Source organism: Mycoplasma sp. 1654_15 (assembly GCF_012516495.1).
In the GTDB taxonomy this organism is placed as follows: domain Bacteria; phylum Bacillota_I; class Bacilli_A; order Mycoplasmatales; family Metamycoplasmataceae; genus Mesomycoplasma.
The window spans coordinates 115,343-173,013 of record NZ_CP051214.1 but is presented as its reverse complement, the minus strand read 5'-3'; the positions used below and the strand labels follow the sequence as shown (position 1 = coordinate 173,013).

52 protein-coding genes, 2 pseudogenes and 2 other annotated features (2 of these 56 running past the window's edge) are annotated in these 57,671 nt (G+C 24.7%); of the genes and pseudogenes, 40 read left to right on the top strand and 14 right to left on the bottom strand.

What is annotated here, in order from left to right:
- From HF996_RS04040 to HF996_RS00755, 3 genes are all read left to right on the top strand, one after another.
- Positions 1-515, top strand: partial view of a hypothetical protein gene (locus HF996_RS04040; protein WP_254427729.1) — the 3' portion only. Its footprint begins 274 nt before the window's first position; only the last 515 of its 789 coding nucleotides appear in the window; the start codon falls outside the window, past its left edge; the stop codon is at positions 513-515.
- Positions 516-982: 467 nt separating this feature from the next.
- Positions 983-1,780 carry a hypothetical protein gene (locus tag HF996_RS04035; protein ID WP_254427728.1) on the top strand — a complete coding sequence of 266 codons (798 nt, stop codon included), beginning with the start codon at positions 983-985 and terminating at the stop codon, positions 1,778-1,780.
- Positions 1,781-1,930: 150 nt separating this feature from the next.
- On the top strand, positions 1,931-2,407 hold the full coding sequence (locus HF996_RS00755; protein ID WP_168910200.1) for a deoxycytidylate deaminase: 477 nt from the start codon (positions 1,931-1,933) through the stop codon (positions 2,405-2,407).
- Positions 2,408-2,469: 62 nt separating this feature from the next.
- On the opposite strand, the pseudogene HF996_RS00750 reads toward HF996_RS00755, so the two are convergent.
- Positions 2,470-3,934, bottom strand: a pseudogene (locus tag HF996_RS00750) (IS3 family transposase).
- Positions 3,318-3,404 (bottom strand) — a sequence feature (ribosomal frameshift element). It overlaps the preceding pseudogene by 87 nt.
- A gap of 106 nt (positions 3,935-4,040) precedes the next feature.
- On the opposite strand from HF996_RS00750, the gene HF996_RS00745 reads away from it, so the two are divergent.
- From HF996_RS00745 to HF996_RS00730, 4 genes are all read left to right on the top strand, one after another.
- A complete protein-coding gene (locus HF996_RS00745) occupies positions 4,041-5,252 on the top strand; it encodes a hypothetical protein (protein WP_168910199.1) in 1,212 nt (403 codons plus the stop codon).
- 11 nt (positions 5,253-5,263) lie between these two features.
- A complete protein-coding gene (locus HF996_RS00740; RefSeq protein WP_168910198.1) occupies positions 5,264-5,650 on the top strand; it encodes a hypothetical protein in 387 nt (128 codons plus the stop codon).
- Between the two features lie 209 nt (positions 5,651-5,859).
- On the top strand, positions 5,860-7,458 hold the full coding sequence (locus HF996_RS00735) for a hypothetical protein (RefSeq protein ID WP_168910197.1): 1,599 nt from the start codon (positions 5,860-5,862) through the stop codon (positions 7,456-7,458).
- 47 nt (positions 7,459-7,505) lie between these two features.
- Positions 7,506-8,366 carry a hypothetical protein gene (locus HF996_RS00730; RefSeq protein ID WP_168910196.1) on the top strand — a complete coding sequence of 287 codons (861 nt, stop codon included), beginning with the start codon at positions 7,506-7,508 and terminating at the stop codon, positions 8,364-8,366.
- Positions 8,367-8,413: 47 nt separating this feature from the next.
- Here the strand turns inward: HF996_RS00730 and HF996_RS00725 are convergent, their stop codons facing one another.
- Together HF996_RS00725 and HF996_RS00720 are read right to left on the bottom strand one after the other, a co-directional pair.
- Positions 8,414-9,514 (bottom strand): DNA-methyltransferase, encoded by a 1,101-nt coding sequence (locus HF996_RS00725; protein ID WP_168910195.1) that lies wholly within the window; start codon positions 9,512-9,514, stop codon positions 8,414-8,416.
- Positions 9,489-10,370: an HpyAIV family type II restriction enzyme gene (locus tag HF996_RS00720; protein WP_168910194.1), complete on the bottom strand. Its 882-nt coding sequence runs from the start codon at positions 10,368-10,370 to the stop codon at positions 9,489-9,491. Before HF996_RS00720 ends, HF996_RS00725 begins: the two co-directional genes overlap by 26 nt.
- Before the next feature lie 181 nt (positions 10,371-10,551).
- On the opposite strand from HF996_RS00720, the gene HF996_RS00715 reads away from it, so the two are divergent.
- The 6 genes from HF996_RS00715 (at position 10,552) to HF996_RS04030 (ending at position 17,075) form a co-directional block, all read left to right on the top strand.
- A complete protein-coding gene (locus HF996_RS00715) occupies positions 10,552-11,619 on the top strand; it encodes a hypothetical protein (protein ID WP_168910193.1) in 1,068 nt (355 codons plus the stop codon).
- 128 nt (positions 11,620-11,747) lie between these two features.
- A complete protein-coding gene (locus tag HF996_RS00710; protein ID WP_168910192.1) occupies positions 11,748-12,782 on the top strand; it encodes a hypothetical protein in 1,035 nt (344 codons plus the stop codon).
- 697 nt (positions 12,783-13,479) lie between these two features.
- A complete protein-coding gene (locus tag HF996_RS00705; RefSeq protein WP_168910191.1) occupies positions 13,480-15,474 on the top strand; it encodes a S8 family serine peptidase in 1,995 nt (664 codons plus the stop codon).
- 1 nt (position 15,475) lies between these two features.
- Positions 15,476-16,408 (top strand): hypothetical protein, encoded by a 933-nt coding sequence (locus HF996_RS00700; RefSeq protein WP_168910190.1) that lies wholly within the window; start codon positions 15,476-15,478, stop codon positions 16,406-16,408.
- Between the two features lie 111 nt (positions 16,409-16,519).
- Complete coding sequence (locus HF996_RS00695) at positions 16,520-16,873, top strand: hypothetical protein (RefSeq protein WP_254427727.1); 354 nt, start codon at positions 16,520-16,522, stop codon at positions 16,871-16,873.
- Positions 16,874-16,925: 52 nt separating this feature from the next.
- A complete protein-coding gene (locus HF996_RS04030) occupies positions 16,926-17,075 on the top strand; it encodes a hypothetical protein (protein ID WP_220190648.1) in 150 nt (49 codons plus the stop codon).
- 235 nt (positions 17,076-17,310) lie between these two features.
- Here HF996_RS04030 and HF996_RS00690 read toward each other — a convergent pair.
- Positions 17,311-18,771: pseudogene (locus HF996_RS00690) on the bottom strand (IS3 family transposase).
- Positions 18,157-18,241 (bottom strand) — a sequence feature (ribosomal frameshift element). (Overlaps the previous pseudogene by 85 nt.)
- An 87-nt stretch (positions 18,772-18,858) precedes the next feature.
- Between HF996_RS00690 and HF996_RS00685 the strand changes: the two are divergent.
- The 16 genes from HF996_RS00685 to HF996_RS00615 all read left to right on the top strand — a co-directional run bounded on the left by HF996_RS00685 (position 18,859) and on the right by HF996_RS00615 (position 35,010).
- Positions 18,859-19,962 carry a hypothetical protein gene (locus HF996_RS00685; protein ID WP_168910189.1) on the top strand — a complete coding sequence of 368 codons (1,104 nt, stop codon included), beginning with the start codon at positions 18,859-18,861 and terminating at the stop codon, positions 19,960-19,962.
- Positions 19,963-20,087: 125 nt separating this feature from the next.
- On the top strand, positions 20,088-21,137 hold the full coding sequence (locus HF996_RS00680) for a hypothetical protein (RefSeq protein ID WP_168910188.1): 1,050 nt from the start codon (positions 20,088-20,090) through the stop codon (positions 21,135-21,137).
- Between the two features lie 323 nt (positions 21,138-21,460).
- A complete protein-coding gene (locus tag HF996_RS00675) occupies positions 21,461-22,540 on the top strand; it encodes a hypothetical protein (RefSeq protein WP_168910187.1) in 1,080 nt (359 codons plus the stop codon).
- Between the two features lie 53 nt (positions 22,541-22,593).
- On the top strand, positions 22,594-22,917 hold the full coding sequence (locus tag HF996_RS00670; RefSeq protein ID WP_168910186.1) for a hypothetical protein: 324 nt from the start codon (positions 22,594-22,596) through the stop codon (positions 22,915-22,917).
- Between the two features lie 417 nt (positions 22,918-23,334).
- The gene (locus HF996_RS00665) at positions 23,335-24,123 is read left to right on the top strand and encodes a hypothetical protein (RefSeq protein ID WP_168910185.1); all 789 of its coding nucleotides are present in this window, start codon (positions 23,335-23,337) and stop codon (positions 24,121-24,123) included.
- Positions 24,124-24,205: 82 nt separating this feature from the next.
- Positions 24,206-24,949 (top strand): hypothetical protein, encoded by a 744-nt coding sequence (locus tag HF996_RS00660; protein WP_168910184.1) that lies wholly within the window; start codon positions 24,206-24,208, stop codon positions 24,947-24,949.
- A 9-nt stretch (positions 24,950-24,958) separates the two neighbouring features.
- On the top strand, positions 24,959-25,090 hold the full coding sequence (locus HF996_RS04170; protein ID WP_256366894.1) for a hypothetical protein: 132 nt from the start codon (positions 24,959-24,961) through the stop codon (positions 25,088-25,090).
- 5 nt (positions 25,091-25,095) lie between these two features.
- Positions 25,096-25,869, top strand: a complete 774-nt coding sequence (locus HF996_RS00655) for a hypothetical protein (protein ID WP_168910183.1) — start codon at positions 25,096-25,098, stop codon at positions 25,867-25,869.
- A gap of 398 nt (positions 25,870-26,267) precedes the next feature.
- Complete coding sequence (locus HF996_RS00650; protein WP_168910182.1) at positions 26,268-28,397, top strand: S8 family serine peptidase; 2,130 nt, start codon at positions 26,268-26,270, stop codon at positions 28,395-28,397.
- A gap of 24 nt (positions 28,398-28,421) precedes the next feature.
- On the top strand, positions 28,422-29,237 hold the full coding sequence (locus HF996_RS00645) for a hypothetical protein (protein ID WP_168910181.1): 816 nt from the start codon (positions 28,422-28,424) through the stop codon (positions 29,235-29,237).
- 204 nt (positions 29,238-29,441) lie between these two features.
- A complete protein-coding gene (locus tag HF996_RS00640) occupies positions 29,442-30,311 on the top strand; it encodes a pseudouridine synthase family protein (protein WP_168910180.1) in 870 nt (289 codons plus the stop codon).
- A 7-nt stretch (positions 30,312-30,318) separates the two neighbouring features.
- Positions 30,319-30,627: a glutamyl-tRNA amidotransferase gene (locus HF996_RS00635; RefSeq protein WP_168910179.1), complete on the top strand. Its 309-nt coding sequence runs from the start codon at positions 30,319-30,321 to the stop codon at positions 30,625-30,627.
- The gene (locus HF996_RS00630; RefSeq protein WP_168910178.1) at positions 30,620-31,996 is read left to right on the top strand and encodes an amidase family protein; all 1,377 of its coding nucleotides are present in this window, start codon (positions 30,620-30,622) and stop codon (positions 31,994-31,996) included. Before HF996_RS00635 ends, HF996_RS00630 begins: the two co-directional genes overlap by 8 nt.
- Positions 31,986-33,410 carry an Asp-tRNA(Asn)/Glu-tRNA(Gln) amidotransferase subunit GatB gene (gene gatB / locus HF996_RS00625; RefSeq protein ID WP_168910177.1) on the top strand — a complete coding sequence of 475 codons (1,425 nt, stop codon included), beginning with the start codon at positions 31,986-31,988 and terminating at the stop codon, positions 33,408-33,410. Before HF996_RS00630 ends, gatB begins: the two co-directional genes overlap by 11 nt.
- An 86-nt stretch (positions 33,411-33,496) precedes the next feature.
- Positions 33,497-34,315 carry a MurR/RpiR family transcriptional regulator gene (locus HF996_RS00620; protein ID WP_168910176.1) on the top strand — a complete coding sequence of 273 codons (819 nt, stop codon included), beginning with the start codon at positions 33,497-33,499 and terminating at the stop codon, positions 34,313-34,315.
- 2 nt (positions 34,316-34,317) lie between these two features.
- Positions 34,318-35,010, top strand: coding sequence for a glucosamine-6-phosphate deaminase (locus HF996_RS00615; protein ID WP_168910175.1), 693 nt, complete (start codon positions 34,318-34,320; stop codon positions 35,008-35,010).
- Here the strand turns inward: HF996_RS00615 and HF996_RS00610 are convergent.
- On the bottom strand, positions 35,005-35,847 hold the full coding sequence (locus HF996_RS00610; RefSeq protein ID WP_168910174.1) for an ROK family protein: 843 nt from the start codon (positions 35,845-35,847) through the stop codon (positions 35,005-35,007). The two genes, HF996_RS00615 and HF996_RS00610, sit on opposite strands and share 6 nt — an antisense overlap.
- A gap of 194 nt (positions 35,848-36,041) precedes the next feature.
- Here HF996_RS00610 and HF996_RS00605 point away from each other — a divergent pair, with 194 nt between their 5' ends.
- The 5 genes from HF996_RS00605 (at position 36,042) to HF996_RS00580 (ending at position 40,981) form a co-directional block, all read left to right on the top strand.
- A complete protein-coding gene (locus HF996_RS00605) occupies positions 36,042-36,926 on the top strand; it encodes an N-acetylneuraminate lyase (RefSeq protein WP_168910173.1) in 885 nt (294 codons plus the stop codon).
- A gap of 33 nt (positions 36,927-36,959) precedes the next feature.
- On the top strand, positions 36,960-38,642 hold the full coding sequence (locus HF996_RS03950) for a sodium:solute symporter family transporter (protein WP_217349330.1): 1,683 nt from the start codon (positions 36,960-36,962) through the stop codon (positions 38,640-38,642).
- A gap of 26 nt (positions 38,643-38,668) precedes the next feature.
- Entirely contained in the window at positions 38,669-39,358 is a 690-nt protein-coding gene (locus tag HF996_RS00590) for an N-acetylmannosamine-6-phosphate 2-epimerase (protein WP_334199181.1), read from the top strand.
- A gap of 107 nt (positions 39,359-39,465) precedes the next feature.
- Complete coding sequence (locus HF996_RS00585) at positions 39,466-40,236, top strand: hypothetical protein (protein WP_168910171.1); 771 nt, start codon at positions 39,466-39,468, stop codon at positions 40,234-40,236.
- On the top strand, positions 40,220-40,981 hold the full coding sequence (locus HF996_RS00580) for a DUF3800 domain-containing protein (RefSeq protein WP_168910170.1): 762 nt from the start codon (positions 40,220-40,222) through the stop codon (positions 40,979-40,981). The genes HF996_RS00585 and HF996_RS00580 overlap by 17 nt, the downstream gene beginning before the upstream one ends.
- Before the next feature lie 501 nt (positions 40,982-41,482).
- Here HF996_RS00580 and HF996_RS00575 read toward each other — a convergent pair.
- The 6 genes from HF996_RS00575 to HF996_RS00550 all read right to left on the bottom strand — a co-directional run bounded on the left by HF996_RS00575 (position 41,483) and on the right by HF996_RS00550 (position 49,040).
- A complete protein-coding gene (locus HF996_RS00575; RefSeq protein ID WP_168910169.1) occupies positions 41,483-41,920 on the bottom strand; it encodes a hypothetical protein in 438 nt (145 codons plus the stop codon).
- A gap of 464 nt (positions 41,921-42,384) precedes the next feature.
- Positions 42,385-43,500 (bottom strand): DUF4573 domain-containing protein, encoded by a 1,116-nt coding sequence (locus tag HF996_RS00570; RefSeq protein WP_217349329.1) that lies wholly within the window; start codon positions 43,498-43,500, stop codon positions 42,385-42,387.
- Positions 43,501-43,834: 334 nt separating this feature from the next.
- Positions 43,835-45,169, bottom strand: a complete 1,335-nt coding sequence (gene mnmE / locus HF996_RS00565) for a tRNA uridine-5-carboxymethylaminomethyl(34) synthesis GTPase MnmE (RefSeq protein ID WP_168910168.1) — start codon at positions 45,167-45,169, stop codon at positions 43,835-43,837.
- The gene (locus HF996_RS00560; RefSeq protein WP_168910167.1) at positions 45,169-46,785 is read right to left on the bottom strand and encodes an ABC-F family ATP-binding cassette domain-containing protein; all 1,617 of its coding nucleotides are present in this window, start codon (positions 46,783-46,785) and stop codon (positions 45,169-45,171) included. Before HF996_RS00560 ends, mnmE begins: the two co-directional genes overlap by 1 nt.
- A gap of 121 nt (positions 46,786-46,906) precedes the next feature.
- Positions 46,907-48,508 (bottom strand): APC family permease, encoded by a 1,602-nt coding sequence (locus HF996_RS00555; RefSeq protein WP_168910166.1) that lies wholly within the window; start codon positions 48,506-48,508, stop codon positions 46,907-46,909.
- A 97-nt stretch (positions 48,509-48,605) separates the two neighbouring features.
- A complete protein-coding gene (locus HF996_RS00550; RefSeq protein ID WP_168910165.1) occupies positions 48,606-49,040 on the bottom strand; it encodes a Dps family protein in 435 nt (144 codons plus the stop codon).
- Between the two features lie 89 nt (positions 49,041-49,129).
- Here HF996_RS00550 and HF996_RS00545 point away from each other — a divergent pair, with 89 nt between their 5' ends.
- The 6 genes from HF996_RS00545 (at position 49,130) to HF996_RS00520 (ending at position 54,500) form a co-directional block, all read left to right on the top strand.
- Positions 49,130-49,585, top strand: coding sequence for a hypothetical protein (locus HF996_RS00545; RefSeq protein ID WP_168910164.1), 456 nt, complete (start codon positions 49,130-49,132; stop codon positions 49,583-49,585).
- A gap of 123 nt (positions 49,586-49,708) precedes the next feature.
- Positions 49,709-49,903 carry a hypothetical protein gene (locus HF996_RS00540; RefSeq protein WP_168910163.1) on the top strand — a complete coding sequence of 65 codons (195 nt, stop codon included), beginning with the start codon at positions 49,709-49,711 and terminating at the stop codon, positions 49,901-49,903.
- Between the two features lie 32 nt (positions 49,904-49,935).
- Positions 49,936-50,916, top strand: a complete 981-nt coding sequence (locus HF996_RS00535; protein ID WP_168910162.1) for a hypothetical protein — start codon at positions 49,936-49,938, stop codon at positions 50,914-50,916.
- Between the two features lie 288 nt (positions 50,917-51,204).
- Positions 51,205-53,205, top strand: a complete 2,001-nt coding sequence (locus tag HF996_RS00530) for a hypothetical protein (RefSeq protein ID WP_168910161.1) — start codon at positions 51,205-51,207, stop codon at positions 53,203-53,205.
- Between the two features lie 16 nt (positions 53,206-53,221).
- Positions 53,222-53,914: a LemA family protein gene (locus HF996_RS00525; protein WP_168910160.1), complete on the top strand. Its 693-nt coding sequence runs from the start codon at positions 53,222-53,224 to the stop codon at positions 53,912-53,914.
- Between the two features lie 85 nt (positions 53,915-53,999).
- Complete coding sequence (locus HF996_RS00520) at positions 54,000-54,500, top strand: dUTP diphosphatase (protein ID WP_168910159.1); 501 nt, start codon at positions 54,000-54,002, stop codon at positions 54,498-54,500.
- Between the two features lie 36 nt (positions 54,501-54,536).
- On the opposite strand, the gene HF996_RS00515 is transcribed toward HF996_RS00520, so the two are convergent.
- From HF996_RS00515 to HF996_RS00505, 3 genes are all read right to left on the bottom strand, one after another.
- On the bottom strand, positions 54,537-55,931 hold the full coding sequence (locus tag HF996_RS00515; protein ID WP_168910158.1) for a glucose-6-phosphate isomerase: 1,395 nt from the start codon (positions 55,929-55,931) through the stop codon (positions 54,537-54,539).
- 75 nt (positions 55,932-56,006) lie between these two features.
- Positions 56,007-57,536 (bottom strand): glucose-6-phosphate isomerase, encoded by a 1,530-nt coding sequence (locus tag HF996_RS00510; protein ID WP_168910157.1) that lies wholly within the window; start codon positions 57,534-57,536, stop codon positions 56,007-56,009.
- Positions 57,503-57,671 carry the 3' end of an RNA-binding protein gene (locus HF996_RS00505; protein ID WP_168910156.1) on the bottom strand. Its footprint extends 254 nt past the window's final position, so the window shows 169 of its 423 coding nt (coding positions 255-423); its start codon lies beyond the right edge, outside the window; it ends in the stop codon at positions 57,503-57,505. The genes HF996_RS00510 and HF996_RS00505 overlap by 34 nt, the downstream gene beginning before the upstream one ends.

The following is a 57,671-nucleotide window of genomic DNA, read 5'->3' as shown; positions in this document are numbered from 1 at the left end:
GTAATAAAATCTTTGATCGTGGCTATCTTACTCCTGAAGAAATTAATTTATTGAAGCGAGAAGAAGAAAAGAATTCAAGTTTAAAAATTCCTTTTTCTTATAATGAAGTTATGGTTGTCAAAAATTCTCAAGATATAAAAAAATTAGACAAATCAAAAGTGATACCTACATTAAATAAATATATTTCAGATACTTTTAGACAAAAGACAATGGAAGAAGTTTTTTCTAATTATGATATATACATATTAAAATCTTATTACAAAGGTTTTTCTTTTTCTACATATGATCATGGCGTTGGATGAAGATTGGAACCATTTTTTAAATTTATAAAAAAGACAAAAAAATTATATATTATTGATACAGAGTGAAATAATGGTAAACACTCTAGAGATGTAAAAGATTTTGTAGGTCACGAAGGACAAATTATAACTATTTTTTCCATACCAAAAGATCAAAATATTACTTTATTTCCTTCTTATGATATAGCTGATATTGTTAAAGATATAAGTAAATAAAAGATAAAAATCCTTCAAAAATGAAGGATTTTTTTAATTTTTAACATAGTAATTTTCTTTTGAAAATTTAGTTAAGTTTTAAAATAATGAGTCAAAAAATTTAACATTTATTATTAATAGTTTTTATGATATACTAAAGCAATTAAAATTATAGAAAAAATATAAAATAGGAAGCGAAAATGAAAAAATTAAAGAAATTTCTAAAATTGTTCATAACTGCTGGAATTTTTGTTTCACTAGTTTTTTATTTATTCACTAGTTCCACTAGCATAATCAAGTAATTAAAAAATACTAATATAAATTGAAAAATTGAAACAAGTAAAACGATACCAATAGATAAAATTTAAAATTACTCAACCTGGAACTTACAGAATTCATATTAGACAATACTCAAGTGTTTTATTTAAAAATTCAGTGAAAAATATTGGTACAATTACTTATATAATAAAAGGAGTTAAATCCAAATAATGGTTAAAATTAGGAAATTTAATAAAATAATATTTTTTTCTTTAACTTTAATAGCTTCTACTTTTTCTTTAATTTCTTGTAATAATAATGTTTCTAATAATGAAAATAAAAACAAAGATATATTGGATAATAAAATAGAAATTCTTAAAAATAAAGCAAATTTAGATGACAAAATTTATTATTTTGATAAAAATTTATTACACTTTGGCATCGAAGACTGAACTCCTTATTTAAAAATGTTTAATTTGAAGACTTATTGAATTTCTGATTATACCGATAAAATTTTTGATCGTGGTTATCTTACTTTAGAAGAAATGAATTTTGTGATGCAAGAAGAAGAAAAAAAATCAAATTTAAAAATCCCTTTTTCTTATAACAAAGTCGTATTTGTAAAAAATTCTCAAGACATAAAAAATTTGGAAAAGTCTAAAATTTTACCTGCATTCAATAAATATATTTCAGACACTTTCGGACAACAGAATATAGACGAAGTACTCTCAAATAATGAAATATACATATTAAAATATTATACAAAAATAGTTTTTGAAGAAAGTAGATTTGATCCTGGCTACACAGATTTAAGATTAACACCATTTTTTGGTTTAATAAATAAAACAAAAAAATGGTATATTATTGATTCAGAAGTAAAAAATGGCAAACACATTGGAAGAGAGGATAATGATGCTATTGGACGCGAAGGACATACCATTTTAATATTTTCCATACCAAAAGATAAAAATATTACTTTATTTTCTTCTTATGATATAGTAGATATTTTAGAAGACATAACTAAATAAAAGATAAAAAATCCTTCAAAAATGAAGGATTTTTTAATTAATAAATTAATAATGTTTATTAAATATACTTTTAAAAAAGATTTAAAAAATTATAATGTTATCAGATCAAATAGATTTCTTAAAATATGTGCATAAAATAAAGAGGTACAAATGAAAAATAAAACAATAAAGTGGGATGAATATTTTTTAGCATTAGCAAAAATAAGCGCAAAAAGAAGCAAAGATCCTAACACTCAAGTTGGAGCTTGCATAGTAAGTAAACAAAATAGAGTTTTAGGGCTTGGCTATAATGGTATGCCAAAAGGTAATGATATTGATTTTCCTTGATCTAAAGATTCTAATAAAGCTAGCGAAGTAAAATATTCATATGTAATTCATGCAGAAATAAATGCTATTTTAAATTCCATTTTACCCTTAAATACAGTAGAAGATGCAAAACTTTATGTTTCTTTATTTCCTTGTTCAAATTGTGCAACAGTTATTGCACAAACAGGTATAACTACAATTTATTTTGATGATGATAAGTACCATCATACTGAAGATTCAGCCATATCAAGATTTATTTTTGAGAAAAGTAAAATTAAAACAATTAAACTCAAAAAATTTAATGTAAATATAGAAAATTAAAGGAAATTTTTATTGCTTTGAGGTGGTACCCTTTTCTGGAAAAAAATTTTTGAGTGTTTTAATTAATTATAATTCGAAATGAATGTTTCCCTAAATTTAATAGGAGACATTCATTTTATTTTGTCTTTAATTCGTTTGTGATTGTAATAATAAATATAATTTGCAATTGCTTTGTGAAGTTGTTTAAAAGTTAAAAATTCTTTTTCGTGACCATAAAACATTCTCTTTTTAATGTTACAAAAAACGATTCAATAACGCTATTATCTAAACAATTTCCTTTTCGAGACATGGACTGAATTATTCCTTTTTGTTTTAATTTTTCTGAAAATTGTCTATGTTGATACTGTCAACCTTGATCACTGTGAAAAATCAAACCTTCAAGATTTTTGTGTTTGGAAAAAGCTTTTTGAAGCATTTTTCTAATTTGTTGGTTGTTAGCACTTGTAGACAAATCTCAAGCAATAACTTCACCATTAAACATATCTAAAATTGGTGATAAATATGCTTTTCCAAATGAACCGCTAAATTCAGTTACATCTGTAGTTCATTTTTGATTTGGTTGAGTTGCGACAAAATTTCTATTTAAAATATTGTCTGCAATTTTGCCTACAGTTCCTTTGTAAGATTTGTATTTTCATCAGAACAAATTGCTTTGAGATTGAATTTTTCCATTAATCTGCGAACTTTTTTAAGTCCAATTTTATAGCCTCTATTATTAAGTTCGGCTTTTATTCTTCTTTTTCCATATCTTGCTTTATTTTCTTTAAAAATAAGCTTCATTTGACTTATAATTTCTTCATTTTTCTTGTCAAAATCTTCTTTTTTGAGTTGATAATAAAAAGTAGATATAGGAATAGAAAACTCTTTTAATACTTGAGTTAAGCGAAGGTTTTTGTCAGCTTTTACTCTATTATAAATTTTTTTTATTCTTTCTTGCTTTGGTTGATTTGAGTCAAAGATCTCTACCAAGGCTTTTCACTTTTTTAGTACTTCATTTTCCTTTTTTAAAAGTTTATTTTCTTTTTCAAAGTTTTTTTCTCTTTTTTTAAAATGCTTGAGTTCTTCTTTGAGAAGTTTGAGTTCTTCATATACAGATGTTAGAGAATTAGATTGATCTTTACTATTTAAATTTTTTGAAACTCTTGAACGTTTATCATTAAGAATTTTAGATTTCATTATTGGTCTTCCTTTGTTTAATTCTAAACCACTAATTCCCGATTCTAAATATTTTTTCGTTCAAAAAGATATTTGACTTGGATTAAGATTATTTTCAAGTGAAATTTTAATCGTTGGTTCACCAGCTAAAAATCTTTTAACTATGTTTAATCTTTGATCTATAGTCCATTCTTTATTTCGTGGATTTTTCTTAAGACCTTCAACTCCTAATTTGTCATAAATTTTTTCTCAAAAATTTACTTGATTTAAAAAATTTTTCTGACTTGTATTAGCAAAATCGGGCTTTTTAATTTCAATTCCTTTTTTGTATTTTTTTACACATTCTAATTTAAATTCTAATGAATATTTCATAAAAAATCCCCTTCTCTATTTTTCTAAGAAAAGGTGATCTGCTCATCTTTTTTTCTTGTTTTTTTTTGGGAAAATTATAAAATGCAATTAACAAAAGGAAAAAAATATGTTTAATCAATTTAATATTGAAACTACTCATGTACAATGGAATGACAATAGCGAAAAAGTATTTTTGAAAATAATAAGTTCAGAAAAATGAAGAAAAAATAAACTTGGGAATTCAGACGAAGTAGAGAAAAATAAAATATTTTGTTACCACATTTTGAATGATGGAATTAAATATTATTTTTCAGAAAGTCCAGAAAATAAAAAATTAGGAACTTACACTTCTTCAGATTTTACAACCAACAAAGCAAAATGGTTAGGGAACTATATCATTCTAACTAAGGAAAGAAAAATTTATATTGGAAAAGGTAAATTTATTGAAAGAATTAAAGAACATATTAAAAATAAACTCTGAGGAAATATAATACAAGAAGTTTTTATTTTGACATTAGATCAGACAAAAGGAACACATAATGAAAAATGGTTTGAATTTGTTGAAAAAATATTAATAAGTAAATTTACAAAAGATGAAAAATACAATAAAAAAGAAGGTAACAAAACTAATTTAGTTGTTGAAGTGCAAAACAGTTTAGAAGATTTTGTTAAACAAAGTGAGTTGATGTTTAAAACTTTCAATCTTTACCCATTTAAATCAAAAAATAATTATGAAATAAAAGTTATAAATTCAAAAGATGAAGAAATAGATATAAAATCTGATAATATACAAACACAAGTAGCAACAATACATAATAAAGTTAATAATATTACTAATAATAGAGAAGAAAATAGAGAATATAAACTTGAAAATAATAATAAAACATTAAAATTTCCTCCACCATCTGGAATAAAACAACCTTTAGTAGCACAATTTTTAGATAATCACACTGATTTATATTTAACATTTACTTATCCTGGTTCTGATAAGCAAATATTTTTATTAGTTCATGATTCTAATAATATAACTATTGAAAAAGGTTCCTATACTTGAAGTGTTTACGACAATCCAAAAACTGAAAAACAATGAACTATAAATTTCAGAACAGAATTCAATATACCTCTTGAACAAACTCAACTAACTAAAAGTATAAAAATAAAAGGTAGAAGCTTTGAAACAGTGTTAAAGGGTTTGACTTGTTATGCATACTTTTGAGAAAATTCTTTTTATACTAACACAAAAAATACAGATGGTAAATCACTTTACGATTTACTTAAGGATGATTTCAACAAAGATAACGAGCTGTATTCTTTAATACGAGTACCTAAAAAGGTATAAAAAAATGAATTTTGGAATTTTTTAAATTAAATCAAGGTATTACTTTAACTCGTAGTTCTGGAAATCAAATTGAAATTTTTATAAAAGAATTTAAAAGTAAAAATGACAATACAATAATTGTTAAAAAGGGGAGTTATATTAAACCTCTTAGTATCCATATTAGTGATAAATATTTACACCGGGTTAGAGAAGACGTTTTTAAAAGAGCTAAAATATTAGAGAAATATGAAATAAATTCTGAAAAACCTCAAGAACTACAAGAAGATGTGGAAATTGTTAATTGTTCTGTTAATAAAATTGTAATGTCATTTTTATTAGATTATAACGGTAATGGTGTTTTAAAAATAAAAAACGATAACAAAACTTTAGAAGATCGATTTAAGGCTGATGAAAAATAAATTTTGTTATCAAAAAACCACTCATAAATTTGAGTGGTTTTTGATTTTTCTTGTTTTTTTCTTGTTTTTTTGGTTTAATTTAAAATTATGTTCAATCAACTTTATATTAAGGAAGTTATTACCCAATTTGATGAAAAAACAACAACAAGAAAATATTTTTAAAAATAACAAGTTTTGAAAAATGAGAGGGTCAACATAAAGAAAATGAAGTGAATAAACGTAAAATTGTTTGCTATCATATTTTAGGTGATGCCATTAACCACTACTTTATAGAAGAAACAAAAAATGTTCATTATGATGCTGGACATTTTAAGGATGATAATACAAAAGACGGTGCTTTTTGGCGGGGAAATTACTTAATTAAAACCAAAGATAAAAAAGTTTATATTGGAACAGGTAGATATATTGAAAGAATTAAAAGTCATATTAAAGAAAAAGAATGAGGGAGAAATATAGAAGAAATTTTTATTTGGACTTTAGACCAGGAAGAGTCAATTCCTGATGCAGACTGATTTAAATTTGTAGAAAAAGATTTAATTGAAAGATGTCAGAGCAAAAAATGGGGACTAAATAAAATAGATGGTGTAACAACTCATTTAGCAAAAAATTTTCAAAATAGTTTAATAGAATTTATTAAAAAAACTCAATTAATTTTTAAAGCTTTTAATCTTTTCCCTTTTGAAGTACCAAAACTGACTTCCTTGTCACAAGATAAAAAAGATGAAGAAAAAACTACAACTGAAAAGACTATTGAAACACAAAATAACTATATAAATGAAGACAAAAACACTCATAATGAACAACAAAAACCAACTACATACAAAATTGTTTCTAGCTCTGTTCAAGGAAATATAAAACAACTTGATTCTGTAACCCGGAGACAAACTAATGAAGAAAAAAGAAGAAAAGAAGATTGATTCACTCAGTACCTTCAAGACAATCCTAATATTATTTTAGTATGCCATAAGGGGAGTCCAATTATTCAAATTATTAACTATATCAATAAAGATGATTTTAAAGCTATAGTCAAAAAAGATTCACTTATATGAGATATAAATAAAAGAGATTTATTTGAGAAAACAAGAAGTAACATACAAGAAAAAAGAAACAAATTTTCTAAAGAATATAACGTAAATTTGTCTACAGGTAAATTAGAAAAAGATGTTTATATAAAAAACAAAAGTCTTAATTACATTATAGAAGTTTTTTATGGTCAGATGTTTACAAAATATGAGTTAAAAACTCTTGAAGGAATTAGCCTAAACAAGCTTTATGAAAAACATTTAGAAAAAAATCAAAATATCAAAGAAAAAGAAGAAAAAACTATAACTGAAAATTCTATTGAAACACAAAATGAGATGATTTTTTCTTTTCCTTTCAAAAAACCCGACAATACTTATACAAAAATAAAAGATTGAATTTTTGAATTTTTTAAATTAAATCAAGGTATTACTTTAACTTATATAAGCAAAAGACGTCAAATTGAAATTTTAATAAAAGAATTTAAAAATAATGATGACAACACAATAATTGTTAAAAAAGGAAGTTATATTAAACCTCTTAATGTCAATACTGAAAATTATAAAAAATTACACCGGATTAGAGTAGACGTTTTTGAAGCAGCTAAAATATTAGAGAAATATGAAATAAATTCTGAAAAACATCAAGAACTACAAGAAGATGTGGAAATTATTGATTGCTCTGTTAATAAAATTTTAAGTGCGTTTTCTGGTAAAAAGCCCGGCAATGATGAGATAAAAATAAAAAACGATAATAAAACTTTAAGAGATTATTTTGAAGGAAAATAAAGTAATAAATTTTGTAATCAAAAACCACTCATAAATTTGAGTGGTTTTTGTTTTTTCTTGCATTTTGAGCAGATCCCCTTTTATATTTTTCTAAGAAAAGGGAATCTGCCCAAAGAATTGAATGATTAAGTAAATTTAGAAATCATTATTTTTCAGAAAGAAAATTAATTGGAGTTAAAAAATTAAATTATGATGTTCCTTTTCCAAAATATGTTAATCTAAGAACTTTAGTTGCTAGTTTTCTTGGTCGATCAGAAAAAATATATTTAAAATTAAAAGTTAAAGACAGTGATATAAAACTTGCAGATTTTTTAACTTATTGGGTTTCGAAAAAATTTGGAACTCAAATATCAATCGATATAAATGCTTTATCTGAAACTTCTTTTGAACATTTAGAAGATAAAATTTCTAGATCCAAAAAACATACTTTTGAAACTAAAACAATTGATATAAATGATTTATCTAAACCTAATTTCGAACATTTAGAAGATACAATTTCTAGATCTAAAAAACATACTTTTGAAACTAAAAAACGAAAATTAAGTAACTCAAATAAATTAGATTTATTTTTAGAAGAAAATAAAAATATTTACTTATTTTACAGAAAAAATTCTTTAAAAATTGCAGTTGAAATTGAAAACGGAATAATAATTGTAAAAGCTGGTTCATATGTCTTTCCATTAAAACCATATTGTTCAGACATTATCAAATCAAATTGTTTAGAATACAATTTAGTAAGTCACACAGAAATAAAATCTGATATTAGTTTTCCAAAAAATAAGTCTTTATATGAAGTTTTTGGCGCCTTTTTTGGTTATGGAGCTAATATATATAAACTTCTCAGAAATAAATCTGGTTATACATTAGAAGAAATACTTCAACAACGATGAAAACAAAGAGAAAAATAAACAAAAATCCTTCAAAAATGAAGGATTTTTGTTTATTTACTATATATTTATTTTAACAAAGATAATTTTATTTGTTCTCTATATAAATCTCTAATATCTGAAATAGAAACTAATTTACCATCTCTTTTTACATATAAATAATCAAAAGCATTTACTCTAACTTTTCTGTTCATCATTTTGGCAGTTATTTCGTGTATTGAGTTAGTTTCATTTTTATATGTTAGATAACCTTTATTATTTGTAAGAATAGCATGTTCACCATTTTTATGATAAAAAGTTTCACCTGTTGTTAAATAACCTGATTGAATAATTTCTGATAAAGAAACTTTTAAGGGTTTAATGTCAAAAACTGCGTTTTCTACATCACCTAAATCTTCTTTTACATTGTCTACTCTGATTTGACCATATTTAATATAAGTAGGATCTAATTCTATCGTTGTAAAATCTCTCCCTGTTTTTTTGGCTACAGCTGCTGTTGTCATTGTGCCTCCAAAAGGATCTAAAATTAAATCACCTTTCTTAGTAAATAAAGTTATTATTCGATATAGCAAAGCTTCTGGTTTTTGAGTATTGTGAAGTTTACGATTATTGCTATCTTTTAATCTTTCATTACCTGAGCATACTGAAAACTGTCAAATGGAACCCATTTGTTTTCCATTGTTTAGGAATTTTCCTGTTTTGTAATTAAAAGTAAATTTAGATTTTTTAGATTTTGAAGCTCATATGAGTGTTTCGTGAGAATTGTTTAATCTAGTGCCTCCAAAGTTTGGGGTTGGATTAGTTTTTTGTCAAATTATGTCGTTGATAACTCAAAAACCTAATTCTCTTAAAATATTTCCTATTTCATAAATAGATTGCATACCTGAAATAATACAAATAGAACCATTTTTCTTTAATACTCTGCGCACTTGTGTTAGTCAAGCTTTTGTTCATTTTTTGTATTCTTCCATTGAATCGAATTTATCTCATTCATCATCACAACCATCAAACTCACTACCTTCTACTCTATAAAGTTTTTTACCTTCTTCAAGTTGTAAAAAGTAAGGAGGATCAGCAAAACAAAAATCAAAAGTTTCATCTTTTATAGTTGCTAAAACTTTTAATGAATCTCCTTGTAAAATTTTATTTTTTATTTCTGAATTGTCCATTTTTTCCTTCTTTTTTCTTTGTTGTTTGCAAAGATTCTCTTTCTTTTTTTGCTTTAGACAAGTTATCACCATCACTAAATATTTCTTGCCTTAATTGTTTATAAATTAAATCTTCTGAAATAAGTTTATTTCAATTTTTATTCCCTAGTTTTACAAGTGCTTTTAAAACTTCTGGATTTTTACCGAAATTTAAATCTATAATTTCATTTTGGATTTTATTTTTTTTGTAATCTGTTATTGAATCTATTAACTCATTTCAAGAATTATTACCATTTTTTAATATACTGAAAAATTCTGAACCATAAAATAAATATAATTCTACATTTTCGATATTTAATTTTTGAATTTCTTCTCGATAATATTTTTGATTTTTGTCAAAATTTTCATCTACAAACCACATAATTGCTTTAATAAGTTTATTTGGATTTTGTTTTTTTATCAAAGAAATTTTACTTTTAAATTTTTTAAATTCTCCTCATTTTTTTGCACTGTCATGATCATCTCTGACCTTCATTTCAACCATATATAAAATATTAGAATTCGAATTATTTTTAAAAAATTGATCTGTTTTTAAAACTTGATTTTGTTCATTTTTTCCTAAATTTTTATTTATATTTTCATATCCCATTTTTTCTAGATATTTACTGACAATATCTTCTAAAATATTACCAAATCTAATTTCTCGACTTTGAGTAATATTTTGTATCAATTTATTTTTTAGTTTTGAAAGCCTGAACACACCAAAATATCTTTCTGGTTCTTTTATTATTTTCTTTAATAATTCAAGATAAAACTCTTCATCTTGACTCATATATTTGTCTATAATTTTAAATATTTCTTCTTTTGAAACTATCATTATTCTCCTTTTTATGCTTGAATTATAATATTAAATAACTTACAAAATAAAATATTTTTAAAAATTTATTAATATCAATTTAAGCTTTGTTTGTGTTGCTATTTGCTTGCTTTTTTTTTTTTTTGTTTTAATTATATTGATTATAGTATTAGATTAAAAATGTATTCAACACAAGGAAATTATGAACGTAAAAATAAATGACTTAACTTATAGTTCTGAAAAAGACTATGGCGAATTTGTACAATTTAAATTAAAAAAAGCAGAAACTACTTTGTTTTATTCCTATTTATCTGATGACGAAATAAAACTATATTTTGGTTTAACAAATGGAAAAATTAGAGAAGAAGATAAAAAGAGAATAGGTAATTTCTATGAATGATTAAGTAATAAAATTGCTATTTATATATGAATTTCAAATTCTAAAGTTTATATAGGGCAAAGTAAAGAAATTTTAACTAGAATTCATGATCACTTTAAAAATGAAGAAGAAATAAAAAAAATATGAATTTTTGGTATTCAGAATCCGAATGCTTCTACTGACCTACTTTTACTTTTAGAAAATAAATTCATTGAAGAATTTCGAAAAAATAATATACAACCTGATAACAAACAAAAAAATAACGAAACTAATTTAAGTAAAAGTGCAAAAAAGGACGCTAATGAAATTTTCGAATGAATTCTATTTGCGTCTAGAAAAATCTTTTCATTAGATTTTATAAAAGAAAGTAAAAAATTCAAAACTCTATTTAATGAAAAACTGTCAGAGACTGAAAAACAAAATGAAAAATTACCAAATTTTAACTTTACTAAAGGTTTAATAAAAGATTTTTTTGATGCGAATAATAATTTAACATTAACTTTTAAATATCCTGACTCATCTAAAAAAATATTTTTCTTTATAAAAGATTCACAAAATATAACAATTAAAAAAAATTCTTATATTTGAAGTATAAAAAGCGAAGAATTTAAAAATTTACCTTTAGATTTACAAAATAGTATAACTAAATTTAGATTAGAATTTTTAAAATCCGACAATATGGAAGTCTTATCAAAAGATATAGTTTTAACATTTAACAGAAATAGAAATTCATTAGAAAAGATTTTAATGAAACTTACTTGTTATAAGTCTATTGCTGATTCTGATCCTTATTGAGACTTTGTTTTTGAAAAAGACTACAAATTAATTACAGATGAAAATGGAGTTTATCTTTCTGATTTAGTAAAAAATTGATATTTATCTAAAAAATAAAACTTAATAAAAAACTACTGAAAATCTGAGCAAATCCCCTTTTCTATTTTTCTAAGAAAAGGGGATTTGCTCACTATACTTGTTTTTTTTTTTTTTTTTTTTTGTATTATATATACGGAGAAAAAATTATGAAAATTAAATTGAGTGATTCATCTTATAGTTATGAAGAAAAGTTTGGAATAGATTTTAGAGTAAAAATTCAAGGGAATCAAAAAACTCTAAATTACTATTATTTCACTGGCAAAGAATTGAAAATACTTTGTAGCTCTCTTGAAGAAATAAATAATATTAGAGAAAATATGAGAGAAGAAGAAATAAATGATAAACTCACATTACGTAAACACTTATTATCGTCTTTTATAGTATATGTGTGAATTGCAGGTGATAAAAATACTCAAAAAGCTTATATCGGACAAAGTAGTTATGGTTTAAAACGAATTTATAAACATCATAAACAAAATGAAATAAGCAATTTATGAATCTTTGAAATTCCTGATGAGCATAAAACTACTGATTTACTTAAAGCTTTGGAAAATAAAATAATTTCTTTGTTTAAGGACAATAATATCAAATATAAAAACGTCCAAGAAAAGAATAATGAAAGTCAATTGGGAAGTAAGCCCAAAAAAGAAGCTGAAGAGTTTTATAAAATCATTTTGCAAATAAATAAAATATTTTCTTTTAATTTTATAAATATAAGTAAAGAATTAAATATTTCTACTGTAGAGAAAACTGAAGATATCTCAAAATCAGAAGAAATAACAACAAATCAAAAGCCAATTGAAGCCCACAATAACGAAATTGTTTCTCATAAAAACACAGAAACTAAAAATGAAAAAATTACAAAAGAAAATGTGTTAAATAAATCAGAATGAACTTTTGACTATTCAGAACTACAAAGCTATCATCATTTAAATCAAAAAATATATTTATATGTAATAGACTCTTCAACTATAATAGTAAAAAAGGGTTCATACATTAGAGATATAAAAAGCATAGAAAATGTAAAAACTTCAGGCAAAAGAGAAGATTGACCAAGAGTACTAGAAATCAGAAGAAAATACGGTATTTCTGATGAAGAACATATATTAAGTGAAGATATTACATTTAAAGGTGTAAAAAATTGTAGATATAATAAGGTTGCTGACTACATATATTCGTAATTATTCAAGGGTCTTAGCACACATTAAAAATAAAATTGGTGATGACTTGCTGCGCTTATCTAAGAATTTTAAATAATATTTTTAAAACTTTTATTTTAATTTATTAGTTTTAATTTTTCTAAATAGCATTTTATTATTAAAAAATACGTTTTTTAAAAAACGTATTTTTTTAAATTAAATTGTTGTAACTGTTGTTTTTAAGTTAAAAATTACAGAAAATACGTTATTCAATGAAACAAATTGTAAATTTAACTTATTATGTTTTATTTTTCATTTTCATTAAATTTAAAATAATTTTTTAATGTAATTTTTTTAAACTTTAATTTTTTATAATTAAGATGAATAGTTGGAGCAGTGAGCAGATCCCCTTTTCTATTTTTCTAAGAAAAGTGGATCTGCTCAAATGTGTGATTTTATTTTTTATGAAAAAACTTTACTAATCTAAATTCAAAGAATAATAACACTTAAAAATTATTTATCTTATTTATTTTTTTAAATTTAATTAAATATTTTAAAAAAATGATAGAATCAAAACAAGAATTAAAAAAAAATAACATAAACAAATCTAAAAAAGAAGACAAAATAAGAAAAAAATCCATATACATCTTGTTTAAAATAATTGAATATTTATTTCAAAATTTAATTTTCTTTATATATTTTGTTTTTCTTAATAAAAATTCAAGAATAGGAGAATTATATGACCAAAATTAAAAAATTTTTTAAACTTTCATTTGCGATAGGTACAATAACTTCGTTGGTTTTTTTACCTATTTTTTCATTTAATCAAAGTAAATACTTAATTAATAATGAAAAATTAGCAACAATAAATTTTGCTAGTAAAAAATTTGTAGTTAATGAATGAAACATTCCTACACCCAAATCTATTAATGTAAAAAATTCATCAGAAGTAGTCTCTGATAATATCGAATTGAAAATCTATTTGGATGTTTTTAAAGAAAAAGGCAATCTAGAAGAAAGAATAGATTCACTTTTAAATAAAATAAAAAATGGCTTCAAAATTAAAAACATAAAATGAAAAGTCAAAACCAGTAAATTACTCCCTATTGTTTGGTTTTACTTTAATAATTTAGAAAAATCCAAAGAATTTATTGAATATGTTGAATCACTAGATTTTGTAAAAAGAATTGTTTTTTATAAAAAAGTTCTTTCCAAAAATAATAGTTTACATTCAAAAAACCATCCAAATTCAAAACTTAGTTTATGAGTTAATGATTATAAAAATAATAATTTTTCCGATGTAAATAGTGATTTACTTTTGAAACAAATAAATTTAAATTTCTACAGAAACATAGAACTAAATAATTTGTATCCTAGTTCTAAAGTAGGGATTTTAGAAGTAGGATCTTCTACTTTATCTAATAAATATAAATTTAAAAATTCATCTCAAATAAAACTATTTGGACCCGAAAATACAAGTGAGCATCATGGAACTGATGTGTCTATAATTGCTTCTGGAAAAAATGGAATAAATCAGAATAGTCAAATTTATTTTTCTAATTTTATTGATAATTCTTCTTGGCAAAATGCTATTGAATGATTGGTGTTAGAAAATGAAGTAAGAGTAATAAATCACAGTTATGGATCTGCCTCTATAAATCCTATAAATTATAATGATGAAAGCTTCTTTATAGATTATATTTCCAGAAAATATGGTGTAGTAAATGTTTTTGCTGCTGGTAATGGTTATGATAATCCAGACAAAGATAGTAAATGAATAGATAAAAAACAATTAGCATATAATGCAATTTCTGTGGGTTCCACAAAATATAGACAAAATGTAAATGATGATTTTGATATTTCATATTTTTCTAATAGAGATTTGGAACCAAATCATTTAGATTTACCTAAACCTTTAGTGGTAGCTCCTGGAGAAATAATTTTACAAAATTCCGAAACTATATTAGGTACTAGTTATGCTGCTCCAGTGGTTACTGGTGCTATATCTAATATTTTTAAAAAATTCAAATATTTAAATAACGATACTTATAGAGTGCCAATTGCAATGTCTATTTTAGCTTCTTCAGCACATTTACCTAAATATAAAATTGTAAATAAAAAAAGTAATGGTTTTGATAAAACTTATGGAGCAGGATTGATTGATTTCGAAAAAATGATAGAAGCTGCTGAAAACATTCACACAATGTCAGTTTCTAAAAATGATAATGAAGCAATTATATACACAAGTAAAATTTTAGCTTTAAATCCTGGTCAACAATTAAATATAGCACTTAGTTGAATGTTTAACGCTGGATTACTAAAAGAAAAAGAAGATAAACCAGAGTTACAACATCCAAGTTGATGAGAATGACTTTTCCCAACATGAGCACTCGCAAAACAAACTGCACAGGGAATCGATTATGAACTAAAGCTAAAAGAGTGAAAAAATCAACATATAAATGAAAATAGATTGCAACGAGAAGAAACAAACAGTAGACAACAACATAGTTTATTCTCTGATTATGATTTAGTTTTAGAAAAAATTAACGATAAAGGGGGATGAGAATCAGTATTTTCTTCTCAGAGTATAAGAAGTAATGTTGAATTAATTAAATTTAAAACCAGGGACTTCGGATTGTATAGATATGTAGTAAAAAAATATAAAACAACTTTATTTAACAATTCAATAGATGATTCAATTGCCGTAACACACACAATAACAAAGGAAAATTAATATGAAAAATAGAAAAAATATTTCATCTTTTTTAGGAATTTTCGCCTCAATTATTTTAGTTCCTATTACTTCTTTTTTAATGTTGTCATGTGAAGGAAATCAAGCAATTAAAATGAATAACAGAAAATTTTTAAGTAGGCAAAAAATAGGATCATCTGATTTTTTAAATCCTTCAAATAAAATAGATATTGATTCAACTATTACAAGCAAAGACACAAAAATTGATAACAACCTAAATAATCATACATCTGAATCAAATGATGAATTTGATAGCAAGTTAAGAGAAGCAAAAAGAAAAGTTAAAGATGACTTTTTTAATAATGTAATACTCAAAAAAGTGAATGATAATTTTGAAGAATATCAACAAAAATATTTTATGCATACATATTTACTTAATGAGAATACGCTTCAATATATTGATGAATTTGATAAAAAGTTTTCAAATGATTTTTTTAGTTATTTAGATGATTCACAACTTTCTGAAAATGAAAAAAAAATTAGAAAAGAAAATAAAGAAAAATTTAAAAATTTTTTTACTTCCAATAAACCTACTAATTATATTCTTAAAACAAAAGAAGAATTTGACAACCTAAATACAAGTATTTTAAAACCTATTTTTCAAGATTATTTAAATAAGTTTTTTTCTAACAAAAACATAGAACAAGTATTAAATGAATATAATTTTTATTATTTTGCTGGTAATAGTGTTATTTATTCAGATTATCTACGAAAACAAGATATAGGTTGATGATACTTTGATTCAATCAAGTCTAAAAAATTATATTTTGTAGTGCCGCAACGACCTGATGAAATTCCAGCAAGACTTTGATATCATGGAGCACAAATTAGTATTATAGCTTTAAAAAAATCTGAAAATGTTTCATTTTTTAAAAGTTCTGATATTGGTAAAGTTATAGAATCAGTTCAAGTATAATTTTTATTTTTAAGATTAAATTTGCTTCAAATTTGAAGAAAGTTTATAAAAACTATAAAGGGAGATTAATTTGAAAAATAAGAAAAAATAAATTTATATTCTATAAAGATTTTGGGCTTAATATTTTCAATCCCCTCTATAAGTGTTTTAACAATAGCGTGTGACTTTAATGCTACAAATAAAATTAAATCTAATAAATTTGCTAATAAAGACAAAATGGACTCTTCTGACATTCTCACTTCTAATCTAGAAAATACATTATCTGATGCTACAAATCTTTCCCGACCAAAGTCAGATGATTCAACTAATAATAGCGCTATAAAACAAGATGATAATATAACAAATATTACAGATACAGATGAGGAAAATAAAAATCCATTTGAAGGACTAAATTTTGATCAAGGAATAAATTACTTCAAGAAAAAGAATAATCTCACAAGAGAAAAAAGAATTTTTTGAAAATAAAATTTTAAAAAATATTAATAAAAATTTTAAAGAATATCAGAAAAAGTATTTTATGAATTCATATTGACTTCATAGAGAAATGCTTAAACTTTTAGATAAACCAGATCAGGACTTAAAAGATGATATGCGCTGAAGATCACTATCTGAATCAGAACAAAAAATACAAGATGCAAATATATTAAAGTTTGAGAATTTTTTTTAAACATAATAGACAATCTCATTTTATTCTCGAAAACAAAAAAGAATTTGATAATTTAAATTCTAATGAATATTTCATAAAAAATCCCCTTTTCTATTTTTCTAAGAAAAGGGGGTCTGCTCTATATTGTTTTCGTTTTTCTTTTGTTTTTTCTTCTTTCTCTCTTCATTTTTCTGCATTTTTGTTTTCGTTTTTTTGAGGTGGTACCCTTTTCTTCTAAAATTTTTGAGTGTTTTAATTAATTATAATTTGAAATGAATGTTTCCCTAAATTTAATGGGAGACATTCATTTTATTTTGTCTTTAATTCGTTTGTGATTGTAATAATAAATATAATTTGCAATTGCTTTGTGAAGTTGTTTAAAAGTTAAAAATTCTTTTCGCGACCATAAAAACATTCTCTTTTAATGTTCCAAAAACGATTCAATAACGCTATTATCTAAACAATTTCCTTTTCGAGACATAGACTGAATTATTCCTTTTGTTTTAATTTTTCTGAAAATTGTCTATGTTGATACTGTCAACCTTGATCACTGTGAAAAATTAAACCTTCAAGATTTTTGTGTTTGGAAAAAGCTTTTTGAAGCATTTTTCTAATTTGTTGGATGTTAGCACTTGTAGACAAATCTCAAGCAATAACTTCACCATTAAACATATCTAAAATTGGTGATAAATATGCTTTTCCAAATGATCCGCTAAATTCAGTTACATCTGTAGTTCATTTTTGATTTGGTTGAGTTGCGACAAAATTTCTATTTAAAATGTTGTCTGCAATTTTGCCAACAGTTCCTTTGTAAGATTTGTATTTTCTTCTAGGACAAATTGCTTTGAGATCGAATTTTTCCATTAATCTGCGAACTTTTTAAGTCCAATTTTATAGCCTCTATTATTAAGTTCAGCTTTTATTCTTCTTTTTCCATATCTTGCTTTATTTTCATCAAAAATAAGCTTCATTTGGCTTATAATTTCTTCATTTTTCTTGTCAAAATCTTCTCTTTTTGAGTTCATAATAAAAAGTAGATATAGGAATAGAAAACTCTTTTAATACTTGAGTTAAGCGAAGACTTTTGTCAGCTTTTACTCTATTATAAATTTTTTATTTTTCTTGCCTTGGTTGATTTGAGTCAAAGATCTCTACCAAGGCTTTTCACTTTTTTTAGTACTTCATTTTCCTTTTTTAAAAGTTTATTTTCTTTTTCCAAGTTTTTTGTCTCTTTTTTTAAATGCTTGAGTTCTTCTTTAAGAAGTTTGAGTTCTTCATATACAGATGTTAGAGAATTAGATTGATCTTTACTATTTAAATTTTTTGAAACTTTTGAACGTTTATCATTAATAATTTTAGATTTCATTATTGGTCTTCCTTTGTTTAATTCTAAACCACTAATTCCCGATTCTAAATATTTTTTCGTTCAAAAAGATATTTGACTTGGATTAAGATTATTTTCAAGTGAAATTTTAACAATTGGTTCACCAGCTAAAAATCTTTTAACTATGTTTAATCTTTCTTCTATAGTCCATTCTTTATTTCGTGGTTTTTTCTTAAGTCCTTCAACTCCTAATTTGTCATAAATTTTTTCTCAAAAATTTACTTGATGTAAAAAATTTTTCTGACTTGTATTAGCAAAATCAGGCTTTTTAATTTCAATTCCTTTTTTGTATTTTTTTACACATTCTAATTTAAATTCTAATGAATATTTCATAAAAAATCCCCTTTTCTATTTTCTTAAGAAAAGGGGATCTGCTTATTTTCTTGCTTTTTTTTTTTTTTTTTGCTTTAATTTATTATTATGAATAGCAAATTAAAATCTATATTCGGTAAAACAAGAATTTTATTTAATAAAAAAAATGATTTAATGTTTTTAAAATTTTCTTCAGAACACCCATTAACAACTGCAGAATCAGAAGATTTCAAATGAGAATTAGAATTTTATTACTTAAATAGTAAAGAATTAATAGAAGATTTTTTTCTAACTTCTAAAGAATATCAAGATAATTACGGACCTAAAATTTTCAAAAATGATGCTCACTTTGATTCTAATCAATATAAAACAGGTATATATATTTATTATTCCAATGGCATCCCTTATATAGGAGAAGGTAAGTATTATCATAGATATTCTGAACATACAAGAGGAAGTGTTCCTCGACTAGAAAATATTGATAAAGTATTTATCATTACCAAAAAACAAAAACAAGAAAAGTGAGATAAAAAATATACTAAATATATAGAATGAGCATTAATTGATGAAGTTGGATTAGCAAATACTCACAATAAGGAATGTGTAAAACAAACTTTAAACCCAAACGCAGAAGTATACTGCAAGAAATTAGTAGAAGAAGCAAAGCGTACTTTTAAATTTTTCAACTTAGATTTAATTGATCGAAAAAGTATAAATAAAAGTAAAAGAACAAAAAACGAAGACTTTTCTCAAAATAATAAAGAAAACTTAACTATTTCAAATAATAATTTTTCTGTAGAAATTCAACAACCAAAAAACAAAATTAAAGATTTAAGTACAATAAATGAATGGCTTGAAAATTTTTTCAGAGTAAATAACAAAATTACCTTATTACTAAAAACAAAAGGTAAATCTGTAGAAATTTTTATTGAACATTTCGAAAATAATACAAATAACACCTTTATAGTAAAAAAAGGTTCTTTTATTTTCCCTGAATCAAAAACCGCAAATAAAGAAACTAAAAATTGAAGAAAACAATTCTTACCAAAAGAAGAAGGTATTTTAGAACAAGATTTAATAATCAATAATACTAAAATAACAAATATAGTTAGAGCTTTTAATGGAAGTTATTGAGCAGATGGAGCTCTCAAAATAAAAGAAACAAATCATTGAATATATAAATATTTTGAAGAATTTAAAGAAAACAAATAGAAATAATAATCGTAAAAACTACTGATTTTTCAGTGGTTTTTTCTTCTTATCGATTCGTTTTACTTGTTTTTTTTTTTTTTTGGGAAAATTTAAAATCATATTCTATTCTACAAAGAAAGTAAGTTATGTTTTGAGCATATAATAATATAACTCTAAAAAATACAAATATTTCGTTCAACAAAAATAACGAAATTTTATACTTAGACACTAAAAGTAGCGAAATTAGCGGATTAAATTCTAAAAGTATTGTTTGTTATTATTTTAATATTGAAAAATTTGGGTCTGATTACATAAGATCTGAAGAATTTAAAGAAAAAAATACATTTATAAAAAATAACCATCAATTAAATTGAAAAGGTGTTTACATATATATTTTAAAAAATGGTAAAAAATATATAGGTCAAGGAGATTATATAGACAGATTTAATAATCATACTAAAACAAAAGAATGATCAGATGATATTCAAAAAATATTTATTTTTACTTTTGACCAAAAACGTGGTGGTTCATATAATGATTCATTTAAATTTGTCGAAAGTCAATTAATTGATCAGTATGAATTAGAGAAAGATTTAGAAAATAAAAAGAGCGGAGATTCTACCCGCTTAAATGAAGAACAGGAAGAAGAACTAAGAAAATTTATAAATATTTGTGAAACAATTTACTGTTCTTTTAATTTATTTCCCTTTAAAAAAACAAAAAAATCACAAAATTCTTATATTAAAAATGTACAAGTACAAGAAATAAAAAATGAAAATTCAAATAATTTTGGCACAGCAACAAATAACAAAGAATTAATTAATGATGTTGAGAATAAACAAACATATGATGAAAGATACGAAGCAACTATTCAAAACACTTCTAAAAAAAATATAACTACGCAAAATAACGAGATTTTTCCTTTTCCTTTGAAAAAACCCAACAATACTTATACAAACATAAAAGATTGAAATCTTGAATTTTTTAAATTAAATCAAGGTATTACTTTAACTTATGAATCTAAATATCCAATTGAAATTTTTATAAAAGAATTTAAAAGTAATGATAACAACACAATAATTGTTAAAAAAGGAAGTTATATTATACGCCCTGGTAACCATTTGCTTAATAATAGAAATTGACTGCGCACTAAAGAAGACGTTTTTAAAAGAGCTAAAATATTGAAAAATATCTAACATACTCTCAAAAATATCAGCAAATACAAGAAGATGTGGAAATTATTAATTGCTCTGTTAATAAAATTTTAATGGCATTTTTATCATATTTTGTGAGCAATGGTGATTTAAAAATAAAAAACGATAATAAAACTTTAAGAGATTATTTTAAAGAAAATTAAAAAATAAATTTGGTAATCAAAAACCACAAATGAGCAGATCCCCTTTTCTATTTTCTTAAGAAAAGGGGATCTGCTCACAATTTGCTTGTTTTTTTTTTTTTTTTTGTTCTAATTATATTGTTTATAGTATTATCTTAAAAATGTATTCAAGACGAGGAAATTATGATCACAAAAATAAATAACTTAACTTACAGTTCTGAAAAAGAATATGGCGAATTTGTACAATTTAAATTAAAAAAAGCAGAAACCACTTTGTTTTATTCCTATTTATCTGATGATGAAATAAAACTATATTTTGGTTTAACAAAGGGAAAAATTAGAGAAGAAGACAAAAAGAGAATAGGTGATTTCCAAGAATGATTAAATAATAAAATTGCTATTTATATATGAATTTCAAATTCTGGAGTTTATATAGGTCAAAGTAGAGAAATTTTAAATAGAATTCAAGATCACTTTAAAAAAGAAGAAATAAAAAAAATATGAATTTTTGGTATTCAGAACCCATATGCTTCTACTGACCTACTTTTACTTTTAGAAAATAAATTCATTTGAGAATTTCAAAATAATAAGATACAACCTGATAACAAACTAACAAATAACGAAACTAATTTAAGTGAAAGTGCAAAAAAGGACGCTAAGGAAATTTTCGAATTAATTCTATTTGCGTCTAGAAAAATCTTTTTATTAGATTTTATAAAAGAAAGTAAAAAATTCAAAACTCTATTTAATGAAAAACTGTCAGAGACTGAAAAACGAAATGAAAAATTACCAAATTTTAACTTTACTAAAGGTTTAATAAAAGATTTTTTTGATGCGAATAATAATTTAACATTAACTTTTAAATATCCTGACTCATCTAAAAAAATATTTTTCTTTATAAAAGATTCACAAAATATAACAATTAAAAAAGATTCTTATATTTGAAGTATAAAAAGCGAAGAATTTAAAAATTTACCTTTAGATTTACAAAATAGTGTAACTAAATTTAGATTAGAGTTTTTAAAATCCGACAGTATGGAAGTATTATCAAAAGACATAGTTTTGACATTTAACAGAAATAGAAATTCATTAGAAAAAATTTTAATGAAACTTACTTGTTATAAGTCTATTGCTGCTTCAAATCCTTATTGAGACTTTGTTTTTGAAGAAGACTACAAATTAATTACGGATGAAAATGGAATTTATCTTTCTGATTTAGTTAAAAATTGATGATTATCTAAAAAATCAGATAAAAAAATATAAGTAAAACTTCAGAATGAATTTTTGACTATTCTAATTTAAAAAATCATTCTTATTTGGATAAAAAAATATATTTATATATACATGATTCTGAAACTATAATAGTCAAAAAGGGTTCATACATCAGAGGCATTAAAAGCATAGAAGGTGAAAGTGAAGCTAAGAAGAAACATTGACCTGAACTACCAAAAATTAGAATAAAATATGGTATTTCTGACAAAGAGTATGAATTAACTGAGGATGTAAAATTTGTAGGTGAAAAAATAGAAAATATAATACAATCTTTAACTACATTAATTCTCTGATATAACAGAGCTTTAGCAAATGTTAAAAATAAAAATGGTGAATCTATAAAACAACTAAAAAATCATTTTAATTAATATTTTTAAACTTTTATTTTAATTTATTACTTTTGCTCTTTTTTAAAAATAATTTTATTGTGAAAAATACGTTTTTATAAATATAAAAACGTATTTTTTTAATTAAATTATGATAATTAACATATTTAATAAAAATGCAAAAAGAACATTATGCAATTAAAAAGTTGCGAATTGAACTTACTATAATATTTTATTTTTATTTCCACAAAATTTAAAATCATAGTTTAAATTAATTTTTATTAAGCTTTATTTTTTGATAATTAAAGCAAAAAAATGAACTAGTTATTAAATATTTAAGATTTTTTAATTTAATGAATATTTTGAAAAATTAGTTAAAATTAAAATATATCAAATATAAAAAACAATTTTTTTAAGACTACAAATTAGTCAATATAAATTAATTATAAAGGCGGTGATATGAAAAAAATAAAACTTTTATTTTTACCTTTTGTTGCTACTGTCGGTATATTCTCTTTGATTTCTTGTCAAGAAAATTTTCTAAATCCTAAAACACCAAAAAAAGAAATTTCGAACAGAGATAAACCTGAAGTAAAATTTTTTTTAGATAATGTTTACGAAAATCTTGTTAACAATTACAAATACTATAGAGAAAAATATTTTTTCAATTTTTATTGAGTGCCAAGAAAGTCTTTTTATTTTGAAAATTTTGATCCCGAAAAGGGGCTAGTATCAAGAAGGGAATATGAAGAAAAATCAAAAATTGAAGATATAAAAGATGATAAATTGCGCACAGAAGAAAGAGAGAAATTAAAAAAACAACGTGAGGAAAACAGAATTTATTTTGAAAATTCAACAGCAGTTGATTTTTACAAAAAAATAGTATTAAAATCTGAAAAAGATTTAAAAAACACAAATCCTAAAATAATTAAACCTGCTTTAGAAGATTATTTAAAAATAAATTTTCCAAATTTAAATTATTCTGATTTTTTTAAAAAGTATAACTTGTTTTACTATGTAGATGAAAGTGGTGATTATAGTGGAGATGTGAGATTAAATCAAACTAATTTGTTTTACTTTGATTTAGTAAAAACTCAAAAGAAATTGTATTTAATTCGTTCAAATTATAATCCAGAAATTATTAATGCACAGTATGGACCTCCTGGGGCTTTAATATCTATAGCTGTATTTCCTAAAGCTGAAAATATTGAATTTGCTAATGAAGAAGATGTTAGTGCTATTATGTAAAATTTATCTTCCAAATAAATAGGAAGAAAAAAGAAGTTTAATTTTAGAATTTTATATTATAAAAATAAACAAGAGGTGATATATGTTAAATAAAATTAAAAAATGATGAATTTTTGCAGGCATAGCTACTATTGAAGCTATAGTTATAGTTGCTTTAGCTTTTAATGTACAAAGAATTGAAACACAAGCAAAACAAACAAATTCACAAGATTTAACTTTGGAAGATTTAATATTTCAAAAAAGAAGTAATCCACGTTATTTAGATAAATATATTAAATTCTTTAATGAAAAAAATTATCGGCTTTCTAAATATACTTTAAAAACTACTCAAACAGTAGGTAAAATAAGTGATGAAGAATTACCAAATCTTTTTATAAAACCTGGTTTAATTACTCAAGAAGAAAGAGAAAAATACCTTCAAAATCAAGAAAAATTTAATGATTTTATTAAAAATGCAGATTTTAAATTAAATTTAATTACCAATTATGAAGATTATTCAAAATTAAATGATATTTTAAAAAATGTGTTTCAAGATTATATTAAAAATTATTTTACTGATGAATGAACTGGCTCTATCAATTCTCAAACAAACCTTTTTAATGGACAACGTTTTTATTTAATTGTTAAAAAACTTGGTGTTGAAAACAATGAGATTAAAGAACGTTCTTTAGGTAAGTGATATTACGATCGTATAGATCAATCAAAATTATTGTTTATTAACACAAAAAACAAGGATTATTTCGATTTAAATGGTGTTCAGATTAGTATAATGGCTGTAAGTAATTTCGCTTATCCAGTTGATAGATTAGATGTTTACGTTGTATAAATAATATTAATGAGTTCATTAAAAGTTTTAGAAAGCGGAACCTATAGATACAAAGTTAAACAATATAAATCCACTTTATTTGATAACTCAGCTTCAGATGTTTTTTCAGTAACTCACACTATCTTTAATGAAGGAGAATAAAATATATGAAAAAATGAAAAAAGTTTTTGTTAATATTTTCAACTTCTATATCTTCATTAGTGACACTAATATCTTGTAATAAAATAACTACTGAAGAAGACAAAAAGAAATTTTATGAGAAATACGTCACTAAAGATATGGTTGATAATTTTGATTATTATCAAAAACATTATAATTTAAGCATTTTTTGACTATCTAGAGATTCTCTTAAATTTTCATCTGACACTTGGCGTGTGAATCCAGATATTAGAATAAGTAATGAAAGAAAAGAAATACAAAGAAAATGAAAAGAAATAGTAGAAAATCATGAAAAAGATGCTATAAAGTTGTTAGAAAAATGAGAGGCTGTAGATAAAGAAAATAATCAAAAATTTGATTCTTTTATGAGCAATTGAAACTCACAAAATATTACACTTAAATCAGTCAATGACTTTAACCGAATAAACAAAGGAGTCATTGAACCAATCTTCCAAAGTTATTTTGAGAAACATTTTAAAAACACAAGTATTGAAGATGTTTTTAAAACATATAATTTATATTTTATTGCAGAAGAATACCCTTTTTATTATTGAAATGTAAATTTACAACCTCAGAGAATGGATTTTCTGTATTTTGGACTTCTAAATAAAAAGAAACTCTTTTATTTAAAAAATAGATTTTACAGCGGAATTGACTCTGCAGAACTTCCTGCTTATGGAGCTGCTATTTCTATAGTAGCATTTCCGAAAAGCAAAAACATTGAATTTATTTCAGATTTTGATTTAGAAAGTATTTTATAAATTTTTTGACAGATATTTAAGTAAATAATTTGTATTTATTTTGAAAAAATTTAAAGTTAAATTACGATACGATATTTTATAATTAAAAAATAACCTTCTAAAATGAAGGTTATTTTTAACAATTATTAAACTTTGTTTCGAAAAAAAGTTTTGCGAATTAACTTATTTTTTTAAAAATGAATTCTTGTACTGTCCACTTTAAAAGAAGAAAAGATTAAAAAATTACAAATTAAAAAAATAATGTATAATATTCTTGCATAATATTAATTTACTATGTAAAATTTATAAAGAAAATATAAATAAATCTTAAAATAACGAAATCTAGCAAATTCAATATATTTTAAAACTTATCTATTTATTTTCTTTATTTTTAAAAAATTAAAAAATGAAAGGCTTATATGAAAAAGTTAAAAAAATTTATACTTCCTATTGCTATCTCTATACTCTCAGGCTTAGCAATTTTCTCTTTTTCTTCAATTACTTATAGTAATGATTTTAACAATTATACAAATAACGATAATGTATCACTAACTAAAAATAACTCATTAGCCTCTGCAAATTTCTCAGGAAATAAGTATATCACAAATATTTGAAAAGTTCCTAAAATTTTAAATTCTGAATCAAATTCAGATATTAAAGTAAAAGATGAATTAGAAATCAAACTCTATTTGGATGTCAGCCAAGAAAAAGGAACTTTTGCAGAAAAAGTTCAAAACTTAAGTAATAAAATTAAATTACTCGTAAAAAATGATAAAGCAAAATCTTCAATAAAAACTAGTCAAGTTCTTCCTATAATTTGAGTAAATTTTGATGAAGTAAAAGAGGCTGAAGATTTTATAAATGAAAGTAATAAATTAGAGTTTGTTAAAAAAATAATTTTCTTTAAAAAAGAATACTCTGAATCAAAAATTTACTTCCCGACTGAAGATTTTGCTAATTTTGAACTACCAAATCGTTCAGGAAGTTCTGGTGGTTCAAGCAGTTCAAGCAGTTCAAGTGGTTCTTCTAGCAAAAGTTCATCAAATGGAATAATCCAATCAGATAAAGATATATATTCTCAATATACTAGTTTTGACAATAAAAAAATCTTTAATGATATTAATTTAAAATCTTATAGAATAAAAGAATTAGAAAATAATTGAAATATGTCAAAAGTGGGTGTACTAGAAGCAAGAAATCTTTTTTTAGGTGGACAATCTAGATTTAGACATACACCAATAACTAAATATAATGATTACCCAGATAAAGGGAGTCGAAGAAATAAGCCCAGATATCAACATGGAACAGAGGTCAGTCATATACTAGCAGGTAAAACAGGTATAAATAATAATGCTAAAATATTTTATTCCAGTTTTTTGCACACTAATAGTGAATGACAAAAATCCATAGAATGAATGGTAATTGATAATGGAGTAAGAGTTATAAATCACAGTTATGGAAGTAGTAATGGATTTGAAGTTGAATATAATGATTCATCATATTTTATTGATTATATTTCTAGAAAATATGGTGTTTTAAATATTTTTGCAGCCGGAAATGGCAATGATGATGAAATACCAAATGGAAAGTGGATAGATGATACACAGCTAGCATACAATGCAATTTCTGTTGGAGCAACTAAGACAAGAAAAAATATTAATGATGATTTTACTATAGCTCCATATTCTAATAGAACACTTGAATCTCATCATACTGGATTACCAAAACCACTTGTTGTTGCTCCTGGAACGTTTAAAAACACAATTTTAAATGAGGAAATTAATGGAACTAGTTTAGCAGCACCTACTGTTACTGGTGCAATTTCAAACATATTTAGACAATTTTCTTATTTAGATAATGACGCTTATAGAGTTCCTAGTGCAACTGTAATCCTAGCCGCTTCTGCTCATTTACCTAAGAATGAACATCTAGAAAGAAAAAGCAATGGATTAAACAGTACATATGGTGCAGGTTTAATAGATTACGAAAAAATGATAGAAGCTGCTAGAAATATTACTACACTATCTACTGATGATTCCGCTAATAATAGTATCATTTTTACAAGTCAAGAATTTAATCTAAAACAAGACGATAATATTCAAATAGTTTTAAGTTGAATGTTTAATGCTGGTATCCTCTCAAAAAAGGAAAATGAACCAGAGGCAGAGAAAGTATGTTGATGAGAATGATTTATTCCTTGAAAAGCTCATAATAGACAAAAAGAGTTAGACGAAAAACATGTTGAAGAATTAAAAAAATGAAATAATACTCACATTAATAATCAGCGTCTAAAACTAAATGAAGCAAAACAAAGACAAAATCAAGCTTTATTTTCCGATTATGATTTGATTCTTGAAAAACAAAATAACAATGGAGATTGAGAAACACAATTGTGCTCAACAAGTATTCATAGTAATGTTGAATTAATAAATTTTAAAGTTTGAAATTCTGGAAAATATAGATTTAAAGTTAAAAAATACAAAAGTGCTTTATTTAAAAATTCAGTAGATGATAGAATAGCAGTGACATATACACTAAATAAAAAATAATGAAATATTCAAAGGATAAATTATATGAAAAAGTGAAAATTATTTTTATGTTCTATAATTTCTGCAAGTGCTAGTCTTGCTACTTTAATCTCTTGTGATAATAATAAAAAAGATATTAATGTATTTACTGATACAGGTACTAAGACTATTATTGATATTGAACAAGAAGCGGATTTTTTTACTAATAACATTCAAAAAACTCTTTATGATAATTTTAATGATTATAAAAAAAATTATTTTTTAAATTTATATTGAATATCATACTTATATCTTAAATTTGAGAATTTTGAACCTGGACAAAGAGTAAACGATGAACTTAGATATGGAGCAGATGATAAACAAATAGAAAATATAAATGATTCTAAGAAACGACATGAGGAAAGAAAAAAACTAGAAAAACAAAGAGATTTAAACAAAAAATCTTTTAAGTTATTAGCAGCAACAGAATTTCAAAGAAGAAAGACTTTAAAGTCTGTAAGTGAATTTAAAAATACAAATCCTAATGTTATAAAGCCAATATTAGAAGACTATTTAAGTAGAAACTTTCCTGATTTACAAAAAACTGAGTTTTTTAATAAATATAATTTGTATTACTACATAGATAACGGAGCTCATGTAATATCAGAATATTTTCCAAACAATGAAAATAGTTCTTTTTATTTTGATTTAGTAGAATCTGAAAAGAAATTATATATGTTCGATTCTTTTCCGGGTTATTATCCTACTATAATGCCTGCTATATATCGTGATCCAGGAGCATATGTGTCAATTGTAGCAATAGAAAAAAGCAAGAATGTTGTTTTTGCAAAAGATAAAAGAATAACTGCGATCATGAAATAAATAAAAGTTTTTAAACTAGAAAACACAAAAAAACCTTCTTTTTAGAAGGTTTTTTTGTGAAACAACTAATAATAAATATTATCCAATGTTTATATAAATAAAAGATACTATTAAGATATATCTTATTTTATTGATTTATGAAAATATTAAAAAAATTATATTTTTTGTCTTTTAAAATTGATAAATAATTTAAAATTTACTTTTATGTTAGAAATAATAGCTAAAGAAAATGATCATGGAAGGACATTACTAAAATTTGTATCTAAAACTCTAGAAAATTATAGTATTTTTCAAATAGAAAAACTTTTTAGAAAAAAAGAAATTAAAGTTAATAAAAAAGCACAAAGCAAAAAATACATTATTCAAAAAAATGATGTTATTCATATTTATACTAATGAAAAATTAGATAAGTTAAAAATACAAGAACAAGAAAAACAATCTAAAAAATATATACCTAGAAAAATTAAATTTTACTTTGATGTTGTTTATGAAGATGAAAATATTTTAGTTTTAAATAAACATATAAATGTTGCTGTTCACGATGGAGTTTGAAGTTTAGATAATCAAGTTTTAAAATATTTAAAAACACAAAAAATTAATTCATTTGTACCTTCACATGTAGGTCGCTTAGATAAAGCAACTTCTGGTTTAATTATTTATGCTAAAAATTACTTTTCTTTAGTCGAATTAAATAAAAAACAAAATTTCTTCTTAAAATACTATATTTTTCAATCAGATATAGAAATTAAGAAGGAATTTGAAGTAAAAATTAATATAGAAAAAAATGACAAATTAAAGAAAATGCAAGTAAGTAATAAAAAAAAATCAATCACTGCAATAACTAAGTTTTTTAATGTTGACAACTTTAAAGTTGCACAAATTATAACAGGTAAAAAACACCAAATAAGATTGACTTTAGAACACTTAGGATTTCCAATTTATGGAGATACAAAATATGGAGGGAGAAAAAATAAAAGATTATTTCTTCATTCTTACAAAATAATTTGCTTAAATTTAGAAGGTAAATTAAAATATTTAAATAATAAGACTTTCATAAATTTACCAAACTGATAGGAAAAACATGGAAAAAGAAAAAATTATTGAACTAGCTAAATTACTTTATTTTGAACCAACTCAAAAAGTAATTAACTTACTCTTAGATGAAGAGAAAAAAATTTTAAATGGTTTAAAACAAATTGACAAATTAAATCTTGAGAATGTACAGCCTCTTGATAGAGTGGATGAAACACTAGAAGACTTAAGTTTTTTAAGAAAGGATAACTTAGTACTTTCTGAAGAGAAAATGAAGGAAAATCAAGCAATTTTGTTTAAAAACTCAGTACATATTAAAGAAAATAAAATAGTAATTAAAAAGGTAATAAATGATTAAAAATCTAGGAAATTTTGAAAAAGCAAAAAAAATACTAAAAGAAGACAAAAACAATACAGTTTACTTCATTTTTGAAGACAAATTAAATGCTTTTAAAGAAAATGAAACATTATTAAAAGACGCTGTTTTTACAGTTAAAGCAAATTTCGCAAACAAATATGACAAATCTACTGGATCTTCAAAATCACTTGAAAATTTTGTACCTTCTTATAATGCAACCGTTATACAAAAAGTAATTGAACAGGGAGCAAATCCTGTAGCAATAACAAACTGTGATGAATTAGGACTTGGAGGATTGGGTTTATTTTCTTCAAATGGTCCGATTTATAATCCTTTAGATTCAAACAAAATAGTTGGAGGTTCTTCTTCTGGAGCTGCAGCTACAATAAATGAAAATATTTCTTTTGCAATTGCTTCTGATACTGGAGATTCAGTAAGAAGACCTGCTTCATTTGTAGGAAAAGTAGGTTTTAAACCATCATATGGTGCTGTATCTCGTTTTGGTTTGTTTTCTTATTCTACATCCTTAGATACTGTTGCTTGATTTGCTAACAATGTAAATGATGCTACTCAAGTAGCAAAAGCTGTTTATGGAAAAGATGAAAATGATTTGAGTTCTAAAGAAGTGGAAATTAATTCATTATCACTTGATTTTGAAGCAAATAAAGAAAAATTTAAACCAAAAAAAGTTGGTATTTTAAATTTATTTAAATTTGCAAAAAGCTATGTAACTAAAGCATTTCACAAAATAGTACATTTACTAATACAACAAGGCATAGAAGTTGAATTTATCAATGTAGACGAAGAGCTTTTAAAATGCATCGATCCTGTTTATGCCATTATAACTTATTCAGAAGCAACTTCTAATTTATCAGCAATTAATGGTTTAACTTTTGGGAATACTAAAGAAAATCAAACCTGAGAAGAAATTTTTAAAGATACAAGATCTAAATTTGATTACCACTTACAAAAAAGACTTATTTTAGGTTCATTTTATCTTTCAAAAGACAATCAAGAAAAATATTTTATTAAAGCTAAAAAAGCAAGAAGAGTTATCAAAGAATATTACGATAATATTTTAAGCCAGTACAGCTGTGTTATCTTCCCGAGCTTCGTAGGTGTAGCACCAGATGTTAAAAATATTGAAACTGATTATAGTTTAAATGGAAATATTTTAGGTTTTATTCTAACTCTTGCAAACTTAGTTGGAAATCCTTCAATTAGTATTCCTTTAGGCAAATACAACAATTTTCCATTTAATTTAAGCATAGAATCCAAACTTTATGATGATGCTAATTTACTAAAATATTCACTTTATTTTGAAGACTTAATTAAATCATTATCAGAGGAGAAAAATAGTGGCAACTAAAAAATATATCCCTGTTATAGGGATTGAAATTCACTTGGAACTCAACACAAAGACTAAAATGTTTTCTGAATCATTAAATGCTTTTTCAAAAAAAGAAAATACTAATATTTCTTTAATAGATTCAGGTTTTTTGGGTACTTTACCGAAAGTAAATGAAGAAGCAGTTAAAAAAGCAATTCATTTAGCTTCTGCTTTAAATATGAAGATAGAAACTGCTCTTTGTTTTGATAGAAAAAATTATTTTTATCCTGACTTACCTAAAGGTTATCAAATTACACAACAATTTAGACCTATTGGTGCCGAAGGATTTATTAATATAGAAACTGACAATAACACTGAAAAAAGAATAGCAATTCAAAGAATACACTTAGAAGAAGATACTGCTAAACAGATTCACAAAGACGAATCTACTTTTTTAGATTACAACAGAGCAGGAGCTCCTTTAATTGAAATAGTAACTCATCCTGTTATGTCTTCAGCAGAAGAAGCAGCAGCTTATGTAGATGAAATTAGAAAATTAGCTTTATTTTTGAAGATTTCTGATGCAAGACTTGAAGAAGGTTCTTTGAGAGCAGATATTAATTTATCTTTAAAAGAAGAAGGTTCAGAACAATTTGGAACTAAGGTTGAAATCAAAAACATAAACTCTATTTCTAATATTAAAAAAGCTATTTTACTTGAAATTGAAGAACAAATTAATCTTTTAAATAATGGTGAAAAAGTCAAACAAGTAACTAAAAGATATGATGACAAAAATAATTTAAATAAAATTTTAAGAGAAAAAACAGATTCAGTTGATTATCGTTATTTTCCTGAAACTAATATTCCTTGTTTTAACTTAACAGAATCCTATAAAAATGAAGTACTTTTAGATATAAAAGCTACTCCACAACAAGTAAAAAATAAACTTAAACAAGAAAAAATTACAGATTTTTACATAGAACAAATTTTAAATAATATTGACTTTTGAGAATATTTAAATGAAGTTGATTATAAGGATTTGGAAAAAACTATAAAAGTATTTTTTGCTGAAGTTGTACCTATTGCTAACAAGCAAGGATGAGAAAATTTAAATATAAATCCTTCATTTTTAAAGGAAGTTTTACAAAGTCTTGAAGAAAATAAAATAAATTTACAACACGTTAAAAAAATCTTGCCTATAAAAAATAAAGATGCTAATTTAACTTTTGATCAAATTTATCAAAATTTAAATATCAAAGTGTATTCAAAAGATGAATTAAATAAAATTATAGAACAGCTTATCGATCAAAACAGAGAGTATATTGAAAATAACATAACTAATAAAGAAAAAGTTCAAAAATTTTTAATGGGACAAGTAATGAAAGCTACTCAGTCAAATGCAAATCCAACAGAAATTAACGAAATTATTTTCAATAAACTTTCGAATTTATAATAATTTTTCTTCAAAATCAAGCAAAAACAGATAAATTTGCTTTAATTTTTTTGTAGATAATAATAAATAAACTAAAATTTATAAATATGGAAATTGAACATATAATACGAAATATAAGTCTTACTAAAACAGAAAAGCATTTAGAAGACTTTATAATAGGAAATATAAATTTATTTCTGGAAATATCTATGCAGGAATTTGCTAAAAAAGCAGACGTTGCACAATCTTTAATTACTCACTATATCAAAAAAATTGGTTATAAAGATATTAGCCATTTTCGTCGTTGTCTTTTACAGGCAAAAGTTAGAGAAGAAAAGTTAGCACCTAATGAATTGACTTTTTATGTCGAAAAAACAAATTTATTTTACTTTACTTCTATAGAAAAAACTTTGAAACAACTAGATATTGAAGCTCTAGATAAAGCTATTTCCATTCTAAAAAAATCAAAAATAACTTTTTTATATGGTTTAGGTACTTCTAGACAAATAGCGCAAGAAATGCAAAATGCTTTACTAAATATTGAATTTGTTTCTATCTTAGCAAACTCTATTGATGACATCGTTTTATACTCTCAAGCCTATAAATATGAAGATATTTCAGTGATTATTTTTTCTAAAAATTTTAACTCACCAGAATTTAGATTTTTAGTTGAAGCTGCTGAATTATTTAAATTTAATGTGATTGTTATTACTCAAAATTACAATGTTAAATCAAAAGATAACATAACAGTTGTATATTTTGCTACAGTAGAACAAAAAAATAGAAAAATTGCTTTAACTTCTAAAATCAATCAAATGTTCATTGGTGATATCATAGTGAGAAAAATTGCTAGCAATAAAATTTTAAAAACCAATGAATTTTATGAATATTTTAAATTAAATTGAAAATCTAAAAAAGGACATTAATAATGATTAAAAAAAATATAAAAGTTTTTGATACTGCAACCGAAGCAAACGAATTTTTACTTAATTTAGTAACAAATAAAATTAAACACAAATTAGTAAAAAATTTGGGTTTACCAACAGGTTCTACTCCAATTGAATTTTACAAACTTTTTGCAAACAAAATAAATACAGAAAAAATCGATGTTAGCCAAATAACAACTTTTAACTTAGACGAGTACTACAGATTAGATCCTAAAGATGAACAAAGTTATCATTTTTTTATGTTTAAACATTTGTTTTCAAAAGTAAAATTTAAAGCTAATAATTTTCCAAAAAGTGGAAAATATGATAGCCAAATCAAGCAAGCAGGTGGTTTAGATTTATTAATTTTGGGTGTTGGTAACAATGGACATATAGCTTTTAATGAACCTGGTAGTTTAAAAAGTTCACAAACAAGAATTATTGACTTATCTCCTGAAACCATTCAAGCAAATTCAAGATTTTTTAAATCAATTAATGAAGTTCCAAAAAAAGCTATTACTATGGGAATCGATACAATTTTTAAAGCTAAACAAATTGTTGTTCTTGCTTTTGGTCCAGCAAAGAAAAAAGCACTTGAGCAATTTATGCAATCAACTAAATTTGATCCTCAATTACCTATTAGTGCTTTATTAAATCATCCAAATACAATTATTTTAACTGATCAAAAATTATAATTTATTAGTTTGTAAAAGTTTTAATACACCTACCAATCCAGCGCTGTTTTTTAACTGGGTTGGTTTTATTTTTGTCTTAAAAGGGGTATTTGCTAATTCTTGGTAGAAATAATCTTCAATTTTCTTCAAAAAAGAAGGATTTAGATAAGAAATTCCACCACCAAAAATTATTTCATCTAGATCAAAATATATAGAAACTTGTGCTAAAAATAAAGCAACATTTTTTAAATAATCATTTAATATTGTTCTAAATTCAGAATTTGATTGATAGGTATTATCAAAGGTTTCATTATCAATTGAAGAAAAGTTAAATTGTTGTTTTATTTTGTTATTAAAACTACTAAAACTAAGAAAATTGTTTAGATTATTGTCATTGAGTTTTGTATAACCTAATTCCCCGATTAAAAAGTTTTTTCCTCTTAAAAGTTGTCCATTTCAAACTACACCTGTACCAACTCCGGTTCCAAATGTGACTAATGCAAAATTTTTGTTATTTGCTTTTTTTATTTCAGAATATGCAGCTGCTTTTGCATCATTTTCTGTTCAAATTGGAACATTAAAATATTTAGCTAATAAACGATAGTTTGTACCTTGTAATACTTTTAAATTATTTCCTGCATAAACAATTTTGTGAGTTCTATTATCAACAACTCCAGTTGATGCAATACCAATAGCCTTTAAATTTTTTCTGTAAGGTTTTATAAGTTCTTTTAATTGTTTAACAACATTTTTATGTTCTGTTCTGACTTTTCCTTCAAATACAAATTTTGCTCTTGATGTTGAAAGTGCATACTTAATATGTGTTCCACCTACATCTGCTAAAAAATAGTATTTCATGTTTTTCCTTTATCTTGAGTAATAAGCAAATAATATTTTAAATTAATTTAAGAAAAGATAAAAATGAAAATATTTTTTAAATTAAGATAATTAAAAATTATTTATGAAATTATTTTTTAATTAGAATTTTTGTTATTTTTAATTACTTATAATTAGGCTGTTTATATATCACATTTTTACGAAAGGCTATAACTATGCAAAAAAAATATCAAGGGTTATTCCCTGCTTTAATAACTCCATTTAATACAAAAGGAGAAGTTGACTATGTTGCTATTGACAAATTAGTAGAATACTTAATTAATGTTCAAAAAGTTGACGGATTTTATGTAACAGGATCAACAGGAGAATTTTTAACATTATCTTTAGAAGAAAAAGAAAAAATTCTTGAAAGAGTAGCAAAAGCTACAAAAAATAGAGTAACTTTAATTGCTCAAGTAGGAAATGTAAACGTTCATGAAGTAATTTACTTAGGTAAAAAAGCAAAAGAATTTGGTTTCGATGCTGTGAGTGCAATTACTCCTTATTATTACAATTTCTCATTTCAAGAAGTTAAATCATACTATGAAGAAATTACAGCAAATGTTGATTTACCTTTATTTATCTACTACTTACCTCAATTAGCAGGTAAAAAAATCGGAATTAAAGAGTTTGGTGAATTATTAAGCATCAAAAATGTAATTGGTGCAAAATATGGTGCTACAGATATTTTCTTATTTGAAAGATTATTAAGAACTTATCCAGAAAAATTATTCTTATTTGCTTTCGACGAAGCACTTGCACCAGCTTTAACTTTAGGAGCTAAAGGATTTATTGGTTCTACTTATAACATTAATGCAAAAGGAGCTAGAGCAATAATCGAAGCTTTTGAAAAAGGAGATAAAGAATTAGTTAAAAAATCTGTACATGAATACAACGATTTTGTTGCAAAATTAGTTGACATGGGAGTAATGGCAGGAATTAAAGCTGTATTTGAAGTAGAAGGTGTTATTCATGGAACAACAAGAAAACCTTTCTACCAATATGACCGTAGCACATTATTAGAAAAAGCTAAAGAAATACAAAAAATTATTAAAAAATAATAAATGGACTTTAGTTGGCTAGACTGAGTGCTAATGGTGTTTTATCTTATTGCAATGTTAGCAATGTCAGCTTACTTCTTTTTACAAGCAAAACACCAAAAAGCAAAAGGTCAATTTGATAATTCCAAGTACTTAACTGCAAAAGGAATGAAGATTCCTGCTATAGTAATTGGATTATCTATTTGAGCTACAGGACTTAGTTCCATTACTTTTTTATCAACTCCAGGGATTGCTTTTAAAACGGGTTGAATGTGAGCAATCACACAACTTTCTTTTTTCTTAGTAGTTCCTATTTTAATTAAGTTTGTAATTCCATTTTATAGAAGAATGACAGAATCTACAGCATATGCTTATTTACAAAAAAGATTTAGTTATTCTTTAAGGGCAATTGCTTCAATTTCCTTCATTTTGTTTCACATTTTTAGGATTGCAATTGTTTTATATATACCAACTTTAGCACTTTCTTTATTTGTAAACATCAATAGTTACTTGTTGTTATTTATAGTAATTGTTGTTGTAGTTATTTCCACTTTTTTGGGTGGATTTAAAGGAGTGCTTTGAACTGATGCAGTTCAAGGATTTGTTCTTTTTATAGGTATTTTACTTATTTTAATTTTTGGTTTAGCATATACAAATTGAAATTCTGATACTATAAAATACTCATTTTTTACCAAAGAAAATCAATGAAAAATAGACCTAGCTTCTGGAGGAATTTTCTTCATTTTTCTTTCTAAAATTATTGAAAATACCTTTACATACACAGCTAGTCAAGACATTGTTCAAAGATACAAAACAGGACAAAATATAAATGCAGTAATAAAATCTATTCATATAAATATTATTTTAGTAATTATTACTTTATTAGTATTTTATGGTGTAGGTTCTATGTTATACACTTACTATTCTTCACGTGGAATCAATGTTGATGATTCAAATGCAATTTCACAAATAGTAGGTGTAGAAAATGCAGCAAACAATCAACTTTTATCTTATTTTATTATTTCTGTACTTCCAATGGGAATTAGTGGCTTGATTCTTTCTGCTGTTTTTGCAGCTAGTCAGTCTACAATTTCTTCTTCTTTAAATTCATTAGTTACAACAATTGTGGTTGATTTTTGAAGATATTTTTATCCTCAAACAAGTGATAAAACGCTTAATATTTGATCAAAAATTCTTATAATTGTTTTTGGAATTTTTGGCTTTATGGTTTCAGCTTTACTAATTTATACAAAAGAAGAAAACATCATTAATTATTTCTTATCAATTATAGGATTGTTTGCAGCTCCTGTGGCAGGAACATTTATTTTGGGAATATTTACTAAAAGAACTAATTCACAAGGAGCTCTAGTAGGTTTAATTTGTGGGTTTCTTGTCTCATTTCCTTTATGACTGATGACACAAAAATTTATTCCTGAATCATCTAGAATAGTGTTTGGACCTGCTTGAATTACTATTATTTCATTCTTGAGTTCTTTAAGTATAGGTTATTTTACTTCTTTTATTTTTGCTTCATTTTTAAAGCAAAAATCTATTATTAATCTAAGTGTATGAACCAAAACAAAAGAATTTGATAACTTATTAAAATTAGAGAAATTAATTTATAAACAAGAAAAACTTTACAAAAAAACAACTAAAGGAAAAGAACAACTTTCGAATTTAGTTCAACAATTTGATTCCTTAACACAAATAGTTCATGAACAAATTCAACAAAATTAAATTAATACTAAATTATGGATACATTATTGAAAAATAAAGCATTTATTGTTTCTTGTCAAGTTTTAAAAGGTGAGCCTATGTATGGTGGAAAAACTGTATTAAAAATGGCAAAAGCTGCAATAAGTTCGGGAGCTGAAGGAATTAGAACTAGTCAAATAAATAATATTAAAGATATAATAAACGCTGACTTTAAAGTTCCAATTATTGGAATAATTAAGAAGAAATATAAAAGATTTGATGTAGTTATAACTCCTACCATAAAGGAACTTAAGCAACTAATTGATACCAAAGTTGATATAATAGCCATAGATGCTACTTTAAGAAAAAGACCTAAAAATACTACATTAGAACAAATGGTAGAGTATTTTAAAAAACATAAATTTCCTCATCAAAAACTGATGGCTGATTGTTCTGATTATGACGATGTTGAAATATCAATTAAATTAGGTTTTGATTACATCGGAACAACTTTACGTGGTTATACAGAAACAACCAAAAAAAATTCTTCAACAGAAAATGATTATCATTTTTTAAAATGAGCTTCAGCTCTTTGTAAAGCAAATAATTTAAAATTAATAGCCGAAGGTGGATTTGATACTCCAAAAAAAGCAAGAGATGCTTTAATTAAAGGTAATGCTGACGCTGTTGTTGTAGGTTCAGCAATTACAAGACCTCAATATATTACAAAACAGTTTTATGACAAAATAAAACTATAGAAAGTAAAAAAAGAGAGCAAAAAGTTCTCTTTTTTTACTTTCTTCTTTTTTCTTTATTTTTATAAAAATTATTATAGTAAAATTAAATTATTAATTTTGGAGGTTTAATGTCAACAGCTCACTTAATAATTATAATGATTTTGCCTTTTATTTTATTTTTAATGATTATATTTGTTTTTTCTTTTGAAAAACATTATTCTAAATTAACAGCCAAAATATTAAAACCTTTTTCTTTAGAAGATTATTTGTACTTAAAATATGAAAATCAAATTGATTTTAAAAAGTTTTTTTTACTTAGAATAATTTCTTATATAACAGTAATATCTTTTTATATTGTTATTAGCATTTTTATGATTTTGATATTTAACAAAAATCTAACAAGATTTCAAGAATTCCAAGAGGATACAAGCTCAATTGTCGTAACTTCAATAAGTGCAATTATTTTAGTAATTTTAATGTCTATTCATCTTTTTTTATCCAGTAAAATGTTTATAAAAAATAGGCAAATAGCTTTAGAAATGAAGAAAAAACATAATATTAGTCAAATAATAGATAAATTGTTTAAAGATGAAAATAACATTGTTGAATTACAAAATTTTGATTTTGAAATAGATAATCAGTTATTTTCAAAATTAAAAACTATACTAGAAAAATCTAAAATAAAGTCTTTAAAATTATTAAACAATAAACAGCAAACTCACGAATCTATTTTTTTTAAATCTTGTTTTATTTTTAGTCAATATTTTTTTACTTTTGTTGATAAAAACTTTAAAGATAATTTAATTTACTACTATAAAAATAAAAAAATTGATTCAACAACTTTTAATAAATTGATTCTTAATTGAATTTATACTAATATTTATGAAAAATATAGATAAGAAAGATAAAGAGCAAGTTATAAGATTTTATTTTGATGATGCAGGTGTTTTTAACAAAAACAGTAATGATAATGTTTTTGTTTATGCTGGTTTTTATTTTTTAGATGATTCTGATTTACTAAAAACCCATAATAAATTCTTGTATATGGAAAATAAATTAAGAAAGTCTTTTTATATATACAAAAATTTAAAGGAATTAAAAGCTTCTAAAATAAAGTTTGAACACAAAGAAAAAATATTTAATATTGTTGATTCTTCTTCTGTTATATTAGTTGCTACATTTATTAAAGACATTAATACTCAAATTCTTGAAGAAAAATCAAGCATTGGTAGATTTAAAGACTTTATGATAAAAAGATTAATTAGAACTACTTTGGAAAAACTAGTAATAGAAAATAAACTAGATATTAACAAAAAATTAAATATAAGACTTAATTTAGATCAACAAACTACCAAATCTAATGGTTATTATTCTTTAGAAAAATTGATTGCTGAAGATTTAAAAGGAACATCAAATCCAGAATATAATGACACTTTATTTTTTGATGTTGACATTAATCTTAAATATTGAAATTCGGCTTTTAAGCCTATAATTAGAGCCTCTGATTTAATTGCAAATCTTTCTTATAATTATTTAAATTATTTACAAAAAACTAAAATTAATAATATTTTGAATCAAACATATAACTTAATTTTTGTTCCACAAAATCAAATTAAGAAGATAAAAAATATAACTCACTATTAAAACTAATTATTCAAAAGTTTTTTATTTTCTTACACTAAAAAACAGTGAAAAATGATAAAAATTTCCTTCATTTTTCTATATAAATTTGTTTTTACACTTACAAAGTGCAAGAACAGGCACAGGTAATCCAACACCTACTGTTAACGCTGTAACAACTGAGCAATTAACTAGTGCAAAAACAAAAATTATCAAAAAATTGAAGCACAAAATACTTCAACTACTGCTGCATTTAACACAGTAAAAGAGTCATTAGAAAACTTAACAAGCACAGTAAAAGGTAAAAAACTTGAAGAACTAAAAGAAGAAATATTATCACTTCAAAATGTGTTCAATGAACAATTAGCAATAAAGACGATGCTTACCAACTTGTATGCTAAACTACAACAACTGGAAGTTCAAAAACAATACTTAGGAAAACCTAACGTTCTCTTTATAATATAAAATTATTAACAGATACAAAAAAACTGTGAGTATTCACAGTTTTTTTGTATATTTATTTTCTTAAATAAATAAATCTCTTATTATAAAATTAATTTTTTTCTTGTCTGCTTGTTTTTCTTTTATGAATTTTGCTTGTTCAACTGAATTATGGAATGCTACAGATTTTTTAAATGTGTTTTCTAAATCTCTTTTTAAATCTTGTAATTCTAAAATTTTATTTTCTAAACTAGATACAAAAGTTAAACCTGTTGTGGTATTTAAAAAAGAGTCGTCTTTTATTTCTGATAATTTTTGAATCAATTCTTTATTTTCTTTTATTTGGCTTTCAATTTCAGTTTTTTGTTCTGTTAGAGCCTTAACTACTTCTTGTTCAGATTTGTCTAACTCTTGTTTTTTCATTTGGTCTTGGGAATTACTTTGATCTTCGAAATCTTTACTTAATAGTTCTTTAGAAACTATGTGTATTTGGTCAGATAATTCTTTTACTTTTTCTAACAAGAAATTTACTGTAGTAAGTTGTTTTACTAATGTTATTTTTAAAGAATCTGTTAAGTGATTTTCAACATTTTTTTGAAATTTAGTTAAAGATTCTTTTGTTGAATTGATATCAGTAGTAGTTGAAGTTTTTTGTTCTTCAAGTTTGTTGATAATTTCTGTTTTTGCAGTAGTTAATTGCTCAGTTGTTACAGCATTAGCAGTAGGAGCTGGAGCGCTAGTTTCCGCTTGTGTACAGTGTATAATGATTTTCTTCTTTTTTAAAAGCTATTAACCTTTAATAAAAATGATATTTCATTATTTTGAAAAATTACACTGTAGCAAAGAGTATTTGAATAAAATTTTAATATTATTTAATAATTTTCTTTATAATTTAATTATGGATTTTAGATTTTAATATTTTATTAATAAACTTTCATATTTAAATTTTATGTTGTGTTGTGTAAAAAACGAAAGTTTATATATATTTATATATATAAAATCCTAAAAAATCTAAATCAAAAAATAAAAGAGGTATAAATTAACAAGATGAAATTTAAAACAAAAAAAATTTCTAAATTCTTATTGCCATTAGCTGGTTTATCATTACCAGTTGTAGCATTGATTTCATGCGGTACACAAGCGGAAACTAAAGAACAACCAGGTAAATCAGTAGCTGACCAAATTACTGATTTAACTACTAAAATTACAGCTTTACAAACTGAGATTACAACTAAAACTAATACAGTAAAAAATGAATTAACTACTGAAATTAATTCTCTAAAAACAACGGCAGAAACTTTACAAACCAAAGTGACAGAGCTCGAAACTAAAAATACAGAGTTAAAAACAGAGTTAGAAAAAGTTAAACAAGAACAAAAAAAATCTAAAGTTGACGCTCCAGTTCTAAAAATGACAATGCCAGGAAGAACAACAAATGGTCAAACAGGATCTACTGGTTCAACAGGTTCTACAGGTTCAACTAGTTCAACCGGTTCTACTGGATCAACAGGTTCTACAGGTTCAACTAGTTCAACCGGTTCTACAGGTTCTACAGGTTCAACTAGTTCAACAGGTTCTACTGGATCAACTAGTTCAACAGGTTCTACAGGTTCAACTAGTTCAACCGGTTCTACTGGATCAACAGGATCAACAGGGTCTACTGGTTCAACAGGTTCAACCGGTTCAACCGGTTCAACAGGTTCTACAGGGTCAACTAGTTCAACAGGTTCTACAGGATCAACTAGTTCAACAGGTTCAACAGGTTCTACAGGATCAACTAGTTCAACAGGTTCTACAGGGTCTACTGGTTCAACAGGTTCTACAGGTTCAACTAGTTCAACCGGTTCTACTGGATCAACTAGTTCAACAGGTTCTACTGGATCAACAGGTTCTACAGGTTCTACAGGTTCAACTAGTTCAACAGGTTCTACTGGATCAACTAGTTCAACAGGTTCTACTGGATCAACTAGTTCAACAGGTTCTACAGGTTCAACTAGTTCAACCGGTTCTACTGGATCAACAGGATCAACAGGGTCTACTGGTTCAACAGGTTCAACCGGTTCTACTGGATTAACAAGTTCAGGACAATCAAAATAAAACAACTTTAATAAAAAATACCTTCTTTTTTGAAGGTATTTTTTATATACAAATATATATTAATTTATTTTCTCTGAACCTATTTACTTACTTATTGACCTAAAAATGCTTTAGTGTATACAGACAAGAATCTTGCAAAAAATTATTTTAAATGCCAATTCTGAACGCTTGCTTGCGCTTATAAAAAATTCACAGCTAAAGAGTTAGTTTCTTTAATAATAAGTTAAGTTAGAGTTATTAGATAAACAAAAGAGCAAATATTGTTCTTTTTTGTTTAATATTTTTTGCTTATTTACGCTCAAACAAAGTATAAGAATTGAATTTTTTTAAATAATAAAGCTATTTTCCTAAACAAAAATTTGAAAATATTGAATCTAATAATGATTCATTGTCTGAATCACCTAGTATAGATTTTAAGTCCTTTCAAGATTGAGTTAAATCAACAATTACTATGTCTGGACTAAATCCGTTTCTAAGTGAGTTTATTGCTTCTTTTAAGTTATTATAAGCTAAATTTATCAATGATAATGATCTAGTGTTTGTAATAATATCTTCATTTTCTTGTATATTATCAACATAGTGTTTTTTAATATAGTCTTCTAGTTGACTAACATCATTGTTTTTAGCTGAAACAAATATTTTATTAGTGTTTGTTTTGACAGATGATAGTAAGTCTTTTTTGTTATAAACCTTTATATAATCTTTATCTTTGCTATGTTCTTCAATGAGTTTGTCAAATTCATTTTCGTCTTTAGTTGCATCTAAAACATGTAAAACTATTGAAGCTAGTTTGATTTGTTCCAAAGACTTTTTTATTCCTATTTGTTCAATTTTGTTTTTTGCTTCCCTGATACCTGCAGTATCTACTAACTTAAAAATAATATCTGATAATACAAATGAAGCTTCAACAACATCTCTTGTAGTTCCTGCAATATCACTTACAATAGATTTATCTTGTTCAATTAGAGCATTTAATAGAGAAGATTTTCCAACGTTGGGAGTTCCTACTAGTGCTACGTTGATACCATCAAAAATAACTCTTGCTCTTTGTGATTGCTCAATAGTTTTTTCAAATTTAGAAACTAATAATTCAAGTTTGGGTAATAAAACTTCGTTTGTGAGTATTTCTACATCATCGTATTCTGGATAGTCTATATTTACTTCAATTGTTGCTATTATATGCAACAAATCGTTGATAAGTTCGTTTATAAAAGCACTTGTTTTTCCTGAAAATTGTTGAATCGAAAATTGTGCTTGCTTTTTTGTACGAGCCATTATTAAATCATTAATAGCTTGTGCTTTAATTAAATCCATTTTTCCATTTAAAAAAGAACGTCTAGAAAACTCCCCTTTTTCTGCTAAGCGAACGTTTGGTTGAGATAAAAGAAGTTCGAGTATTAAATTTGTATTTAATACTCCTCCATGAGCATTTATTTCAACTGTGTCTTCACCTACAAAATTGTTAGAACCTTTAAATCATAAAACTAAAACCTCGTCAATGAGTTCTTCGTTGTTATGAATTCAACCATAAGTAATTTCTTTAGCTGTACTTCCGACTTTTCCTTTAAAGATCTTTGCAACTGTAGAAAAAGCTTCTGGTCCTGAAATTCTGATGATGGAAATAGCTTGATTGACTAATCCTGATGCAATAGCAACTATTGTATCATTTAGCATTAGTACCCCATTTTTTCTTCGTATTCTTCTAAAGTTCCTTTAAAAATGTAGCTTGCATCTGAACGAATATCTAAAATAACATTTGCTACTTTTTTAATCATTGCTCTGTTGTAGGTTGTAAAAATAATTCCAGAGTTATAAGCTTGTAATCCTTCAATAACTGAGTCGATGGATTCTGAATCTAAATGATCTAAAGGTTGGTCAAAAATTAAAAAGTTAGATTCTGTTAGCATCATTTTAGAAAACATTAATCTTACTTTTTCACCACCTGAGGTAACTTTTACATTTTTAAATACTTGATCACCGTTGAATAACATTCTTCCTAAAAAACTTCTCATTCTGTGATCTGAATTGTCTTTGTTTTCTTCTAGTGTGTTGTTTAAAGGTCATTGGCTCAATCACTCTAATAAGTTTAAATCTTTATTGAAAAATGAAGCATTATTACTTGGAAAATAATCTGAAACTATAGTATTTCCTCAAGTAACTGTTCCTGTTGTTGGTTTTTCTTTTAGAGCTAAAATATCTAATAATTTTGTTTTGACTAAATCATCTTCACCAAAAATTACCATTTTTTCATTTGGTGTTAATGTAAAAGAAATATTATCAAATAAAACTTCATTTGTTTCTGGATTTTTATAGGAAAGATTTTCTACTGTTAGAATTTGTTTTCCTGGTTTTGGATAAACGTTAAAACGAATAAATGGATATTTTCTTGAAGATGGTTTTATTTCATCTAATGTAATTTTTTCTAAGGATTTCTTTCTAGAAGTAGCTTGTGATGATTTAGAAGCATTGGCGGAAAATTTTGCTATAAATGCTTGTAATTTTGCTATTTGTTCTTCTTTTTTAGCATTTGCATTCTTTTGCATTTCTTTAATTAAAGCAGAAGATTCTTTTCAAAATGTATAGTTTCCAGTAAATAATTTAACTTCTCCAAAATCAATGTCAACTGTATGTGTACAAACTTGATCTAAAAAATCGCTATCGTGAGAAACAACAATAACTATATTTTTGTAATTAACTAAAAATTCTTCTAATCATTTAATTGATTTAATATCAAGATGGTTGGTTGGTTCATCCATTATTAAAATATCAGGTTCACCAAAAAGAGCTTTCGCTAATAATACTTTAACTTTTTGTGAAGCTTTTAAATCTTTTAGCTTCAAATTTCAAGCTTCTTTTGGAATATTTAGTTCAGACAACAGTGTTTGCGCATCGTTTTCTGCATTTCAACCACCTAGCATTCCGAATTTTTCTTCTAATTCGCTTGCTCTTGTATAATCGTCTTCAGTAGCATTTTCATCAGCATAAATTCTATTTTTTTCTTCTTGAATCTTATAAAGTTCTTCATTTCCCATTATAACTACATCAGTAACATTGTATTCATCATATTGATTATGATCTTGAGAAAGAACAGAAATTCTTTGCCCAGGAGTTTTAATTATTTGCCCTGAACTCGGTTCAACAGCACCAGACAATATTTTTAAAAAAGTAGACTTTCCTGCACCATTTGCTCCAATGATTCCATAAGTATTTCCTTCTACAAATTTTAAATTCGCATTTTCAAATAATTTTTTATCTGAAAATATTTTTGATAATTCTATAATCTCTAACATTTTGTCTCCTTCTTTAAAAATTTAGTTTTATTATTTTAATATATTTTAATGAGTTTGAAAAATAAAAATCAAACTGATTTTTAGTTTGATTTTTATTCATTTACTTAGTATTACCTAAGATTTAAAATTCAAATCCTTCTTGTTCAAGTTCTTCTGGAGTTAATTCTACTAAATGAGAAAATTGTTTAATAATATCTCTTTTTTCAATACCTTTTATCAATAAGTAATTAACTACTGGTAAACCAACAAACATAAAGAATTGAACAATAAATACTACAAAAGCATAGGTTCAAGGAAGTATTAATCCATTATCCGCAAATATACCTGCACCTGAACTTGCTCATGGTTTATTTACAAAAGCTGCAATTAAAGAATAGATATATGCAATTTCCATAATAGCTATTACTGAAATACCAATAATAGTAATTGTATGGAAAATTATTGTGTTATGTCTATTCTTAGGATTAGCTATTTTGTTTCTTCTTAAAGAGTATGTTGCTAATGATAAACCATATAAAACAAAGAAGAAAACTGTTGGAGCATTAGACATATAATCTAATAATACATCTGTCCCTGTTCCAGTAGTAAACTTACCTGGAATAGGCACACCTGTTTCAGTTCTAGCAGTAGTTAGAAATGGAGCCGCTAAACTTGGTACTTGAATTACTAAAATTCAAAATAAAAAGTTTAAAGCTAATAAAATTCAAGATGCTTTTGTTTCTCCAAGTTTTTTTGCTAAAAATCTAACACCAAATACTGTTTTAATTCTGGTTTGATCTTGCATTTGTATTAAAGTAGCAGATGAAACTGCATTTGTAACTCCAACTACAGAAATAAGCAAGAAGAAAGTAACCACAATATTTACTGGATCCGCTACTTCTTTTTCAAATACATCAGAAATAATTCCTGAAATACTTCCTGAGTTATGAAATACTGAAGAAAGAGCTATAAGTGAATATACAGTAACAATAATAATCATAGAAATAACAAGTGTTCTTGGTACTGTTTTTCTAGGATTTACTACTTTTTTCTGGAATAAACCTATAGATAAAAATGAATCATAAGCAAATAATACAGCAGGAAGAGCTAAAATTAATTTACTTATATCAAAAGTTGTGTTATTAAAAGCATTTGTTAGTTTATTAGAATTTGGTTCTACTATATGAGTGTTTGCCAATGCTAAACCAAGGATTAATGCAAATATTAACGGTACAAATTTTAATACTGTTGTAACTAATGCTAGTCACCCTGATATTTTTATTGAAAAATGATTTAATATTAAATAACATAAAATAAATGAAGATCCAATTAAAAAGTGTGCATAATATGGTAAAGAAATGTCTTTTCCAGCAGCTACTCCGATGAAAAATACTAAAACTTCTGATAATATGACACCTAATGTCATTGCTAAGATTGGATAATAGAAAAATGCATAGGAAAAACTTGTAAAGTATCCTATCTTCTTGCCTCCAGATCTATATAGTCAATTGGATAAACCATTTAATTTTGAAGGTTTCAGAAAACTAATTTCTGAAAAGTTTATTGCTACAATAAGCGAAATAATACCACCAATAACTCAAGATAGTAATCAAGTGATACCTTGTGATTCAGTTACTCTTTGGATGGAACCATTTTTAAAGAAAATTCCTACTCCAACAACTGAACCAACCAGCATCGCTAATGCTGCAAAAAAACCTAATTTTCTAGCGTTTTTTACTGTCATTTTGTCCTTTGCAAATTTTTTTCAACTTATTATAACAGAAAAGCAAAAAATAGCAATAAATTCAAATTTATTGCTAGATTATTTAAAAGATAAAAAATTACTGTATAGAAGATTTAAATTGTCATAAAAATTTATGGAAAAATAAAACTATTTCATCTATTAATGGTGCAACTAAAAACATAGATTCATCTTCTGTTGATTGAATAGCTTTGCAACTTGCTAAAATTACTTCAATTTGATTAATAATTCTTTCTGTAGCTGGTTTGGATGAAATAATTTCTCCTTCAAATTGTTGTACTAAACTTGATTTTAAAATTTTTTCAAATTTAGTTTCTACAACTTGATCAAGCATTATTAATTTTTCTGCTACTTCATCTACAAAACCAAGTGTTTGCGCTGAAAGTTTGTCTGTATATTTATGGAAAATAAAAAAGTCATTTCCTTTAATATGTCAGTGAAAATTTTTTACATTTGATTGAAACACTATTAAAGTAGATAATAATGTATTTAATCTTTCTAATAATTTTTTCATGTGTAAAATTATATAAGAAAAACTGATTTTTACAAAACTACAAATCTTGTTAAATTAATATAATTTTTTGGAAATGAAAGGAAACTAAAATGGATTTAAAAACATTAATTTGAAGAAAGTATTTTGACAATTGTGAACTAGCATTTGATTTTTCAGGAAGAAAAATGAAGTTCTCTGACTTCGAAAATGAAGACAGTGATTTTTCTTGAACCCTTGATTTTATGAGAGCTCAAAAACTAAATGGACCAGAAAATGAACTGAACATTATTCCTGTACACATAAAGACTAAAAAAGAAAAAGCTGACAATATAAATTTTTTAGCAAATGGTAGATTTTTTCAAGTTAAAAAGGTATTATATAGACCTGATAAGGAAAAAAATTTATTATATTTTATTACCATGCAAAATAGTCATATAGAAAACATTGAGCTGGAAAACAAATTAGCATATAACTACTATTGAAATAAATTTAATAAATTTTTATCATTAGATTTTATTGAAACTAATGATTTAATTGACTATGATGATCCTGAAAAAATTTGTTAAATAATTAGAAAATTATGTAAAAAGAAAATCAAAAAATTGTAAAATTTAAAACAAGTACTATTTCAAGTATTTTAGAACCTGATGCTATTAAATATGACATATTAGAGGTTATTCTAATGTTAAATGAGTGCTGAATCTACTGTTGAATATTTATTTACTCAAAATGAAAACTTAGAACATTTTATGAAAGAATATAATCCTCAAAAAGTAGAAGATTTTTTACTAACTCATTATGAAAATGTGGTTAAACCCAAACTTAATATATTCAAAGAAAAATTAAATAAAAATAATAAAAACAAAACAAAAACAATTAAATAAACATTATATTTTTAAATAGAAGGAAAATTAAAATGAATAAAAAATTAAAAAATTCATTATTGTTATCAACTTTTACATTATTACCTGTAGTATCGTTTATTGGATTTGTTTCTTGTCAAAAAACACAAGAAGAAACTAAAACTCCAAAAACCGAAACTCCAACAAAAGAAACTCCAACAAAAGAAACTCCAAAAACACAAACTACTCCAGAACAACAAAGTCCAACACAAGAAACCGAAACTACACCAACACAAGAAACTAATACTCCAAAAACTGAAACTCCAACAAAAGAAACTCCAACAAAAGAAACTCCAACAAAAGAAACTCCAAAAACACAAACTACTCCAGAACAACAAAGTCCAACACAAGAAACCGAAACTACACCAACACAAGAAACTAATACTCCAAAAACTGAAACTACAAAACAAGAAACCCCAACACAAGAAACCCCAACACAAGAAACCCCAACACAAGAAACCCCAACACAAGAAACCGAAACTCCAAAATCTGAAACACAAACTACTACAGAACAACAAAGTCCAACACAAAAAACCGAAACTCCAAAATCTGAAACACAAACTACTACAAAACAAGAAACTCAAACACAAGAAACTAATACTCCAAAACAGGAAGTATTTACTCGTACTTCAACTTCATCATATTCTCCAGAAAATGAAAAAACAACTACTAATGGAAATTCTGTTTTAAACAACAACCCTAAAAACTTTTTTACAGATTTTGTGTTAAAACATATTTCCAACAATATTAAATCAATTCAAATAATAGCAAACAACTCTAACCAATCAGAAGATTCGTTTATGTTAGATGAAAATGTAAATGTTGATAACTGAAAAACTTTCTTTAGTAGCCATATGTGAAAAAATAATGATGAACCTTCTACTTTTTATGTTAAAATAATCACAAAAGATGGTTCGACAAACCAACAATTAGATAAATATAAAACAATAACTGATTTAACTAAAGAATATGATAAATTAAAACAAAATAAGTAATAAGAAATAAATCGTTAAAATTTGTGTTATATTTAGTTAGTAAAACAATTTTACTCACTAAATATAACACATAAACAGAAAGAAAGATAACTTATTATACTAATTAAAACAAAACTTAAAAAATCAAATCTAAAATGTATTTATACTTATTTAGATAAAAATAATGTTTACATTATCAATGATTTTAAAGGTTATAAATTTACAATTTTAAACTACCTGTAATTTTATATAACAATTATTTAGATAAACAATTTAATATTGAAAGTGTAAAAATATTTAGACGAATATATGGACTATTTATCAGAAAATAAATCACAAAAAGAAGAAGAACTTAAACAAATATTAAAAAGCAATAATCCTTTGTTTAATTATTCTAAAGTAACTAATGATCCTGTACAAAACTTTTTTAGAAATGGATACGATTCTGTTCCTCTGGTCTTGGATCTATTTTTTGAAGAGTTTGCAAAAGAAAATGAAGAATTAGTTAATAAAATCGAAGATGATTTTTCACAAATTGAAGAGTTAAATAAAGCAATTGACGACTATAAAAAATCAAATAAAATTACTTTAAAAAAAATAAAATCTATTGGAATTATCTTACTTTGCCTTTTAATTGTAGGATTTTTCTTAATCCCAAAATTTAAAGAATTAAGAAAAGATATAAATAATTTTGTTCAATTTCGTCAAGAAAAAAAAGACGCAATTAATAAATTAATAAAAAATATTGAAGATTATAATTCAATATTATTTGGAAAAATTAATTACAAAACTATAGCTTTATATGTATTTAAAAAGTGAGGTTTTACCTACTCTGAAGATGCTTATAAATCTATATTTTATGATTTTCAACCTGAACGCTATAGTCTTTTGTTAAATGAAAAATCTCTTTTAAAACCTACTCTTGTTAGCATAGATAACTATATTTCTTTTTATTACAAATCCACTCCTTTTGTGGATGCAGAAATAATTAGGCATTATTTTAGAACTGTTCAAACTAGCCGATCAGAAAGTTATCCATATACTGTTGTTAGAAGAAGAAAAGTTAATGGGACTTGAGAAACTTATACAGAAACTAGGTATGAGACTTTAACAGCGACTCATTATGAAGAAACACCATTTTTAACTCCTAGATATTTATTAATGTCTAAAACTAACTTTCATCCAGAAATTAGTTTTGATTTAAATATGGCAGAATTTCCTAAAAAAAGAAAAAAACTAGTTTTTGAAAATTCAGAATTTCAGAAAAAAATTGATATTAGATTTCATAATGAAGAACTTCGTCCAATAAGATGTATTAATTCTGATGTTTGTTTAGACTATGATTATTACGAAGACCAAATGTCTGCTCCCATATTAGAATTTTTAACTATCAAAACTCAAGAAGATATTGTATCGTTAAAAAATCTAGGAATTGAACATGAATTATATAAAATAGATTCTAACTTTTTCATAAATAGAGAAGCTCTTTCTCGTGTAAATTTTTTTAAAAAGTTTAACACTTCTTCTTTTAATCAACTATTATATTTATATAAAACACCTCAAGAAAATTTTGACAAAATAAAAGAATCTTGTTCTCCATATCTTTATAGTTTAATTCAAGCTCTTTCACTTATTTTTGTTTTTCCTGTATTTAATAGAGAAAGTTATTTAACAAATCATAATTACAGAATTAGTCAACAAAAACAAGAAATAGATGAAATAATAAGAGATGATTGAAAAACTTTAATTTGAACTTATTGACGCCACTTTAGTTTTATAAAAGGCGAAAATACAACTAGATCTTGATTAACTCTGGAAAACTGAGAATACTGAAATGAAGAAGAAACAATATTAGCAATTGATGTAAATTTAAATTCTTATTATTCCAAAAAATTAATTGATAGTATTAGAGTTTGTGGTAAACATACAGGTTGTCATATTATTGATGTTCCTTACGAAAGATTTTATAAAATGACAGAAGAAAAAGGTATTTTTATAGTTAACAAGACTAAAGCAAAATCCTTCATAAATGAAGAAAAAACTGAAGAAAATAATAATATTTGACAACAAAACTGAAGACATTTTTCTTTTATTCCTTTCCAACTTAGAACTTTTTTAAAATACCTACAAATGTTTCCAATACAAGATAAAACGCAACAAATACAAGAGCTAACATCTATTTTGGAAGAAGAACAAATTAAAACTATTACAGAAGAATCAAGAGTTATTGTTTTAGTAAATAATGGTGATACAGATATAACAAAAATGAAAAAAGTAGTAAAATTAATAGACGAAATAATGAACGATTAATTCAAAAAGGAAAATTATGTTATTAGATACAAGACAAGAAAGACCAGAAAATAAAGAAGGATTTAATCCAAACGTTCAAAATGAAGCAATAAATGCTGTCGCATCACAATCACAAAAAACTTCATTTTGAATTTTTGTTGTTTTAACTTCTCTAACAGTTATAGGATTTTTTATATTTTTATATCTTTGATTTGTTAGTTGACCAAATAAATTTAATTCACAACAATTAAAAATCAATAACTCTGCTAGTTCAATTGAAGTTAATTTAGCAAAAAGAAGAGACACTTTGATTAAATTATTTGAACAAACAAAAGCATATTTAAAATTTGAAAATGATACTTACACAAAAGTTGCAGAACTAAGATCAGGAAAAACTGCAAGAAACAATATTAACGAGTCTAACAAAGAACAAATTTTAATGAATTCAATTGCAAGAGACATTAACATCGCTTATGAACAATATCCAAACTTAAAAGCTGATTCAATCATAGTTGATTTAATGAGTACTAGTCAATACATTGAAAACGAAATTGCAGCAGCTAGAAGACTTTATAATATAGATGTTACTCAATTTAATCAAAGTATTATGCTTTATCCTGCAGTTATTAAAGCAGAAAAAATGAAATTATATACACTACCTTTATTTATCGCTTCTGAAGAACAGAAAAAAGATGTTGATATGTCAGGTTTAAGTGATTTTAATAAATAATATAAAAATAGTTATAAATACAAAAAACAAACAAATAGTTTGTTTTTTTATTTTGCCTTTTTAAGTAAATTAATATAATTTTTTTATGAATTTTAGAGATATTTTTGAGCAACAAAAAAAACTAGATCTTTTATTTATTGAATCAATGAAAGAAAGAAAACAAGAAGTAAATCCTAAGAAAATTTCTGAGCAAAAAGTTATGGCATTGATAGTTGAAATTGCTGAATTTGCTAATGAAATAGAATCTTTTAAATATTGAAAAGTAAACAAAAAAAATAATGTTGAAAAAGTAAAAGAAGAATATGTTGATGCAATACATTTTCTTTCTTCTTTAGCTATTGAACATAACTTGAGCTTCATTTTAGAAGCTAAAATTGTAGAAAACAAAGATTTAGATAGTCAGTTTTTAAAAACTTTTTATTTAGCTACAAAATTTGGTTATTCAACAAAAACCGAAGACTTGAAAGAACTGTTTGAATACTTTTTAGGCTTTATTTCTCTTCTTGAATTTACTTTTGATGAAATAAAAACTGCCTATTTGAACAAAGCAAGAATTAATATTGAGAGAATAAAATCGAATTATTAAAAAAACCAGCAATTTGCTGGTTTTTTGAAGCTAAATTTACTCTGATAGTATTTTTTTAAGATTATGTTTATAAACTTCAACCCCTGGTTGATTAAATGGATTTACTTCTAATAAAAAGGCAGACATAGCACAAGCTCTTTCAAAAAACATTACTAATCATCCAAATGTTTCTGGGCTATTATCCTTCAATTTCAAGACTATATTAGGAATTTTAGCAGTTTTAGAGTGCGCTTCTAAGGTTGCTTGAAATACCATTTGATTCAAAGTATGAATAGAAACTGAATTGTCAGCAAGTGTGTTTAAATTATCTTGATTTTGTCTGTGTCTACTTACCACTAAGTCATACATTGGTTTTTCAATAAAAATTGTAGTTTCAAAGAAAATTTGTGAACCTTGTTGAATAAATTGACCTAATGAATGTAAATCTGTACTAAAAATTACTGAAGCAGGTAATAGTCCTTTTTCATCTTTACCTTCTGATTCACCAAAAAGTTGTTTCCACCACTCATTAAAAAATGCTAAATATGGTTCATAACCTATTAAAATTTCAACTTTTTTGCTAAATTTTTTATACATTAAAAATCTTATTAAAGCATAAACATAAGCCGGATTAGAATGTCAAATATCTAAATCTTGAGAATATTTTTGAGCAGCTAATGAAGCTCCTTTAATCACTCTTTTGACATCAATTCCTGCACATAACATAGGAAAAAATCCAACAGCTGATAAAACACTAAATCTTCCTCCCATATCATCTGGAATTCTAAAAATGCTTTCTGGATCTACAGTTGCTTTAGCTATTTCTAGTAATGCACCTTTTTTTCTATCAGTTGTTACAAAAATCAAGTCTCTTATATAACCATTTTCTTGATTTTCTAAAAGTTTTCTAAACTCTCTAAAGGCTATTGCAGGTTCAATTGTGGTTCCTGATTTGGAAATTACGTTAATAGCAAATCTTTTAGTACTTGCATAACTTAATTTTTGATACAAGTCAGCAGAAGACAATGAAGTTCCAACAAACATTACTTCCATTGCATTACTTCGATCAATATTAGGTAAACTACCATTTATAAAGTCAATAGCAGCTTTTGCTCCTAAATATGAACCACCAATTCCAATAACTACTAATAATTCGACTTTTTTATCTAAAAGTCTTTTTTTAATTTTTTGCATTCTTATTAGTTCTTGGTAGCTATAAGATGAACCATTTACTAATCAATCATATTCTGAAAAATTAGCTCAACCTAAAAAATTTTGCCCATCAAAGTCTAGTTTTTCTGGAATTCCTTTTGAGGTTGAATTAATTTTATTATTATTTTGTCTTATTAATCTTTGATATTCTAGTTTTTTAACTTCACTTTTTCAATCAAAATTAACATCTTGAATTTCTAATAAAATATTTTCTTTTGTATCTGTATTATTAACTGACATAGTAATTCCTTTTAGTGTATTTTTTGTTCTAATTTTAATAAATTTTTTTGCTAAATCCTATAAAAACATAGGATGTTAATTTTTAGCTGTTGAATCATTGCTTAATTTTTTGTTCAATATATTTCAGAAATTTGAATTTATTATTTCTATTCCTGTTTCATCAAAAACATCGACTCCTAAAAGATATGCATACATAATGTAAGCTCTTTGGAAAAACATAACTAACCACCCAAACGTCTCTGCACTATGATCTTCTAATTTCATAACTAACTGTGCAATATTACCAGAGATTGAATGTGAATCGATTGTGGCAAAAAATGATGCTTTATTAATTTCATGCACTGTTTTTTGCGCATATTTATCAAGTAAATCTTTTCTGAAAAGACTTTTATTTTCTTCTGCAATTAAAATATCATAAGCAGGTTCTTTTACAAAAACAAGTGTTTCAAAAAATATTTTTGAACCACTTTGTATGAATTGACCTAAAGTGTGAATGTCAGTACTAAATACTGCAGAATTTGGAAAAATTCCTGTGGTTTTTAGTTCTTTTCTTTCGAAGTTCATTTCATCAAAATCAATGTTATTTTCTTCTTCATTGTCTTCTGTTTCTTGATCATCATCTTGAGGTGGCTCTTCTAATTTTTGAATTTCTTCTACTTCATCAATTACTTCTATATAGTTTTGGTTTGTATCATCTAAATTTTCTAATACTAACTCTGATGTTGAAAATAAAAATTTTCATCAACTGTTAAATGAAGCAAAAGAATGATCAAATGATATTAGAAACTCCATTGGAATATTTCTTTTTTTAAAAAGTACATATCTTGCTGCAGCATATTGATATGCTTGATTTATCCTTACATCTGGTTGAGAAAATGTTCTATTTGCTTGTGTTGCACCATAAATTAATTTTTTTAAATCAATACCTGCGCATAGCATAGGGAAGAAACTTAATAAAGAAAAAATAGCAAATTTTTCTCCTACGTTTGCTGGAGCAACAAAAATTTTGAAGTTATTAAAATTTGCAATTTGTGTTCAAATTCCTTGTTGAGTTATAGGAGCTGTAATAAAAACTCTTTCTGATATATCATCACCAAATTGTCTATACAATAGATCTTTAAAAAATCTAAAAACTAATTGTGCTTCAAAGTCTACATCAGATGTTGAAATTATATTAATTGCAAAATTTTTGCTTCTAACATAATTTAATTTTTGTGTTAACTCTACAGAAGATAAAGAATTTTCAATAAAAATTACTTCCATAAATTTTTTATTGCTTGTAAGCTCATTTGTGTTGATAAAATCAACAGCTGCCTTGATTCCTAAATAAATTTTTGGAGAAGCAATTACAACTAAAGTAGTAATCTTTTTTGCTAATAATTTCTTAACAATCCGTTTCATATCTTTAATTTGATTTAAATCTAGATTGTTGGGAAAGAATATTCACTTTAGTCTGTCATCAACTTTATTAGCATCATTTAATATCTGTTTGTGCAAGCGGTCAATTTTGTGTTGTAGTGATGTTAAATTTCTAATTTTTTTTGGATTTTTAATTCTCCTAATTTCTTCGTCTAATTGTTTTTCGAGAATGAAATTAATCTTCATTTTTCTTCAATTTCCCTATCTGCTTTTTTCTTTAAATTCTCAAAGCCACTAGGTGTGGTTTTAAGTTCGTAATTACGTTTTTTCTTACTTGTGCTTGTGTGTTTATCTGTTTTTGTTTTTTTTGGTTTTTTAATT